Here is a 57671-nt window from a genome sequence, read left to right as displayed (position 1 = left end):
GGTATGGTTTTATCCTTTTCAATTTTCATTGTATACTATTACTTTAAGAAGAAAAATAAAATTTAATGTAAATAAATTATTATACATACTTTTTTCCTATACTTACACATGATATCAGCATAGAGTTAGAATAAAATTGAGATATTAGAGCAACTATAATGTTTAAATTGAAATTAGCCTAAAAGTTAAGATTTAGTTTTTGTCGTTTATTTAATCAGTGTATTCGCAGTATCCTACATAGTCTATCTCAGGAGGATTAGGATCTTTACCAAGCTCATCACCAAAATACTCATAATAGACAAAGACGATTTCAGTTGCGGGATAGTCGAAGTACCTATAATCTACATATCCGCCTCCTTCACCAGCAGCCCAATCTTCATAATAAATACAGTCACTGCCAATACTGCCAATCATAACCTTCACTCTGAGCACAGTATATGGGCCACTCCATGAAAAGTCCATTATTAAAAAGGAGGTAACAAGACTTGAAAATTCATGTGAGTATGTGGCTCCTTCATATGGTAACCAGCCGCAGAGCCACATCCAACCTAAAGGTTGCATATCTTCTGATGAGGATAATGCTTGAACTGTTAAAAGGGATAACATATAGATTGCTAATACCAACAATCGTTCTTTTTTCAACAATTTTCACCATTCACTTTTATTAATGAGGAAAAACTTAAATTTTACTATAAATAGAAATATATGTGGTATGTGGAGAAATGGTAATTTTTTTCTTTGATTATGTCAATCTATGTATGTGTCATAATACTTTATTCTCTGTTTCCAGGAATTACTTTTGCTCAGCATTCTGAATTTGATGCTATTACAGTTCTTGTTTGGGTTAATGGTGATGTCCAAATTGGAATTCATTGTTATTTTGTTGAATTACCTTTTAATCTTCCATCCTTTCCAGCGACTATGGGGTCCAACTACTTATGGTTACAGTACTATGTTGATGATGAAAAGTTAGATTGTTTTTTAAGGTTGCATTTAGACTCTAAAAGTGAGGCTGAGGCTGATGTTTATGCCGATAAAGTTAATGAAATTCTGGAGAATTGGCTTGGAATTAAATTTGAGTTTTCAGCTAGAATCCCAAGATCATTTTCCACTCCGAGAGGTCTCCTTAGATGGATTGACTATAATTTTACAGCTAGTGGCTTTAATCCAGATGTTATTCTTGATAAGTTTTTAGCTTTAAAACCAGACGAAGGGTGGATGACTCTTATAAATAAGAAAATATCATCCCCTGGAGACAAGGTTTGGTTATGGGCTTATCCTGGAATACGCTATGGCAAACTAACCTTCAGCAAAAAATTTAGAAATGTATTCAATTTTAAGGCTGGCAACATATACACCCTAGACATTTTCAAACTATTCAACTTCACCAGCTCAATTGAAATAAAAAGGAAAAGTGAAGTAGAAATAACTCTCTTATATTATGGGTATGGTTCAAATAAGATATACTCTAGCCTTCAAGCGGAATTAGTCGATGTTGATTTGCCTTTTGAATATGTTGTGGGTAGAGGTGTTTATGGAGATCAACCCTTACCTCCATATATAACAATTAGCACCCTAGGCAAGCTTGCTGGAAATGTAGTTGTGGATCATATGCGTATAACCTTTAAAATTGTTGAATACGGCTTTAAGCTACCCAGCTCAAGTTTATACATAGTTATCGGATGGCTAATAATCATAATAGTCGTAACATGCATAATTTCATTGATACTAGAAAAAAGAAAGAAAAATAACACTGTTTTTTCCGAGTCAATATAACACAGAGCAACTTAAGACATTTTATAAAAATGATAAAAATTAAAGGATTATACAGGTCCTTCGCCGCCATAATATATTTCCCCGCAATAATACACATCAGGAGGAGAGCCTTCACCCGTCCAAGCATAATATGTTATTCTAACTAAATCCATAGTACCTCCAGTTAACTCCACTTGCCATACTAGTGATCCAGGATGAATAAGTCCATAGTCAACTGGTTCATCAGTATTTGGCAATAGAAAGCCTTCCACTAAGATATATAATCCTTCCTTAGGATCAGGGTACAATAGAAGAAAATCTACTACAATATATGATGAAGGCCACAATCCATCTAACATGCCATACTCATCCTTATCACCAATATAATATAGCCAACCCTCAATATCGACATATCCTGTCGGCCTTATCTCACTTTTTGCAAATGATAATGGCACAGCTATTGAAACGCAGAACAAGAGTATTATAGGTAATATTTTCCTTATCATAAAATCACCAATAATATTGAATTAAGAAAGAAATATATATATATGTATCGATAATTACATATTGAAATGAGAAAAATTGGAGTATATTTATTTACAACAGTCTTAATTCTATTAGTTATTTTTACATTTATTATTATTTATTGTAAATTGCCTTTCTATGAACTACTTACTATAAAGGTATATAGTGATGGAACTGTCTCCATTGGAGCTATGAGTAGGACAGAGAAATCAATATTAGATTTAATTGGAGTTAATGATAAGGATAAAAGGTATCTAAGAACTTTTTGGCTTATATTCTGGCGTGGCACTCCACATATACAAGTAGCATACGACACATATGATATTGACGCAAACGAAGCTAAGGTTTTGGCTGAAGAGCTAGTTAAGAGAATTCTTTTAGAGTTAAATGGAGAAAGCTATGCTTTGTTCCGAAGCGAAAAAATTGATACCATAAGCCCAATAACTGGGAAAAGAGTGAGCTTCGTAAACTTTGAGTACAATCTTACTGGAATTAGCTTTGAAAAAATTGTACAATGGTTTTTTGAGTTGAGGCCTGAAGATGGTTTCATATCAATCTTTAATAGAAAAACATTTTATCCTAATGAATCAGCCATAATAATAAGGTGTATCTTATATGAAAATCAAAATTGGGTTAGTGTACGTATTTTTCTTCCAAATTATTTTGATTTTAGGGTTGGAGAGTCTTATACTCTTGATTTGATGAAGTTGCTTGGAAGGAATGTTGAGTTGAGGGCGAGCAAGAAGTCTTGGTATTCTATAATTGAAGTAGTAATTGAGCGTCCAACATATACTGACATAATTTTTGAAGATATCTACTTCCCATTACAGTATAGAATTGGAAGAGGATTCCAGCAGGGCATCTTGAAGGAGTATACTATTACAAATGATATTCTTGGTGGAGATACTAACATTCCAGGAAAACTCATTGATAATATCAAAATTAAATTTAAACTTGTTGAAGCTGGATTTAAACAACCTATAAATCTAATAAATATAACTGGCATAGTGATGGCTTCTTTAGCTTTTGCTATTGCTGGAATTATAATATATAAGCTCAAATTGAAGAGATCAAAATAACCTTGTATAATTTAATTTAAGTTGTTTAATTTCTTTGTCTAGGAATAGCTTCTCCCTGTATTTATTATTAATTTTTCTTCATAGAAAAAATTATTAAAATATAGGTGGAGCTTTGAGTGAAAGTTAAGCTTATCTTTCTCACTTTTAGAAGTTTGTTTTCTTCTATGAAGTTGGCGGCGATATAATATTAGACCGATAATCATTATTGATGTAGCTATGAATATTATTCCAATGATTTGAATGGCGGTGAAAGATGTTTGGAAGCCTTTTTCTACAACTTTAAACTTTATTAGGAGTTCTTTAATGTTTTCGCCTGGTTTAAAATTCATGATATATCCATTTGTTATTTCTATTGTTGGATGTTCGGCCATTAGAGAGCTTTTGCTTATATGTATTTGTGTGGGTAGCTTGGATTCAGTTATTATGAAGTCTAAAATAGGGAGGAGCCAAATTATAATGTCAATTATTGAAAGAAAAGATTGACTGTTAATTATTAGTGGTCCAGTAAAGTTGAATAAATTAAAGATGTCAAGTGTATATGTTTCACCAGCTTTATAATTAAAGTAGGGGAAACATCTATAGTATCTGCTCGATAAAATAAATTGCCAGCATCATCTCTTGATATTTCAAACCTCAGTTCAGAAAATGTTCTTATATTACCCTTATTTATGAGCATTAGGAAACCATTTTTAGGCTTAGATTCTAAAAACAAACTCATTGCTCTCTCTACATCGATATCGCTTATCTCATATTCATAATTCATGAAAGTATACCTCTTTCCAGTTGGAGAGTAAAAAGACTGCTGATTTTTAGATTTTAAGGTATATTGGCCATTCAACGTTGAAGCCCACTTTTCACAGAAAATATTTGCGTAAAAATCCGCCTTTTCAGAGCTTATTTTCTCTAAATTATAGCTTAACATAAAAATTGCATTAGACTTTTTAATTCTTATAAGAGATGCTTCAAGTCCCTTGCTGAAGTCAGATATATCGAAAAATGGATTTTGAACTTGAGAATCCACCCATACACTTATGCTTCCATTAACCCAGACTTGAACTTGCAACATTTCATAATAGAAAACACGTTTATTTACAAAAAATTCATTATTTAAGGAAGCATCGACAATGCTAATGGTAAAATTAATACTAAAATTAAAAGAGTAAAGAAGGCTATATCTCATTTTTTCATAAATATTCCACCTATACATATGATTTCTATACTTACATTTAAAGAAAGATATATATCTTTTTATTATTAATTTGGTGAAAATAATGAAAATAAATATAATTATGTTTTCTGTTAATGACAGCTGAAGCCATCACACTAGGTAAAGAGCAAATAGAACCATTAGCTACAACAATTGATCTTAACGGTCTTCTATTTCATGGAGAAAGCTCCTATAAAAACTATGGTCAACATAGTTTACAGCCTTATGATCCTAGCTACTTTATTATAGAACTACAATATGCTCCTGACCAAGTAAACCTTTGGATAAGATATGTTAGCTTCTATGACGGAACACTAAAGCCAATTGATCTTTATACGAATGGATGGGGGAGCGGTGAGTATTATATATTTCCTGATGCAGCAACATATGTAGACATTACATACTATGAAAGTCAACCAGACTACGGCGATGTACAATATTGGGGTGAGTGCTGGATCCCATAGGATTAGCTCAATACATCTTTTTCTTAAATTTACTGTATAATTTGAAGTGATAAAATATAATAGTTAAAAATATTAAAATGGAGAATAAAATTAAGTATCCAATCAACTGCATGGAAAAGGGCAGCTTAAAACCTGATTCAACAACCTTAAACTCAACAATCATTCTATCAACAGTTAAACCATATTTTAATGGAAAACCAATATCTGTTCGTATTATATATGTTTTATGGTCATTCCATCTACCACTAGAAATAACGTAATTTATGGGTAAATCAATCTTTATAAAAATGAAATCAAGATCATATGGTTTTATGAATTCAATGAAAAATAATGTATCAATCTTACTATGTGTTCGAAGAGATCCACTATGATTAAGTAATTCAAAAATATTTAGAACATAGTTTTTGCCAGCTTTAAATTCAAAAACGCTAGACATAACAAACACAGTATGAATGCTAGTTTTAACTTCATCAGTCATATCACTATAAAAAGTCGTCAATTCAATAGGTGCGGTTATTAATAAATCTTCATGAACTAGTTGTAAAAAACCCTCCTTTGGCTTTATTTTCATGATTTCATTTACAAGTCTATCATAATTCATTGATTCAATTACAAAATAAAAAATTGATCTTTTTCTGGTCTCTCCTGTTATTGGAACCGTAAACTCATATTTTTCTTCTCTAACAAAATTAAGTTTCATATTTAGTCTTTCACCAACTCTAGTAGCTATTTCATATGCATTAACTCTTGCTTCTTCGATTGATATTTTATTTAAGTCATATCCAACGAAAAGAATCCCGCTAGTTGGCTTACATTTTAAATTAAAACCTATTAACCCCTTCTTTACATCATGAATAGTTATAAAACTTCCGTCTATGTAGGAAGTTAATCCAATCTGAACGCTACCATTAGGAAATACGCGAATAATAAGTTGATCGAGAAGATCGACTTCAAGTTCTTTAACATTAAAATTTTTGGAAACTATAAAATTAAATGCAATTGTTTTTGAAAAAAGAATTAGAAGGATAAACACATCGAATATCAGGAATGATTGAAATTGATGCCTCTTCATTTTTCAACGAAATATTTATATTGTTTTTATATATACATATCGGTGGTTCTATGAAAAAGGAAGTGATATTTCTTTTAGTTTTTGTGTCAATGATGGGGTTACTACCTTTGTGTCAGGGTAAGAGTAATGTTGAACCCTTGGGTGAGTGGGGCTTTGAAGGGCTTCTTGAATGGAATGAATATTCTCCATACCACAAGTCTGGTCCAGCTTTAGAATTGGAAGTTTGGATTCAATACTGGCCAACAAGTGCATCCATATACATGTACTTCTATAATTATGATAAAACTCAGATTTTAAAAACACTTTATTATACTGATGGACATGGTTATGGATACTATGACTTCTATCCAAATGTCGTGTATTGGTTGCAGATATGGTATCATAAGTATCAGCCTGATTATGGCACGCTGGATTACACAGGATATACAAGGTCTATAGGTCCACCATAGACTGAACACTAACCCCTAATTTATTTTTATCATCTAACTACAAACCTAATAATCATAAAATTAATACAAAAATGAAAATGCAAGTTAATCACTTTACAAAAGTCTTCTACATAGCTAAACATTTTTATTTTACTAAATAATCCAAAGTGATAAAACATAAAGATTAGGAGGGTAAGGATGAATATTAAAATTATGTATCCAAGTAATTGCGTAGAAAGGAGAGATAGTTTGAAACCTGATTCAACAACCTTGAACCTAACTGTCATGTAGTTAATAGGGGTTTTGCGTGGAGAATAGTTTGGTTCGTTAGTGATCATATACTCTTTATCACCTTCGATATGATGTATCCGATAATTTATTGGTATTTTGATTTCTGTGAATCTATAATCCATTCCATATGTATATTCAAAGTGAAGCCAGAACACTGTGTCTAGTGAGCTGTGTGGTATTATTCCACTTGTGCAGTTAAATAGTTTGAATACGTCGAGAATGTATGTTTCGCCAGGCTTGAATTTAAAATATGATTTGAATTTTTTCGAGAATGATAGGTTAACTTTAACTTCGCCTGTTTGATATTCATAAAATGTGTTGATTTTTATAAGCGTACCCTTCGTGATAACTTCTTTGCTAATTAGCATAGAAAAACCTGTTTTAGGCTTAACATTTAAAAATAATTCAATAACTTTATCATAATTTAGTTCTTGTGATGTATCATAATAAAAGATAATGAAATCTACTCTCCTTCCAGACGTAGTAATATAGTTGACTCTATTTTCTTTAACTAATTTAAAGTCTGCTTCAAGGATGCTTTGTAATCTATTGACTATTTCAACGGACTTTAGCTTTGCCTCTTCAATGCTGATATCACTTAAGTCAAATCTTATGTTTAATGAAAGCCTCTCATCAATAGTGCATAAGATTGTTATTCCAAAAATTGCATTAATATTAGAAAAATCCATGAAGAGATTATTAGAAAATGTGTCAATTATTGCAGTTACACTACCATTTGGATGAACAAATAAAACTAATTGATCTATATACCACAATCCAATTCCATGTATATCTGAAGAAGATACTATTGAAAAATTATTACTTAGGGAGAAAGCTGAAAATATAGCTAGAAGTAGAAGAAATATTAAGAATCCTTCTTTTTTTCTAGAGTTTTTATTATTTTTATTCATTTAAGTAAAATTTATATTCTTTGAATATATATATTGTGGGTGAATCGTTTATGAAAAGAAAAGCATTAACTTCTATAATTGTAGTGTTAATGTTGTTAAGCTTAATAAAAATGGCAACTGCAACTAACAATAGCATTGTCCAACCATTATGGGGGCATACTGAATTGTATGGATGGCTAGAATATGGAGGATGGAGTCAATATTGGCTTTCAGGACCGACTACATATTTAACATTGTCATTAGAATGGTTTCCCTCACAGGCATCGCTTTATGTATACTTCTATGATAATAATAAGGTTGCACGTAGTAGAGACTTGCTTACTGGGGGCTTCGTAGAGAGAATGTATGACTTCTATGACCTATGCCTTCGATATAATATTCTAATTAACTACCTCAAATTCTGGTACCATGAATATCAAAACAACTATGGCGATGTAGACTATTGGGGTTATGTTGAATGGCTTTAGGAAAACGACCGTAACCGAAGAAAACTTCAAGATAATACAATTAATTTTTAAAATTTTACATTAATTGTTAAAATGAAAATCGAGTTCAGATAATGATGATCACTAAAAATGTTGTTTGGATAATAATTTAAGGCGATATACTATGAAGCCTACAATTCCTATAATTGTAACTATCAATATTATGTAGCCTAATGTTTGCAAGGATATTGGTGAAATGTAACCTGACTCAACAATTTTGAATTCAATAAAAAATCGTTTAACTATTAGTCCATATCCCTGCATGGGAGTGGACCATGGATCAACGAATATTGAATATGTTCTTTGTTTTTCACTTTTACTAGTATAATAGTCCATTGGCAAGTCTATTTTAAGAAAAATGAGGTCCATATTTTGTGGTGTTGTTAATTCAATATTTATGCCAGTCATCATTTTACTGTGTGTTTTTATTGGCTCACTTCGGTTAAAAATGTCAAAGATATCTAGAGTATAGGTGTTGTCTGGCTTGAACTTGTAGTAATTAGAGAAATAGAAAACTAAGATTAACTCTGTTTTTATTTCACCAGTGTGCGTGTCACGGCTTATGTATAATTCGATTTTGTCGACGTTTTGCAAGTCATCTTCATTTATTAGCGACATAAAGCCTTCATTTGGCTTAAGATTTTTAATTTTGCTTATTAAGTATCTTCGATTTATCTTTGTTATCTCGTAATGGAATAATGCTCGTTCGATAGATTGAGTCCCAGAAGGACTAACATATCTTTGTATTTCATCTCTTTGAAACTTATAATTGAATCCTAATGCTTCACTTAATCTGGAAACCATATTTTCAGAAGCTAATCTAGCCTGTTCCTTAGAGACGATTTTCAAGTTAAATCTTACTGTGAGAGAGCCTTTGATTGTAAATTTAATGGAAACTCCTTCCAATCCTTCAGGTACGTATTGAAAGTTTATGGGCGAAGTATCTATAAATGTTGAAAAAGCAATTTGGATATCCCCCGTATCATTGACAATAATACTAATTTGGTCAATTTTCTCTCGTCCAATAGATATGTTAACCCCTTCCTCAAATTCAAAACTCGCTTTTATAAGAAAAGAAAAATGACTACCTAAAAAAATGAAAATTGAAAGACAAAATACTATTATCTTATCTTTAGGCATGTTTTCTCGAGAAATAATTTTCCGATATATATATAAAAGTTTTTATTTCATGATTTTGGGATTAAAAATGAAAAATAAATGTATATTAACTGTCTTAATAAGTATGGCCATTATTAGTACAAGTATTATTGCCGTTGCTCAAGAATCACCTTCATGGACTTTCTCAGGTTGGTTAAATTGGAGTGAATGGTCTGAATATCATGATTGTGGACCTGCATCATATTTATATGTTGAAGTGTGGTGGTGGTCTAGCAGAGTTACAATTTACATCTATTTCTATGATTACTACAAGGGTTATGTAAATAGGTTATTGTTTACTGGTGGAGCCGACTCAGCGTTCATCGACTTTGGCGATAGAGTAGTACAATATTTAAGAGTATGGTATCATCCATATCAGTCTGATTATGGAGAAATATACTATGAAGGGTACGCTGAATTTAAGACAGAATGGTGGTTTAATAAACGTTAAAGCTTTATTAGTTCTTTAAGACTAAATTTAACATCATACTCACTGAGTAGCTTCTCTAATTTGCTAAATTCGAGTAGAAAAGTAAGATGTATTATAAACATTATAGAAAGATGAAACTAATGAATAAATCAATTTGTTTATTTGTTCACTATTTAGCAGTTATACGAGATATTTTAAATCGGTATAATATAAAGCCTATTACTGCAATTATTACGGCTAATAATATGTAGCCCATTAATCGTGATAACAACACTGTTAGCTTGAAACCTGATTCAACAACCTTAAACTCAACAATCATGTGAGTTATAGTTGTCTCATGTTGGGGAAGGTCGAGGAAATTGTCAATGATATATCCTTCATTGGATTGCTTACTTATAGTATATGGAATTGGTATTTCAATTCTTGTAATCTTATAAGATAATCCATGTGGATATCGTAGATTAATAAGAAAGACTGAATTTAGGGTTTTATGCGTACTTATGCTCCCAGTATAATTCAATAGCTTAAATATATTGAGGACATATGTTTTTCCAGGTTTAAATTTAAAAAATGATGGAAAAAGTTTAGAGAAGATTAATTGAACTTTTATCTCAGCTGTTTGGGTAAGATGGATTACTATGAACTTTAGCTTGTAGTTTCCTTTCATTACTTCTCTTCTTAGGAGAGATGCGAATCCTTCATCTGGCTTTAATTTTATGAATATGTCTGCTATTCTCCAAGTATCAATTTTTATAGTTATATATCGAAAAATAACACGATTTATCCGTTGATGAGTTTGTGGATAAGTGTAGTCGATTATTTCTTTGCTAGTAAAGTTTAAAGCTATGTTAAATATTTTGTTTAATCTGTTTGCTATTTTCCCAGCTTTTATTTTTGCTTCCTCTAAGCTTATTTTTGACAAATCAAAGCTAATCTCTACAGTTGATTTTTGGGGATTCTTGAAAATAATGAGAAGCGAGTGGAAACCTTCTCTAATGTCATGGATATCTATGAAAGTTTTTTCTGTATAAGTTGATATGCTTAACCTTAAGCTACCGTTAGGGTAAACGATGATAAACAGCTGATCCTCCGGCCTATATTGAAATGTGTTCAAAAGTCTACTTCTGGATGTAGAGATGATTGGAGAATAACCTTCAACTGTGAATAAGATATTAAGAGTAGATAATAGAAATATTAAAAATAGTATTAGAGCACTTATGTTCAACTTTTTTCTATTCATATCAGTAAAGTTTATAAAATTAGGATATATATATAACGGAGGAAGATTTTATGAAGAAGAAACCACTAACATTATTCTTAATATTGATTCCCGCAATATCAATTCAAGTTTTAGTTATGGCTCAAAAAGAGAAAGATGTTCAGCCATTAGGTGAAACAATTATATGTGGAGAACTTAATTGGGGAGATTGGAGCCAGCTATGGGATATAGGGCCATCTACACTGTTTGCAGTTGAAATAGATTGGCATCCATCTCAAGTTCAATTATACTTATATATTTATGATGATGAGGGAGTTGTGGTTAAAGACTTACTTACTAATGGATATATAGAGAGAATGTATGACACATATCCTAGGGTGTGTAGTTATCTCGTACTTCGTTATCATAAGTTTCAACCTGATTATGGCACGGTTTATTATTATGGTTTAGTTTCGTGGTGTGGTGAATAGTTTAAAATCCTCATAAAAGTAAAATAAATTTAAAAACTTAATATACTTATCTTATTATTTATTTTCTTAATTTTAATTGACATAAAAATAAAAATAAATTAACATCATCAGCACTATATATTTGATATACGCAAAAAAATGCTTCTAATTATTCTATCAAACAACTCGAGATGATGAAATATGAATGTCAAAGCTATTAAAAGCAATATCAGAATCACATACCCAAGCAGGTGCATTGAAAATGGAGACAATTTGAAACCATACTCAACAACTTTAAATTTGACAATTATATGATCAATGCTCGTCTTTAAAGGTACATATTGGGGGATATCTTCGTTTGTTATTTGAATTCTACCAATTATTTCAGATGGATAGTTTATCTTTACATTTAAGACTCGATATTCCAGGGGGATATCTATTTTAGTGATTATATAATCGAAAGTCTTTCCTTTATTTAAATAAATTGAAAATATTGTTGGTATGTCATCTCTAGTAATTATTGAATGGTTATAATTTAGAAGTTGAAAAAGATTTAAAATATAAGTCTTTCCAGATGAAAAATTGAAAGTATTGTTTAAAAGCATCTTTACGAAAATCTTAGTTTTCGTTATACCCACACTTTCATCATGGTATATTATAAAGCCAAGTTCTTTACTTTGTATTAACAAATTTCTTGTAACTAGCTGCATAAATCCTTTTTTTGGTTTTAAATGTGTGATTATTTTGAAGATCTTTTCATAATCTGGGTTGAGGAGTTCATATATGAAATCAATATAGTTTAAGTTATAAAATGAGTTTATTCTTTCATTGATCAACTTTAATTTAGAATAAGCATTCAATTTCTCTACAATTTTATAAGAGTAAAATCTTGCCTCTTCATAAGAAATTACTTTCAAATTATAACCGAAACGAAGTATTTTCCTCTTGAAATCAATATTTAATCCCATAAATCCTCTTTTTATATCAGAAAAGTTCATAATACTATCTGAGATAAATGTTGAGATATAAATGCTTAGACTACCATTAGGATATATTTGAACTATAAGTACATCTTTTGATTCAGGGAAGAATCTATTTACATAATATTTTGAGGTTTTTCATATTTAATATATGTATTGGGAATTGTAAAGATTAAAACAAGTATAACTTGTAGATAAAATTTTTTGGTCATTCGAAATCCCCAGAGGTGAATTTAAATTATTCTTTTTATATATGTTTATCGGTGAAAAGATGAAAAAAGTAACTATGTTGTTTATAATCATTGCATTAAGCATGTTTAGTTTAATTGCTTTAGCTAAAGAAAATGTCAAGCCTGCATTTGAGGAATACTTTGAAGGTACATTATATTATGGTGAAAGTGAAATGGAGATCTTAACGCCAGTCCCTCATGTACTAGTGGAAGCTATGTTTTGGTTTGAGATTACGCCTAATGATGGGGTGCTAGGTTTAAAGTTCTTAAACGCAAATGAGGAGGCATTAAAAACAATTTATTATACTGACGGTTATGGATATGGATTATACTACTTTTATCCTGATTATGCAGTTTATCTAGTGATATTTTATCCAACGTTTCAGGACGATTGGGGAATGATGGACTATATTGTTTACTGTTAATTTTGAAATATATTTCACTTAAGTTTTTTATGGTGTTTCATCTTTTAAGTTTCATGAAAGTTATGATGAATTATAAATTTAAGACTACAAATGCTATATTTTTAGCTCTATTATTTGTTATAGCTTATTGTAATGTTGGAATTGCAGATAATTTTAATGGGGAATTAAAGGAGAGATTGTCCATATCAGTTAAGGAAGATGGAACGGTAATAATAATCCTTGATGTTTCACTTAAGGAACCATTTATCGATTTGTTGAAGATTAAGAAGATAGAGAAAATTCCAAGCATGGTTGAGATTTCATATCGAGGTGGCTACATAAATATTATGGTTAGATATGAAGATGTTAGAGTTGATGATGTAAAGTTATTTGCTGATGAGATTGCTCATGAAATTTCATATAAACTTGATGTAAAGGAACTTCTTTTTTGGAAGACTGATTTTAGTGATTGGATTGATAAAATTACTGGGAAGTGGAAAAGCTTTGTTATATTTTACTATAATCTAACTTATAGTAGAATGCTATATGAGAAATTAGTTAATAGGATTATGGATGTAAAGTTTGATGATGGATTTTCACTTGTTATAAATGAGAGGTTTATGAGAAAAGTTTCAGCATTTAACATACAATTATATCCGGGTCAGAAATTATTTGTACAGAAAGTTATTCCGCAATATTTTAAATTTAAGGTTGGAGAGATATATGTGCTTAATGTACTTAAACTATTAAATGTGACTGAAGGTTTAAAGACGCATAGTAAAGCTCAGCAGAGTATTATTGATATTAAGTTTTATAGTCCAAAGGAATGGAAATACGTATTTATTGACATTTACATACCCATACCATACACTGTTCAACGTCATTATATTTTAAATCTAGATATTGAAGGAATAGAATTTACTAATAATCCATGGGGCAGAGATGAAAACTTAAGTCATATACCTGGAGAAAGCATAGATGACATCAAATTTAAATTTAAAATTGTTCAAAAGGAATACGAAGTAAAATTTCAACTTAACTCTCTCAAGATTCTTGGAGTTTTAATAATATTTTTAACATCTATTTCATTCGGATTCATAATATATAAAATGAAGTTGAGGAGAAAAAGGATGATAATTAAAGGTTAAGCACCACAGGTTGTAAATTTTGACAAATAAAATTATCTTATTAATATATTTGTCTAGATATATTATTCTTGGGGAAACATTTGCCAAGTTTAAGGAATAATGAGTGGAGGGAGTGGTTAAAATATGCTGAAGAGAATAGAGAGGAAGCTCACGATAGATTTAATCATGGAAAATGGAGAGAAGCATGTTATCATGCTCAACAAGCTGTTGAAAAACTTTTAAAGGCTTTAACTTTAAAAGCTGGTGCTTTTATTCCAACTCACGATATTGTTAGTTTATTGGAATATATTGAAAATAAGTATGGAGTTAAAGTTTTAAATGTAGTTGTTGTAGAGGAGGAAATGCGTGAACTTACAATTCATTATTATGCTTCCCGATATCCGAATGCTAGTCGTCGGTTTAGAATAAGGTATAACAGGGAACAGCAGAGAAATGTATAGAAATTATGGAGAAGATTTGGAAGAGAGTTGAAGAATTATGTTAGAGCTTGGGTTGATTTGGAATGGAAGGAGGGCTGAAGATGTTTTAAGAGAATTTTTAGATGACTTGAAGAGTAGAGGTGTTAATTTAAGAACAGTTATTGTCATAGGTTCCAGGGCTAGAGGATCATGGAAAACTTCTAGTGACATAGACTTAGTAGTAATAGTTGGAAGTGAAGGGGACTTAAAAAATGTTATTTTAGGGAGAAATGTGGGAATTATTGATCCAAAATCATATACAATTAAAGAAGCTGTAGAAGCCTTGAAGAATTTCGATACAACCATTATAGAGGCATTGGAATATGGATTAGTAGTTTATGATAGTGGGTTTTGGAATTGTTTAACTAAAGAGTATGAGGAAAAATGGAGAGATAAAGTGAAAATTATATGTAACAAAAAGGGTGATATCGTTCAGATATATTTGGCTCAGTAGATCTAATGTAACGTATTAGCCCTGTATAATTGATGATCTTATTTTATATATGCATTGATTGTAATGAGTAATTAAAATTTGTTTAAATTATAAGTATAACAAAAAATTTAAATGTTATTGTATTACAATGATGTTTTAGTGGTATGGATGTCAATCATATCAGTTAGGATTAGAGAGGACGTTAAAAGGAAAATGCGTCAATTTAAACATGTTAATTGGGCTGAGTATATTCGAAAGGCCATTGAAGAAAAGATTAGAGAGGAAGAAATGAAAATGGCTTGTCAAATTATGGATAAATTAGCGGAGAAAACTTCTGGTATGTGGAGAGGAGTTGATGAAATTAGAAAGTGGAGAGAAAAACGTGGTAGAAGAAAATAAAATGAATATTGTTGTTGATGCATCAGTGATTGTAAAGTGGTTCGTTAATGAGGAGTATAGAGATAGAGCTTTAATGCTTAGAAAGATGCATGTTTATGGGAAATGTCTTCTTTTGGCTCCTAAATTAATTATTTATGAAGTTTGTAATGCTTTAAGATATAGTCCTGAATTTGAAGAGGAGGATGTTATAAAGGCTTCAGAAGCTTTATTTCAAATACATCTTGAACTAGTAGATCTAGCAATAGAGGATGCCTTTAAAATAATAATAAATTCCTTCAATTATAATATTACATTTTACGATGCATCATATTTGACATTAGCTGAGAAAGAAAAATGCCCATTTGTAACAGCAGATGAAAAACTGTATAGGAAAGTTAAATCAAACCCACTTGTTTATTTGCTATCTTCTGAGAAATTTTATGAAATTATTTCTTAAATTACTGTTGAATATATGTTTCTTGGAGATCTTTTAGATCGAAAAGTAGGTATCCTTCATTCTTTAAGCTTTGTTTGTCTTGGATGTTTTTGGCGATTATGCCATAATATATTTTGCCCTTAATGTTTAGTTTTTCAACTCTAATTTTTAATTTGCTCAGTATTCTTTTAGTATTATTCGATGTTAGATTTTTCCATTTAACTTCGATGGCTATATAAGTTTCTTTATTTTTATCATATCCTAGAATATTAATTTCTAATGCTTCTCCTCGTTTGGTTTTCCACCATTGTCGCCCTAATTTCACAAATTTGGAAGGAATTTGATTGGTTTTATAAATGAATTTTTTAGCCACTCTCTCGAATATATATCCCATATAATTGTTTAAGTCTCTTTTTATCTGAGTTAATATTACTTCTGGTTTTTCTTCTTCAATTAGATCTCTATTTGGATATATGTATCTAAACCAGAAATTGAAGTAATTGTCTTTTATGTAATAGAAACGCTTTTTGGTTTTAGGTTTTTCAAGTATCGGTGTCTCATAGCCGACTATATCTAATAGTTGTAGTGTTTCTAGGTATCTTGATACTGCTGCTTTGTCTAGACCGGTTAAATTTGAAATTTCAACCACCCGATTATATCCCTCCGCAAGTGCGTTTAGTATTAGCTTGTAATTTCTTGGTTCTCTCAACTCTTGTCTTAATAGATTTTCAGCTTCCTCATATAATTCACCACCTTTTCTAAGGAATAGATTTGAAATATTCTCATAGAAGCTCAATTTATTGTTTAATTTTGCTAGATAAGCTGGGGTGCCTCCAATAGCGCCATACACATATAATACATCTTCAAAGCTATAATTTGGTATAAACTTCCAAATACTTCTTATATCTAATTCAGTTACCTTCCATTGACCTGTTCTCCTACCATAAAGAGGACTTTTATAACCTAGAATTTCTGTCTCCATAATTCCAACACTTGATCCGCATAGTATTAGCATTATATCATCTCTCTTTGATAGATATTCATCCCATATCTTCTGGAAAATTGAAGTAATTCCCTTGTCAAGTTCAATTAAATAAGGGAATTCATCAAATACTATAACCACTTTCTCCCTTGAAGTTTTCCAATCTAGAAACTCTCTAAAAAGATCCTCCCAATCAATAAAAGCTATCCGTGAAAAACTCTCTCTACCCAGATATTCAGCCATTTTCCTAGCCATCTTCAATAAATTCAGCTTAACACTTGTCTTTTCACATAGGAAATATATGTATGGCTTATTCTTAGTGAAATTCAATAGCAATGAAGTCTTTCCAATTCTCCGCTTACCATAAATTATTATGAGTTGTGCCCCACTACTTGCATACTTATCTTCAAGAAAACTTAATTCAGCTTCTCTATCAACAAATTGTTGATTCATAATTATATTAATTAAGAAACAACATATAAATGTTCTCAGGTGAAACAAAATATCCTCTCCATAGTAATACACATTCGGAAAACTCATTTAATTAAGCATAATACCTCGCTTTATAAGTTCACAATTTCCTGTATGTCAATGAATGTTATAAAGAAACTTCATATATTTTATGGGTAACATAACTTTATATATGAACTTAATTAACATGAATAAGCTTAACATAGAATTGTGGAAGAAAATTGTAGACTTGTACTTAGGAGACCCATTAACTCACGTTTATCTGGCTTACGACTTAATATATGAATTAGAGAATACAAGGGTATATTTCAATCTTAGGAATGACAGTATTATTGGCTATATTTTGATTTGGAAGGGCTGGAGAGGCTATGGTATTCATGTTTGGGGTGATGCCTTCAACTTAATTGATAAAATCCCACTAAATGAAAATTCAGTCATACAAATTTATAATGACGATTTGTTAGAACCAATTATCAATTACTTGAATAAAAATGGAGAAGTTAAAGTTAATGATTATTTGAATATGGTGGTAGACGAAGACACTTTTAAACCCATGGAAAACAATTTTTCAGTAAGACTTGGAGTGGATGACGCTGAGAAGCTTCTTGAACTCCTAAATTGTGAAAATGGAGACTGGAAACTCAGTAATTTAAAGAGATTTCTAGTTAAGTGGAGATGGTATGGAGTATATGTTGATGGTAAGCTTGCTTCTGTTTCTAGTGCTTATGTTAGAATGCCAGAAGTATGGATGATTGGTGCAGTTTATACGCATCCAGATTTTAGGGGTAGAGGTTATGGTAAAATCGTCACATCAGCTATAACTAAAGATGCCATTAATAGTGGTGCTAAAGCTAGACTTCATGTTAGAAAGGATAACCAAGTAGCAATTAAAGTCTATGAGTATCTAGGCTATAGAATCACTAATGAACAAAAATGGGTCTTCTTTAAAACTCATCAATAAGTTTATCGGTTAAGCCATTTAAATAACTCATGTTGATCAGTCTTTATCGCCTTGATACTTTTATGGGCCTTTTCCAATCTTACTATTGCCCTTTCCACTCTCCCAACATTAAACTGTTTTGATAGCAGAAAAGATTTAATTTCATTTAAATTTGGTTCTTTAAACTCAATTTTGTAATTATCAATTGCTGGAGGATTTAAGTATAAATTTCTTATCGAATCAATGTCAAAATCAACTTCTATTTTTAATGCTTTAACTACCTTTTCAAGTGAGCCATACATTTTTATTAGTTTTAAAGCCTTTTTTGGACCTATACCCTTCACTCCTTCATTATAATCGGTTCCAATTAATATGGCAATGTCAATTAATTGTTTTCTAGTTATCTTTAAGTTACGTAAAGTCTCATTCAGTGAAATTAATTCAGGACGAAGTTTTTTGAAAACTCCTTGTTTAGGATAGAATTGTCTACTTTCAATAGCTAAATTTCTAATTAGAAATGGTGTTCCAAAGAGTATGGAATCATAATCCTGTGAAGCTGAGGCATAGACATCTCCTTTCTTTGCCATATATGCTGCTTGAGCCTCACCTTCTGATGGAGCTTGAATCCACGGAAACCCCATTAAGTCGAGTAGATATTTAGCCTCATTAATTATTGAAGTTGTAACTTTTGCAGTCATAACAGATTTTTTAAAAGCCTTTTCAATTTCACCTCTACTCAATGCTTCAAACCATTCTTTAGTAAACTTTTCTTTAATCTTTCTCCGCTTCTCTAATTCCTTCAACTTAAATTTTGGCGGTAAACCATCAAAAACATATACAGGTAAAATGCCGTTTTCAAGGAGACTGATACTCCTATAAAGAAGACCAACAAGATGAGAAGTTATATTTCCATTTGAGTCCATTAACGGTAATCCAGTAGGTAACCGAATTATTGATAAAAACTGGTACAATGTATTTAAAGCATCAACCGCAATGGTATGACCTGATAAATACTTTAAGCTTATATACTTCCTAGTCAATAGTCGACCAATATTCGAACTCATTTCCTAAATCATCTTTAAAAACTTACACTTAAATTTCCATTGGAAAGTAGAAAATCAAATATGATAATATAAAAGTTTTACATGCATAAGGCTATTAATAGTGAAAACATATAATAATTTTAACTACTAACGGTGAAAGAGAATGTCCACAAGGTTCGACAGCCTTAAAATAAGGTTGATGACTGTAGAAAAGTTGAGACTTATCAAGAAATCTTATCCTTATAGTGAACTAGCTAAGTATACTGGACTTCCTGAAGCTGTTTTATGTAGATACGTTAGGGGTTCAGTTCTGCCAAGTGAAGAAACCGCTCTGAAGCTATGGAAGGCACTAGAAAAACTTGAAAGTTTAAATTCTCTAATTATGAAGAGATTAAGATTTACACCTGACGGATATATTGACATTAGTGGTGTAATTTATGACCCCTATATTTTAACCCATACAGCACAACATGTATGTATGAAGTTTGCAGGCCATAGAATAAATAAAGTTATGACAGCAGCAGTAGATGGTGTGCCATTAGCAACAATGGTTTCAAGTATACTAGAGGTACCTCTAGTTGTAGCTAAGAGAGCAAAGGATGTGGGTATTAGAGAGTTTATTGAAGAATCCTATCCATCGGAGAGTCCAGCAAAGTTAACTACACTATATATTCCTAAGGGGTCAATTAGATCTGTAGACAGCGTATTAATTGTAGATGATATTGTGAGAACAGGTAAAACATTAAAGGCATTAACAAATCTAGTTAGAAAGTCTAGAGGGAAATTAGAAGGAATCTTTACTTTAATGGCTATTGGAAGAGAATGGAGAAAAAGAATTAATGTAAATTGTCCCATTGAAGTTGCCGTAGTAATAGAGAAGCCAATTAAACGGAAAAGAAGAAAGTATTAGTAGTAATAATTCTCTCAAATATAAAGCAATGAGAATGAAAGGATATCCTAAAAATTCTGATATAAGAAAAGCAATCCATAAAGCATTCAGAGAAGGAATGGTTTGGAAACCCGAGGAATTATATGAAGTAATTTTAAAGGAATTGGAAAGAATGGGGATGAAAACAAGATATGTTACTGAAAAAAGAGTATGGAAAAACTATGAAATAATGGTTCAAAAAAAGTGGATTCCAGACTGGCTTAATGTAATTAAACTTAAGAAGTAATAGTAGAAATAAACCCAGAAATACAATCTTTAGCAGATCTTAAAATAAATGACTTAGGTTTCCTCTTTAAATCAATTTTTTCAAGCCTTAAAATTCTAAAATAAACAGGAGGATGAGGATCCCAACCAATCCATCTTTGAAGCCTATAACTTTTATACCTCTCATAGAAAAGACGATGAAAACCTATTTTCATTAAAGCATTAATTAAAGTTTCATGGGATTTAAGCTTATATGCAGCTTCTAGGTCAGCTCTAGCCTCTAAAAATTTAGCAACAAAATATAAAGCAGTTATTGAAAGGAAGAAGTATATTAAATCGAAGGGCCACTTCAAACCCCATAAAACATAAACTCTAACAAGGTATTCAACACTAGTAAATAAAAACAATAGCAATGGATCTCTATTCACCGCATGACTCAATTCATGTCCAATAACCGCCTTTATCTCATCATCATTAAGAGTTAAAGTCAAACCAGTAGTTACAAGTAAATTCGTAAATCTCAATAAAGGACCAGTAGTAGCAGCATTTGGTATAAAGGTGTTAGCAATAACTATTTTAGGTACCGGGACGCCATATACCTTTACAACTTCCTCAACTAAGTCATATAAATGAATAGTTCTAATATACACCTTGCTTGGTGGACAATTAATATTCCATCTTTCTAAGACTTTACTAACAATATTAGGGGAGAGAGACAATCCTTTACCTAATGTCTCTTCATAAATTCCACGTTTAATATCCTTAATTTCACTCCATCTCTTTGTAATAAGCTCTCTAAAAACATGAATTGGAATTTTACATATAGCTACATGAATATCCCTATTTTCAGAGGTTAGGATCCAGTCTCCAACATATGCCAATAATTTTGGAGCAGACAAGAATAATATAAATTGAGAAGCAACAATTACTATAGGAGCATACTCCCTAAAAACCACGAATACCAAGTATCCAAAGAAAAGTAAAACCAAGTATAGTATTAAAAGATTACCACTAAAAATTTTAGCTAAAATTTGTTTACCAACAGAGAGCTGCCTTAAAGGAACTATGGGAAGACCGGGAATAAAAACTAACCCCAATGTACCCTCATTGGAAAGTCTAGTAAACTGATAAGTGAAAAATTGAAAATCAATTGCAAAATTAAGGAAGACATGAATTGAGACAGGTTTAGACGAAGTTATTATAAGCTTGGGTTTTCTCTCAGCAATCAGGTTTATATTATAGCTTAAATTTCCATCCCTATCTATAAGAGTCAACTCTAAAGTTTTAGTTACATCTGAAATTTTAATCGAAGAAATATTCCTACCATACTTCTCTACACATCTACGCTCAACAAAATTCAAATATGGAATAAAATGCTCAGGAAAAATTTCAAAGCCCAATTCATACTTCTTCTCAAATTCTGAGATCAACATTCATATTCAATTGATAGATAATCCCTTATATTTGTAGAGTATAAGCTAATTTGGGTGGAATAATGGCATATCTTATCGATCTAAACTGCGATTTAGGGGAAAGTTATGGACGATATAAGCTAGGATTAGATGAAGAAGTCATGAGATATATTACGTCAGCAAACATTGCATGTGGTTTTCATGCAGGAGACCCTTCAACCATAAGGAAAACAGTAGAGTTAGCTAAAAAATACAATGTAAAGATAGGAGCACATCCAGGCTTACCAGATCTACTGGGCTTTGGGAGAAGATGGATCGAAGTTAAGCCAAGTGAAGTAGAAGAATATATATTATACCAAATAGGAGCACTAGAAGCATTCGCACGGATATCCAATATGAAATTACAACATGTAAAACCCCACGGAGCATTATATAACAAAGCAGCAGTAAAAATGGAAATAGCAGAAGCAATAGCGAAAGCCATCGCCCAATATGACGATAATTTAATTCTTGTTGGACTAGCCAACTCAAAACTCATCCATGCAGGAGAGAAATATGGATTAAAAGTGGCGAGAGAAGCCTTTGCAGATAGAGCATATAACCCAGATGGAACATTAACACCAAGAAAAATTAAAGGAGCAGTAATAGAGGACCCAGAAGAAGTTTTAGAAAGAGCAGTGAACATGATTGTTAAAGGGATTACCTACTCAATAAATGGAGAAATCATTGAAATAGGTAAAATAGATACACTATGTGTTCATGGAGATACACCTGGAGCGGTAGAAATAGCCAAAAAACTATATGAAGAACTGCCTAAAAGAGGGATTCAGTTAAAACCAATGTCAACAATAATACTTAAATGAAAATGAAAATATACAAATTCAATAAAGTAAAATCAACACAAGAAATAGCCAGAAGAATAGCATGTAAAACAGGTGAAAATAACTTCATAGTAATTGCCAAAGAACAAACAGGAGGCTATGGAAGATATAAGAGGAAATGGCATTCACCCATTGGAGGCTTATACACATCAATTGTCTTAAAAATAGACACAGAAAACCTAAACATAATACCATTAGCAGTAGCATTAGCAGTGAGAAAGGCAGTAAGCAAAATATGTAAAATAGATGTAAGAGTAAAGTGGCCAAATGATATTACAATAAACAAAAAGAAGCTGGGTGGAATAATAACTGAAGCAATATTTATCGGCGAAAAACTAAAACACATAATAATAGGTATAGGATTGAACATTAACATCAAATATGAGCAACTCCCTATGGAATTAAGAGGAAAAGCAACATCAATACTGATAGAAACAGGCAAAAAATTTAGTATAAAATTAATATTAAATGAAATCATAAAAAATCTAATTGAATATAAAAAATTAATTGAAAGTAATATGGAGAAAAAAATTCTAAGCGAATGGAGAAAATATGACGTTATACTTGGAAAAGAAGTTAGAATCTTCAATGAAGAAGAATTAGTTGGCTATGCAATTGACATAAAAAGTGATGGAGCTCTCATATTGAAAAAGAAGAACGGTGAAATAGTGGAACTCTATGCTGAAGACGTAAGCATCAAAACATAGAAAATTAAACCCTTATAATATAATTCACTCCATAACGTCATTTCAGTATAAATAATTTCAACCTAAAATTATAGAATAGCTAAGCTTAGACTATAATTGGAGGAAAACAATGGCTATTATTGGATTAGGATTTAAAAAGTTAACTACAGTTAAAAATGCAATAAATAAAATTAAAGATCACATAAAGTATAAAATAAAAGAAGTTGAAGAAGTAAACTTACTCTCAAGTTTAGGACGCATATCCGCAGAAGAAATTAAAGCCTCTATAGATATTCCACCCTTCGATAGAGCAGCAATGGATGGATATGCAGTAATAAGCGAAGATATAAGAGGAGCTTCACCAACAAATCCAGTCCTATTGAAGATTGTAGGGAAAGTTGAAGCTGGTGAAGTAACTCAAATAACTCTAAAGCAAGGAGAAGTTGTCGAAATATCAACAGGAGCAAAAATTCCAGAAGAGGCAGATGTAATAGTACCATATGAAGAAGCAAGAAGAGTAAAAAATTACATTGAAGTTTATAGGTCACTCCCAAAATGGAAAAACATTGCAAGAAAAGGAGAGGATTTGAAAAAGGGAGAGATAGTTCTACCTAAAAATCAAGTGATAAGAGCATGGGATATAGGAGTACTTGCATCACTAAACATAGCTAAAATAAAAGTGTATAGAAAACCGAGAATAGGCATTTTATCTACTGGAAGTGAATTAATAGAACTTGGCAGTAAAATTCAGCCTGGAAAAATAATTAATAGCACAAAATACATGCTAGCTGCATTAACAATTGAAAATGGCGGAGAATATATTGATTTAGGGATTGTTCAAGACAATATAGAAGAAATTTGTACAAAAATTAAAAATTCAATAAAAAAATTAGATATGATAATAACAACTGGAGGCACATCAGTAGGTAGAAAGGATTACACAGTAAAGGCGATCAAGAAACTTGGAGCAAAAATACTATTTCACGGTATATCAATAAAGCCAGGTAAACCAACGGGAATTGCAATCTATAAAGGTAAACCTATAGCAATGTTATCGGGATTTCCAGTAGCAGCACTAGTAGGATTTGAAGTTTTCGTTAAACCAATAATTGAAATAATAAGTGGAATAAAATTTTTACCACAACCCAAAATAAAAGCTAAAATAACTAGAAGAATAGCATCAACTCCAGGTGTAAGAGATTTCCTAAGAGTAAGAATAACTAGGAGAGATAATGAATATTATGCAGAACCACTAAAATTGACAGGCTCGGGTATACTGTCAACCGTAACTAAAGCTAATGGCATAATAATAATTCCAGAAGAAGTAGAAGGACTTGAAGAGGAGGAAGAAGTAGAAGTAATTTTGCTCAGAGCATTGGAGGAATAATATGACACGCAGAATATTTCATAAATTAGTGAGCATAGAAGAAGCCCTCAACATCATATCAAGAAAAATCCCATTAAAACCACTTGGACAAGAGACAATTGAAATATCAAATGCACTTGGAAGAATATTAGCTGAAGACGTTATTGCACATATAAACTTACCACCATTCGATAGATCTATAATGGATGGATATGCAGTAATAGCTGAAGACACTTTTGAGGCAGATGATCACTCACCAGTCAAACTTAAAGTGATAGGTAGAATCGAACCAGGAGAAGAACCAAAAATAAGAGTAGAACATGGAAGTGCATTAGAAATATCGACAGGTGCTGCAATTCCACCAGGAGCAAATGCAGTAGTAATGGTTGAACATACAAGGAGAGTTAATGATATAGTCGAAATATTTAAGCCAGTTGCACCTGGAGAAAACATTGCCTATGCAGGTTTAGATTTAATGATAGGAGAAAAAATTCTTAGAAAAGGAACAATACTAACTCCAAGAGAAATCGGAGTTCTAGCTGCACTAGGTAAAAATAAAGTTAAAGTATATCGAAAACCTAAAATCCCAATAATATCAACTGGAAAAGAATTAATTAAACCAGGAAGTAAACTAAAAAACTACAAAGTCTATGATGTAAACACATATGCTATTTCAGCTGCAATAGAAGAAGCAGGCGGAAAACCCATAATGCTAGGAATAGTAGGTGACAATTACAATGAAATAAAAGAGAAAATTGAATTAGCAGTTGAAAAAGGAGATCTAATATTAATCTCAGGAGGAACATCGGCAGGACTAGGAGACATCGTATACCGAGTCATGGACGATATCTCAGAAATAATAGTTCACGGATTAAAGGTAAAGCCTGGAAAACCTACAGTAATCAGCATAACCAAGAAGAAATTAATAATTGGATTACCTGGATGGCCAGTTTCTGCACTAACAATCTTCAACCTAATAGTAAAACCAATAATACAAATACTCTCTGGAAGAAAAAGAAAAGAAGAAGAACAATACAAAGAAGTTAAAATAGCATCAAGAATAATCCCGGCAAAAGGAAGAATGAACTTAATTCCTGTAAGCATAATTGTAAATGAGAAAGGCGAAGAAATAGCATATCCATTATTGAAACATAGTGGAGCAATTGCAACATTAACTAGAGCTGATGGATATATAATAGTACCTGAAAACATAAGTTTGATCGAAGCAGGAGAAAAAGTTAAAGTAAAACTATTCAGTGAAAAAATAAAACCACCGCAAATCTCAATAATTGGAAGCCACTGTCCAGCACTAGAATCATTAATCGAAATTATGGAAGAAAAAATTGGACAGATAGATGTAAGAATAATTAATATAGGATCACTAGCAGGATTAATGTCAATAAAAAGAGGAGAAGCGGACATAGCTGGAATACATTTACTAGACGAAGAAACCATGACATACAATATACCATACATAATAAAGTATGGTCTAAAAAATGCAGTACTAATCAGGGGATATATTAGAGAACAAGGATTAATAGTAAAGAAAAACAACCCAAAGAAAATAAAGAACATTAAAGATCTACTAAGAGAAGATTTAATCTTCATTAATAGAAATAAAGGTTCAGGAACAAGAATCCTACTAGACTATGAACTAAAGAAACTAGCAGAAGAAGAAAAAATACCATTCAAGAAAATAGTGAGAAGAATAAAAGGATATGAAATAGAGGCAAAAACACACTCCTCAATAGCAACTTCAATAGTACTCGGAAAAGCAGATGTAGGTATAAGCATTAAAACAATAGCAGAAATATACAACCTAGACTTCATACCAATAAGAGAAGAAAACTATGATTTCCTAATAAGAAAGGAGAGTCAAAAGAAAAAAATTGTAACAAAATTCATAGATACACTGAAATCAAAGGAATTTAAGAAAAAGTTAATAGAAATGGGCATGAAAGTACCTCAAAATATTGGAGAAATTATCTGGAAACATAATACACAATAATTTATGTTAAATATGATTTCACCCATATAATTGATGTGATGAGTAAAGTTGCAGTTACAAAGAGTAAAGGACACTATCATGGTGTAAAAAATGTATTAGAATTACTAAAGAAAGAAATAGAGGAGGAAATAAGCAGGAAAAGACGAATAGTAATAAAACCCAACTTCGTATCCACTAAAGTCGAACTCTCAGCAACACATGTAAAAGCAGTAAAAGCGCTATTAGACTTCTTAACAAACTATACTTCTTCTAAAATTATTATTGCTGAAGGGGCAGCCTCAGCAAAAATAGAAGAAGGCCTAAGAAACTACAACTATTATAATGAGCTTAAAGACTACAATGTAGAATATGTCGACTTAAATGAAGACAACTATATCACAATAAAAGTATGGAATGAAAATCTAGAAAAGAAACTAAAAGTTAGAGTTGCCAAAACTGTTGTTGACAGTGACTTTAGAATTTCAATATGCAGACCAAAAACCCATGACACTGTAATTGTAACACTAACAATAAAGAACATTGCAGTTGGAAGCTTAGTAAACCATGATAAATCAAAAATTCATAGAGGATATAAAGCAATTAATTTAACTATCGCAGAGCTAACTAAACTCGTAAAACCACACTTATCAATCATAGATGGATATGTTGGAATGCAAGGAAATGGTCCAGTTTCAGGAGAAGCAATAATGTCAAAATTCGCAGTAGCTGGATTAGATCCAGTTGCAGTTGATGCACTTACAGCTAAACTAATGGGTTTCAATCCTCTAGAAATAGGATACCTATACTATCTAAATAAATGGGGAATAGGCAAAGCAAAAATAGATGAAATAGAGATTATAGGAGGAGAAATTGAAGAATTGTCCATTAAATTTAAACCCCATCGAACTTATCTCTCACAGAAGAACTGGAAGATAGAGGATAGGTGAAAATATGGAAGTAAAGTTATTGGCAATCACAGATATCCATGGAAATCTACAAACAACATCACAAATATCATACATAGCATCAAAAAATGATTTCGATGCAATATTAATTAGTGGAGATTTATCTCCCTTCATGTCAATTGAAACAGCCATAGGAATCCTCAAAAAATTGTCCGAAGCAAATAAACCAATATTCTATGTTCCAGGAAACATGGATGATCCCAAGCTAAAGGAAGGAGTCAACGTTGAAGGAACAGAATGTATACACAGAAAAATCATACAATTTAAAAATCTAGAAATTATAGGTGTGGGAGGAGGACTTGTCGGACCCTTCAAAACACCCTTCGAATATACTGAGGATGATTTCAGAAATATATTTGATGAAATTTCACGAAAAACATTTTCAGAAAATATTGTTTTAGTGACACATAATCCACCATATAATACATCTACCGATAAGCTAACTTGGGGAGAACATGTTGGAAGCATAAGTATAAGAAGATTCATAGAGGAAAGACAGCCACTATTAAACGTTTGTGGACATATACATGAAGCTAGAAGTATTGATAAAATTGGACGAACAATAATAGTCAACGCAGGACCATTAAGGTATGGATATTATGCTCAAATAACTATACATGACGTAGACAAAATAGATGTAAAATTAATGAAATTAGATTAAATCAGCCATTGGAGTCACTCATCACAGGTCAGAGCTGCAATGGATCATCATCAAATAATCATTAGTCAACTTGAAAAATAAATCTTAACTAAATTAGAAAGCCCTTTCCCTAAATAATTTAATCATCAACAGATACTTCTCAAGAACAAGTTTCTTCTTATACAATAATTCCTTAATGCTGGGAAGCTCTTTACCCCCCAATATCCTTTCCACTAAAATTAATGGCCTAATAGTTAGGGCAACTTGACAAGGAGCACCCTCAATAGTCGATTTTCTTTCCTCCTCTTCAATCTCTGGAAAACCCTCTAAAACTTTAGGTCTACCTCTATGTGTTAGAATTGAAATGGTCCTGTCAATTTCACATTCAAGAAAATCAATCAATGAATCCTCATTTTTAAAGCATCTTAACGCCATCTCAAAGACACGTTCTAAATTCCTAAAAATTGAAGCATAAATTTTAGCTTTAGGTTTTCTTACATTCCATATTAATGGCTTAACAGCATCATATCCATAATAACAGTCATAGAGATAATTTAAGTATTCATGATAAACAATAGCTTTCAATTCATTATAATTATAAGTCAATATTTTCGCTGCATTTAATTGAATTGTTGGGACTAACACGTTAATTTTGGGATCATACTTATATGTGAAACCTGAAGAAAATGTTAAAATTAATTTTCCATTAATTCGTTTAATCCAGTTTGCTTTGTGAACTTCAATATCAGCTATAAATGGAATTTGAGTATCACGTTCAAATTCTTTAATAATTTTAGGAAGCCACTCATCAACAATAAACTGAACTTTCTCCTTCAAATCTTCTTCAATTTCACCATAGCTAACTACTCTTATTCTCAAATACTCCACCAGTTAAAAATTTGTAAATCTATATAAATTATGTTTCTCATCTATAGTTTAAGTCGCACATGAAGATATCGGCATAAGTCTCTCTCCGCCGTATCAATCGAACAGTATCATTATAGATCATAACTATGGGAGCTCTAGGTCTACAATTATACTGACTAGACATTGAAATTCCATATGCACCAGTATCTAAAATAGCCAAAATATCACCTACATCAACTCTTGGAAGATAATAATTCATTGCAAATACATCTGCACTTTCACAAATAGGTCCTGCAACACTATACTTTATAGTTGCTGGAATATCGAATTTATTTACAACTAAAATCCTGTGAAAAGCATTATAAAGTGCAGGTCTAATTAGATCATTCATACCTGCATCAACTAGAATCCATTTAATTTCACCTACTTGCTTAACATAATTAACTCTAGTTATTAACACTCCAGCATCTCCAACTAAGTAACGTCCAGGCTCCAAAATAATAGTTGAATCTTCATCAAAAATATATCCAATTTTTTCAGTTATAACTGGAAGAACATTTCTACAATAATCCTTAGGTAATATAACTTTATCATCTAAACTATACGGTATACCCAATCCACCACCAAGATCAATAGTGTCAAGCTTCAATCTTAAAGTATTATATAATTTTTCAGCAAAAGAAACAATGTTACTTGAAGCCTTCACAAAAGGATTCACATTCAATATTTGTGAACCAATATGCACGTGAATACCTCTAACACGAATATACTTTGACTTCAAAGCTAACTTGTAAGCTTCAAAGGCTTCATTAACATCCAAACCAAACTTATGAAACCTCATACCTGTACTGATATATCTATGAGTTTTAGCTGGCACATCAAAGTTAACTCTAACTCCTAAATTAACTTGAATATTCATTTTAGATGCAAGATCATTAACTATTTTAAGTTCAGACAAGCTTTCAATATTTAACAATCTTACATGAACAGTTATAGCATCACTAATTTCATTCAACGATTTACTGACACCATTGAAAACAATCTTATTAGAACTAACTCCAATTAACCTTGCAGCATATAACTCTCCACCCGAAACCACCTCTGCACCAGCACCAAGCTCTTTAAATAACTTTAAAATTGCAAGAGTTTGATTAGCCTTATATGCATAACAAATTAAAATATTTTTCCAATATTCCCTCAATGCATCACTAAGATCACTATACTTCCGTCTAATCCTACTACTTGAAAACACATATAAAGGAGTACCGTATTCTTCAACTAAATCTATAACCCTTACACCCTCAACATACAATTCACCATTCTTAACGTTAAAGATAGGATGGAGAGACATAGATAACCCTCTCAAATAGTTGCTGAAGCCAAATAAATCATAGCCCTCAAAACTTTAAAAGCAGTTATGAAGTCACTTTCAACAAAGCAAACTTTTCTTCCATCCACTCTCTTTACATTTGGAATCAATTCTGCAATTTCAGCCATTCCAGAATTAACAAATGTTACTTCAACATTAAATGGAGAATTAAATCTAAATGGTTTAAAGTCACTTAATCTCCCTAGAGCCCTCCTAGCAGCCTCCCTAATCCTCTCATAGACAACATCTGGATGAAGACAAACAGCGGCATAACGCCCTACAGCCTCTTTAACAACAACATACTCAACATTACCTAAAAGATCTCTAGCTTCATTAACCACTGATCTATCACCAGTAACCAATACTACAGGGACATTAAAGTAACCTGCAATAGCAGCGTTAATACCAACCTCTCCAACTGAAACTCCATTTATAGAGACATCAGAAATAACTTTACCAGAAATAGTATGATCTAAAACACCAATCTTAGTTCCACTCTTAGCATGATATCCAATAAAGAAGACTGCATCAAAAGTAGAATCAATCCCATGCATCATAGACAAAATCTTAGGAGAACCAGTCAAAAGTTTAGCTTTAGGATTCAATTGATCAATCAATATATTCCTCATAGTTCCATGTGAATCATTTACAATTATTTCATCGACATCAGCATACAAAACACCTTCAATAGCTGCATTAACTTCACGAGTCATAAGCTTTCTAGCATAATCATGTTCTCTACCTGTTCTACTTGTATGCTCAGAATGCACAATACCAGAAATACCCTCCATGTCAACGGAAATGAAAACCTTAAAACCCATAGTTTACCCCCATAAATATTATTTATCTACATTATGAATATACATTTAAGTCACTCCAATTAAGATGAGCATGAGACGGTGATAAATACGCTTAGATTAGGGGTTTCAGGAGTAAATTTAGGCAAGACAAGGAAAGATGAAAAAATAGACTTCAAAGCGATTATAAATGAATTTACAAAATTAAAGAACATCAGTGGAGAAGTTGACGAATTAATATTCACAGATTGTGTACTTGGCGAGGAACTTTCAGAAAATCTAATTCAAAGAGGATTAAAACTTTATCCCAGTTTAGAAGAAATGAAGAAAATTGGAGAATTAGCTAAGAAAAAAGGAATTCAACTTGGAGGACATGCATCATTTCTAGTCAATCTGGGATCACCGAGTAAAAAAATTAGGAAAGCATCAAAAGGACATATTACAGCACTCTGCAAAAGAGTGAAAGTTGCAGGAGGAATTTATGCAGTTACTCATTTAGGATTTCTTGGAGAAAAAACAGAGTTGGAGCTAAAGGAGGAAATAGCTACAGAGCTGGAAAAAATAATTAATCGAATCGAAACTCAACTTCTAATCGAAAATACTGGAAAAAGAAAAGGAATTGGATCGCTACCATTTATAATTGATTTAGCTGAAAAAATAGGAGTAAAAATTTGTTTAGACTGGGCACATCTACATGCTTATGGTAGAGGAATCATACGAAGCAGTGAAGATGTAATAAAAGTTATAGATAAAATCGAAGAAAGACTAGGAAAATTTGAAGACTGGATTCCAGTAATGCACATTTCGGGAATTAAGTATGGTTATGGAGGAGAACTGGAACATTTAGGTCTTAACGAATCTGACTTACCATGGTATGATATTATTAGGGTTCTAAATGAGTGTGGCATAAATAGTATAATCATCTGTGAGAGCCCTAGGAGATGGGATGAAGACTTAAGACTTCTTAAAAAAGCAATCTTAGGAGAAAGAATAGAGATCAAAAAAATTGGTCAAAGATCTATCCTAGACTGGATTGAAAAGCGCTAACTCTACCATTCAAATAACTCTACATTCGCCCTAGGCACAATTACTCTCCTACCATCTTCAAGTTCAATTTCCACTACTCTTACAGGAGACTCAGTTTCAACTTCCTGCAACTCTATTGGCAAACTTACCACTGTTGCCAACGCACCGAAATAGGGAGCTCTTATCACTCTAATCTTCGTTCCAGGTTGCATGCCACCTACATAAATTTCCTCTTCTTCTGGAAGCTCTAGAGGATTAATGTCCAATTGAGGAACAATTATTTCCGGACGTATAACTCCAGCTCTAATTTGTGTTGCACCATTTATAGCCGCCAATTTACCCTCATTCTTTTTAAGTAACTCGAAGGTTTTCTTAGCCATTCTTACCCTTCCGAAACCTTCAGTTATAATTAATGTTAATGGGATGTCTTCATGCCCCGTTATTGCAACACCAATCTCATATCCAAGGAAATCTGAAATATCCTTAAAGTCTGCTCCCCCAATCACAACTCCCTTTGCACCAACCTCCATAGCCTTCTTTAAGGCAGCACTTGAAGCATAAGAGCCACCAACAATTATTTTTCCTTCACAAGCAGAAGTTATCTTGTCTAAAGTTAATTCATCACGCGGAGAGTCTACAGCTACGTAAATTTCACCGTGTCTTTCTCCACCAATTCCAAAAATACCCTCAATGAAAGTAGCTGCACATTCAATGACAACACCCTCTTTAGGTAAAATCTCCGTCACAATTCCCGGTATGTAGGCGTCAATTTCGATTGGAATGGGAGGCTCTCTAATAATTACTTGACCAGTAACACTCGATATATGTTCAATATAACCATCTACAGGGGATTTAATTTCCGATTTAATAAGTCCAAAGAAAGCCCTGTACATTGCAATTATCTCACCCGCCTTGACTTCATCTCCAACCTTCTTCTTCATATAAAGTGGAAGTTCCTCGGGCTCAACACCTAGAATAGCCGCTGCACTTATCAGTTTTATGTCACCTGGAAGCTTAGTTCTAGCTACAATATCATTATAATTTACTCTTTCACCTTCCTTGACTAAAACCTCGCCGGGAAGGGGAAGCCTACGCAACTTTTTAACTCTAAATAGTGGTGAAACCCTCAAACCAGGAGTATACGCATGTGCAGAATGACTAGATTTAGTTGAACTCATCTCTAAATCTCCTCCTTCTCTAATATTTCATCAGGATATGCATTAAGAGCCTTAAACCAGGAAATTAACATTTTCCTCCTTGTTTCAAAGTCCTCTGGTAAAGTTAATGGTCTACCTCTAGCATCAATTATTATTCCAGCTGCACCACCCCAGACTTCAGCTTCCCTCTTTTTACCCTTACCAGCACCTACATCAAAATCTGATGAAGGCTCTATGAGAACCTTTGCAGTTTGATCTGCTGGTAGTGGTATTCTATCAATGTATCCATAATTAACTACCTTTTCCACTGTAGAGCCATCAGGCATATAGGCTGTTACTTTAACCGCTGGTCCAGGCTTCTTTGCATGTCCATCAAGTGCAATACAAGTACCCAACTTAACTATACAGTCCCTCTCAAAGATCTCCATTGCAGCTTCAGGATAAACTGTTGATAATACGCCTAGGTGTGGCATCATGAATATACTGTCACACATCAATCTAGTTACACCTTTAACTTGGAAAGCATCAATCAAGATTAATGCTGCTTGCTGTCTTCTAGGTGTATGGGATAGTAGTCCTCCAGTTCCCCCAACAAATTGGACATTCATCATATCAATGTAGGTTTCCTCCTCTAAGGATTGCTCGAATATGTCAGCAATAGTTCTTCTTCTCTGAACACCCCTTAAACCTCTAGCTAGCAATTTATGATGCTCAAATCCAAGTCTAATGGCCTCCCTCGCAACTGCATGTTCAACTATCAAGTCGTCTAATGTTTGTGGAAGTGTTGTGGGTCTAATCATCTTGTTTGCTAGCCGATTTCTAAGCTCCCTTTCATCCATTCTAAATGGAAGCCATCGCATAATGTTTTTAGCACCAGCCTCCTTCAATACATTGCATATACTATAACTCATACCGAGATTGGCACTTACAGTTCTAACGAATTTACCTTCATAAACTGAGTAAACATTAGTTGTCGCACCGCCCAAGCCCACACCTAATACATTAATCTTCCACATTCTAGCAATTGTTCTAAACATCATTCCTTCACCAGCAGGTGTAGGCATTACTGGAGCCATGACCCATTCTGTAAGCTTGTGATATCCAGGAGCATGAGCCATTACGTGTTCCATGAATAATCTATGAATAGCGTCTCTCGCAGGTTCAACTACTTCTACTTCAAGTACAGGTCTAATGTTATCAACAATAGTTAACTCAAATTTGTCGCCTAAAACTTCCTTGACATGTGAACGAGCATCCTTATTTCCAGCATAGACTATTGGGAGCTTATAACCAAGACCGAAACGTGGCTTTGGTTCAGCTGCTTTAATCAACTCAGCAATTTCAACTACGTGTCTTATTGTCCCGCCGTCAGTTCCCCCTGCCAGTAAAATCATGTCTGGCCGTAGGAAACGCATTCGCTCAATTTTCTTGTGTGGAGGTCTGCCATCATCAATTGCCATTACATCCATAACTATAGCTCCAGCTCCTAGAGCAGCTCTCTCAGCACTCTCAGCAGTCATAGTCTTAACTACACCGGCAACCATCATTTGTAAACCGCCGCCAGCACTACTGGTTGAAACGTAAAGATCTACTCCAACATTTCCACCCTGATATGGAATAATTATTCCAGTTCCATCATCTCTCAATATTTTATGACCAGTTAACTCTTCGACCTCTCTAATCGCATTTCTAAGTCCCATAGTAACATCTTCAAATGGTTTTTCAACAGTTGTAGGTGCTTCACCAGCACATATAAATCTCCAGTGACCATCAATTTTCTTAAAGAATCTAGCTTTGGTAGTAGTACTGCCAACATCAGTTGCTAGTATAACCTGCATTTTTGATACATCTAATTTTGAGAGATCATACCGCATTTCCATGTTCACCATCTACCCTGCCACTTATAAATCTAAAGCTCAATTACATTTTTAAGATTTAAGTCTTGCCATAAAAACTTTAACGGTTATGAAAAAGGAAAATTTAAATATAAAAAATATATCTAAATAATCAAAAAATCATAATTAAGAAGTACTTTTAGCTGTCAGTAAGAGATAAGCGTTATGTGCTGATTCATTGATTGCACCCCTCAAAATTAGAATCTTTAAAACCCAAAGCAAAACGATAATCGCACTAACAATAGTATAAGTAAAATCAAGTATTGGAAACAAAACAGCTAATATTAAAACTATAAATGAAACCCCTAACCTATATCCAAAGCGTAATACATTTCCATCAGATATAACATAAATTTTAGCTTCACCAAACATATCACTATAAATTAAATCAAAACCACTCTCTCTAGAAACCTTCAATTTAAATCCACGCCTAGCCATCTCATCACTAAATTGTTTGAGAAAGTCATCCTTCCTATCATGTAGACCAGGGAAAACTCTCTCACTAAGAGTTATGTGAAACGACATTATTACACCATTAAAAGGCAGATAAATAATAGTATTAAAGATTACGGTTAAAATACAATTAAACAAAAAATCGAATATTCCTACCAGTCTCTAAAGCCCTCGAAAGTATACTTCCAACTTCACTATTCAATTTAAATTTAAGCCTCCCCCTACGATCTAAGAGTGCATTAGTAATAAATTCATTATCAACATAAACTGAAATAGATCTCTTAGCAAACTCCTTACCAAAATCAAAAATAATTGAAGACTTCGTCTCCCTAATAGTATAATTCAATAACTCTCCTCTATGCTCAGCAACTTCCTCCTTAGGCATAAGTTTTATTCGAATACCTAAACGTTTCTCAATTTTACTAATAACCTTACCATTACGACCAATAATCTGAGGCATCAAGCTTCTTCTAACTCTAACCACAGCCAACTTATTTGAAAGCATCTCAACTTCAGCATCCCTATCAAACTGCCTGAACAAAGACAGCACCCTATCACTTATACGCTTAAGAGATTCACGCCTAAAAGAAACTATTGGAACAACAATTGTCTCTTCACCAAAAGTGTAAATTTCATATTCAACATTACCAGTCTCGAAATCCCTAACTTCAATTACAGGCCTAGCCAAATCTTCATCAGCCATACCATAGGGAACCTTAACAGTTAATGAAAGCTCATAAACCTTTCTAATTTCACCATCCTTAATGAAAATAACAGTGTCAATAACTTGAGGTATCACACCTAAATCCACTCTTCCCAGAAATCTTTGAATCGCATCAATAGGACTAGATGCATGAACAACACCGACCATCCCTACACCTGCCAATCTCATATCAACAAAAACTTCAAAATCCCTAGACTTTCTAAGCTCATCAAATATAGTGTAATCAGGTCTAACTAAAAGAAGAATATCAGCAGTCTTTGTAAAATCACCCTCCAAGGGAGCATACTGAGTAATTTCAGGTCCAACCTGCAAGTCTCTAGGTGCTTCCATAGTCTTCACAATAGCATTTTTCTCCTTATAATAAAACTCAGCTAAAGCAGAAGCAAAAGTTGATTTACCAGCTCCAGGAGGCCCACAGATCAATATACCCTCAGCCTTCTCGAGAAATCTATTTTTCAACCTATCAGACAACTTGTAATCGTCTAATGTAACCTTGACAATAGGTCTAACAGCAGTAATCTCGATACCATCTGAGAATGGTGGACGAGCAATGGCAATACGATATTCACCCAACTGAATAACCATTGCACCCTGCCTACTTATCTCAACAAAGGCATCACTAGTAAACCTTGCACGCTTCAGAATATCTCGAATAATATACTCCAACTCAGCCCGAGTACAAGGAGAATCTCTTATCTTAACTAATCGCCAATTACCCGGTCTCCCTCTCTTAGCATGTGGTGGAACACCCTCCTTCAAATGAACACTCATAGTATTAGGCGAAAAGAAGTCTTCAAGCTTAACCTTAACTTTAGGTGCCTCAGGTTCTAGATACATAACCCTTAAACCCTCAGCTTCAGCCACGAGAGCTTGAACATAATCACTAGTCAATAAGATAGCATCATACTCACGAGCAACATCCCTAATCAATGCATCAATTCTACCCTTACGAGCCAATTGAATATCTTCAAGCGAAGGACGTCTACCAACACATGTAACCTTTATATCATCCCTCCCCTCAGCAATCTTTCTAACTTTAATTACCTCTTCTAATCCAAGAAAACCAATTTCACGACCAATAGAAGCTTGAGCTTGAAGCTCATCTAAAACAGCTTCAGGAATAATTATCTCAACATTAGATAGAGATCTACTCTCCACTAATCTGGAGAGTTTTCCATCAATTAATATACTAGTATCTGGAACTACTTTTTCCACATAATTCACCTTAAAAGCAGATAATAATTCAAATATTTAAATTTAGACCTAAACACTTTACACTCGAAGTATAGATATTGCCCTAATAACGTCAGCTGTATCTTCAGCTCTATCAGAAATCATCTCCATACTTTCAACAGCCTCTTTAACTATCAACCAGTGACTAACCCTACTAGAAGTATCAGCCCACTTTAAAATCTCCGTAATCAAAATATTCCTATGCTCATCAATAGCTTCCTCTAATCGCTCAACTTTGTCTGCGGCAGCAATAGCCTTCTTAGGCTCATCAATTAAAGTATCGAGGGCAGTTTTAAGCTCAACACCAATCTTATAAACTAAATCAGCCATCTTTTTCAATGCATCCTTAACCTTCTCAGGTATATTAGTCGGTTTAGCTAAACACAACTTTCTAGCAGAGGACTTTGCATATGCAGCCAAATCATCTGCAGTTAAAACCAGCCTCATAATATCTTCTCTATCAAATGGATGAAATGGACCTTTAGCAAGCTCTGATAGAATCTTCTCCTTAACATCATCTGCTTCACGTTCTCTATCAAAAACCATTTTATACACTTTCTCAGCCTTATCAAAATCCTCATCACATATAGCATATACAACATCTCTCATCGCAGCGATAGTAGAAACAATAGTTTCTAAATGGACTCGAAGAATCTTTAAAATTTCAATTTCCCTTTTCTTACCAAACCATAATGCCGAGTATGTAGGTTTGAACACTAAATCGCCTCCACGAGAAAATCAAAGTAGCCTAGCATAATATAAGTATTTCGTCTACATTAGTTTTTCATTAAAAAACCAGCAATTAAACCTAGTATATAGGCAGCAGCTGTACTACTTCTCATAGAAAAATTGGAAGGTGGACCAAGCCTAATTAAATACTTGACCCTATGTCTAGCCTCAATACTTAACCCTTCATACTCATTACCTATTAAGAAACCAAACCTCTCACCAGTATTTTCCTTCAATACACTTATTAGGTCACATTCATTAAGAACACCACTAAAACTAAAACCAATTGGATAAACATCACTTAAAGCTTCATCAAGATTAGAGAAGAGTTTAAGCCTAACAAACTTAGCTACACCTCCAATATTACTGAGAGCCCTCTCAATCTTATCACCCCTCCCCCTAACAATTCTAAGCTCAACATTCAGAGAAGCACATAAACGCAACATATCCATAATTTCATAAGTAGTCCTAGGATTCTCAAAAATAATTACAAAATCATTGAAGAAATCTAATGGAATAGTCTTTCTCAATTTTTTATAAAACCTATTTAGTGTCGCTCCAATCAATATACCACGCCTTCCAAACTGTATATACAATATAAAATCAGGATTCCTAACATCAACAGATAGACCTAGTTTTTCCTCAATATAAGAACCAACATCCCTACAAAGCTCCAAGCTACTCACATCAACTCTCTCAGAAAACTTTTTAACCTCAACTTTAAATGTTCCATAACCATATCTATTCCTCAAAAAATCAATAGCCTCTACAGATCTTAATTTTACTAAATCCATATCATAAGGCAGTTGCTCAAATAAAATTGGAACAATCCTAGAAACTTCAGGGATAGATCTCAAAATACTAAGAATTCTATCAATGTCATCCTCACACCTTAAAATTAACCGTCTAACAGGCTTTTCATAATCAACACTTACCTCAACATTAATTTTAGATAACGATAAAATTTCCTTTATCATTCTAGCTATCTTCAACTCCTTATTAATAGTATAATCTTCAAGAGTCACAAGAAACTTCACATAAACTATGTTCTTAAAAATGCTTTTAAGTTTAATGGGAGCAGTAAGAATGAGAAAACTGGAGGAAAAAAGCAAGATGATCGACTCAACACTCATTATATTAGGGATAGGGCTAGCAATATCATTTTTAATGGCAATAAGTCTAGGGGCAAATGATGCTGCAACACCAACAGACTGTGCAGTAGGAGCGGGAATAATATCAATTAGACAAGCAGTGTTACTATTCGCCCTCTTCACTGGAATTGGAGCTGTGCTCCAAGGCTTTATGGTAATGAAAACCATAGGCAAAGGAATAGTTCCAGAGGTAGACGTAATTGGGGCACTAACAATATCTATAACTGCAGCAGTATGGGTCCTAATATGCTCATATCATGGACTAGACGTCTCAGTCACATATGCCTCCATAGGAAGCGTAATAGGCTATGGAATAATTGCCCATGGAATAGAAAAAGTAAATCTAGGGATACTTCAAAAAGTAGTTTTAAGCTGGATTACATCACCATTTTGTGCAATGGCAATAGCATACTCAATATACATGACACTCCGAAAAATACTGGAGAAAAGACCATGGACACAAAGAGTACAAAAAATAATATCAATAATGCTAATTGGATCACTATGCTTCTCCGCATACTCCTTTGGAGCAAATGACGTAGGAAATGCAACAGGTGTATATGTAACAGTAGCAGAAAGACTTGGAAAAATTCCAGACTACAATGCAATGTTATTCCTATCAATTCTAGGAGCAATAGGAATAGCAGTTGGCGGATTAACATGGGGGAGAAGAGTAATAGAAACCGTCGCATTCAGAATAACTAGATTAGATATTGTAATGGGATTCGCAGCTGAAATAAGCAATGCAATAGTAGTATACTTGTTCACAACAATACCATACATGATATTCGGCTATGGACTTCCAATATCAACTTCACTTGCAAGTAACGGCTCTATAATAGGTGTTGGTTTAGCTAAAAGCTACAAGTCAATTAATACTAGAACGATAATGAGATTAGTTATAACATGGATAATTACAGTTCCAGCAACAGCAGTAATCTGCATGGTATTGTACAGAGCTCTTAAAATAATAATCCTATCAATCTAACAATTAGTTGGTAAATCCTTTCATTTTTAATTAGAAACACTACATTAACACTAGTATCACTCAAAATTTCTAGAAAATGCTGAACATAAGTATGAATTGTAAATAGTTCTTTCAACATCCACTTACATCAAGAAATGTCTTTAATAAGAAGTATAACATGACCTCAAACTATAAATAAGATAGCATATCATCCTATAAAATTTCAATTTTATTCTTTAACTTCTCGAATCTAATTTCTATTTCTTATTTAAACGGCTCAAAGATACCCATCAAACATCGATAACAATTATTCGTTACAAAATAATTCGTAACCTATAAATTTAGAGCCTACTGAAAGAGCATTGGTGGTAAATTGAAAATTATAATACTTGGACCGCCAGGAGCAGGTAAAGGAACCCAAGCAAAAATACTCTCAGAAAAATATAGAATCCCACATATATCAACTGGTCAAATTTTTAGAGAAAATATTGAAGCAAAAACCAAGTTAGGATTAAAAGCAAAAAAATACGTAATAAAAGGAGAACTAGTTCCAGATGAAATAGTTATTGAAATAACTTTAAGGAAACTTGAAAGCCTAGATGCAAGCAAAGGATACATTCTAGACGGATATCCAAGAACTATTAATCAAGCAAAAGCACTTGACAACAGTGAATTTACACCAGACCTGATAATAGAAGTCTATGTAGACGAAGAAGAATGTGTAAAAAGACTTTCAAGTAGAAGGTATTGTCCAAAATGTGGTGCAACATATAACTTAATATTCAACCCACCAAAAAACAATGAAGTATGCGATATATGTGGAAGTAAAATAAAACAAAGAGAAGACGATAGAGAATATGCAGTAAGAGAAAGATTTAGAGAATATTACGTCAAAACTAAGTCAGTTCTAGATTACTATAAAGCACAAGGAAAATTACATAGAGTAGATGGAAAGGGGAGCATAACTGAAGTCTCAGAGAGAATTATTAAACTTATAGAGAAACTCAAGAAAGAAGTTTAAGAGCAGATTCTACATCTACTTTAATCCTTGTAGACTCACCAACCACCTTCAATGTCATCTTAGTATCCTTTAATCCAATTCCTGAAATTACACAAACAATTATTTCATCAGAATCAATTGCATCTTCCTCTTTAAGTTTCTTTACTAATGCTATAGGAGCTGCTCCTGCAGGCTCAGCATAAATCCCCTCCATTCTAGCAAGTAATTTATAGGCATCAATAATTTCACCATCACTAACAGCCTCTATTGTACCCCCACTTTCAATCACCGCCCTTCTCAAAAGAGGCCAACCTGCAGGATTTCCAACAGCAATAGCACTTGCAATAGTAGATGGATTAGTTACTGGCGTAATTTCCATTAACCCAGCTTTAAAAGCCCTTGCCATAGGTGCACAACCCTCAGCTTGAACGCAACCTATTTTAACGTCCCTGTTTATCCAACCTAGATTCAATAGTTCCCTAAATCCTTTATGAGCCCCAATAGCAGCAGTTCCAACACCAACCGACTGAACATACCAGTCAGGAGCAATCCAATTTAACTGCTCACAAATTTCATATGCAAGTGTCTTCTTTCCTTCATGTCTAATCGGATTAATCACACCACCATTATACATCCAACCCATTCTATAGGCAACCTCTCTAGCTATTCTACTTGCATCATCAAAAGTACCATCAACAACGATAACTTTTGAACCATAGATCATCATAGAAGCAATCTTTTCAGTACTAGCAGTACGAGGAACAAAGACTATGCTATCTAAACCAGCAGCTGCAGCATATGCTGCTTGAGCAACACCAGCATTACCAGTTGAAAAACCAACCATAGTTGAAACTTTCAGTTCAACCGCCCTACTTGCAGCTGCAGATGCCCCACGATCCTTAAAGGAGCCAGTGGGATTTAGAAAATCAAGCTTAAAATATAAATTTTTAAGCCCAAGCAATCTTCCAAGCCTCCGACTTTTAATTAAAGGTGTACCACCCTCACTTAAAGTTACAATGTTTGAAAAATCACTTACAGGAATAAATTCACGATATCTCCACATATTGAAGTCTCTCAGTTGAAGTTTACCCTTAGTCACCTTAGAAGCTATAAAGTCATAATCCAATTGAAATTCAATTACTGAACCACATTTACTACAAAAATTTACAAGTTTATCAGGAGGAAACTCAGCTCCACACTTAATACATTTCTGCGAAATAATTCTCCCCATAACCACCACCTGAAAACCTATTCTCCAATTAACTTTAACCCATCTTTAATAATCTTTGCATGATCAAAAGCCATTCTTTCAGGAATCTCCCTGAAGAATCCAATTTCCTTAACTTCTGGAGAAGGCTTTAAATTCAGTTCTAAAGGCTCAGCTAGAAAAGCTATTGAAACCACATGACCTCTAGGGTCACGATTGGGATCAGAGTAAACTCCAATCAACCTTAACAGCTTTATTCTAACACCAGTCTCTTCTTCAACCTCCCTCATAGCAGCTTTCTCAACAGTTTCCCCATACTCAACAAAACCACCGGGTAAAGCCCAAAAATCCTTAAAGGGAGACTTAGATCGCTTCACCAACATAAAGGATTTGTCAGCAAAAACTATCAACACATCAACAGCAAGTAAGGGACTCCTCCTCATTAACTCACCAAGATAATATATTGTATATAAATGAAATTTAAATTATAACTAATCAAACACGTTAAACAAACTTCTTAACATAGAGAACCGCGAAAATAAAGCGAATGGAAAGGCTAAAAAGAAAAAGAAAATTACTTTACATGGGTGGCTATAATGTATGAACCCGGAGAAAAATCTAAACAACTATATGAACGCGCTAAAAAAGTTTTTCCAGCAGGAGTAAGCTATAGCATTAGATACTTTGAACCACATCCATTTTATGTTAAAAAAGCTGAGGGCTGCAAAGTATATGACGTTGATGGAAACGTTTATATAGACTATTGGGTAGGACACGGTGCATTAATATTAGGCCATAATCACCCGTTAATAATTGAAGCAATTAGGGAAGCAGCTGAAATTGGAACACATATAGGATTAGTTAATGAATATGAAGTAATATATGCTGAACAAGTCTTAAAGATGATCCCAAGTGCAGAAATGATTAGATTCACCAATAGTGGAACAGAAGCAAACATGTATGCAATTAGACTAGCTAGAACATACACTAAAAGAAGTAAAATTGGAAAATTTGAAGGAGGATGGCATGGAGGATACGATGCCCTCCATGTCGGAGTAACATACCCTTTTAATAAGCCAGAATCAGGAGGATTAACCGAAGGAGCAATAAAAGATACCATACTACTACCATTCAATGATCTAGAAGGAGTCGAAAAAATCTTCAGAGAACACAAATTTGCATGTATAATTATAGAACCAGTACTAGGTGCAGGAGGCTGCATACCAGCAGATAAAGAATTTCTAAAAGGATTAAGAGAACTTTGCAACAAAACTGGAACATTGCTAATATTTGATGAAGTCATAACAGGATTCAGACTAGCCCCGGGAGGAGGACAAGAATTCTATGGAGTATATCCAGATATAACAGTACTTGGAAAAACACTTGGAGGAGGAGGACTACCAGTAGGAGCATTCTGTGCTAGAAGAGAATTAATGGAACTTCTAGACCATACTAAGTATCCTGATCCAAGCACTAGATCATTTCACGGAGGAACATACTCAGCAAATCCACTAGTATGCTATGTAGGAACAAAAGTTTTAAAGGAACTGGAAAAAGGCTACGTATATAATCATATAAATAAACTAGGAGAAAAAACCATAAAGGAACTAGATGAAATATTCCAAAAATACAACTTCGAAGCATTTTCAAGCGGAGTTGGATCAATGATTGGAATACACTTTACCAAAGAAAAACCGACAGATGCAAGAAAAGCTAATGCAACGAAAAATATTGAATTAGTGAAGAAATACCATTCATATCTACTAAAAAACGGAATTACAGTAATTAAGCCAACACTACCACACCTATTCATAAGTAATGCACATACAGAAAAAGAAATAAATGAATTCCTTAGAGTAACAGAGGAATTCGTAAAGAAACATAAACAATAAATTACACTACAATTATTTTAATCAACGAGAAATTAAGCTCAGATAGAGGCTTCCTACAGATTGGACAGATACTTTTAACTTTTTTATTACAAATATCACAAATAAGAATTCTACAAGACTCACAGACATAAGCTTCACTATCTTTATAGAGTTTCTTTCCGCATCGAAGACATCTACCCACCACGAACGCCATCAATAACATACCTCCATGCCGGCATATAATCGCGTTAAGCTAAAGATTTAAAGTTTTTGAAAGACTCAAAGAAATATATGGAGATAGAAGTATATGAAAATAATTAAAAGCCATTCAGGAATAAGAGGAATCTATGGAGAAAGTTTAACACCAGAATTAACATACATGCTAGCAAAGGCATATGCTCAAACACTAAAACCAAGAATCGTTGTAGTGGGAAGAGATACGAGGCCATCAGGAAAAATAATCAAACAAACAATCATAGCAGGACTAACATCATTAGGTGTAAATGTAATAGACTTAGACATTACACCTACACCTGCAATACTCTTCGCAATAAAATACTATGGAGCAGACGGAGGAATAATAATATCAGCATCCCATAATCCACCTGAATGGAATGCAATAAAACTAGCAGGGAAAAAAGGAATATTATTAACCTCAAATGAAGTAGGCAAAATAATTGAAAATATAGGAAGAAAAACAGCTACAACACAAAAAGTAGGAAAAATCATTAGAAGAAACATTATAAACACCTATATCAAAGAACTAGCAAAACAAGTTAACATTAAAACCATTAGAAAATCAAACTTCAAAGTCATAGTAGATGCAGGAGGAGGAGCTGGAGCATTAACAACACCTAAACTCTTAACACAAATAGGATGCAGAGTAATAACAATAAACTCAATACCAGGACTCTTCACTAGAAAGATAGAACCAACAGGAGAAGCACTAGAAAACTTGAAAAAAACAGTTCAAGCAGCAAAAGCAGATATAGGATTTGCTCACGACTGTGATGCAGATCGACTAGCATGTGTGGATGAAAAAGGAAACATAATAAGAGAAGACTATGGAATTGGAGTAGCAGTAAAACAAGCGCTAACCAAAAAGAAAACGAAAGGAATAGTAGTGAACATAGCATCATCCCTCATATTCGACCACATTGCAAAGGAAACAAAAACAGTAATATTCAAGTCAAAGGTGGGAGAAGCCAATGTCATAGAAAAAATGCTTGAAACAAACAGTAATATAGGAGTAGAAGGAAGTAGTGGAGGATTAATATTAAGAGAATTCCACCTAGCAAGAGATGGTGCACTAGCAGCACTAAAAGTATTGGAAGCAATGGCAGAAAGAGAAAAAAAGTTTTCAGAACTATTAAAAGAACTCCCTCAATACCATATCGAAAAAACAAATCTCAAAATCAAACCTAAGAAAATAGGAAAAATAAGAGAAAAAATACTAAGACGATGGAAAGACTATAGAATTGAAACAATCGACGGAATAAGAATAAATGGAGAAAACTGGTGGATTCTAATCAGACCATCAAAAACCGAACCAGTACTAAGAATAATGGTTGAAGCAAAAGAAAAGTCAAAAACAAAGAAATTAATGAGAGAAATAATCAGGATAATTCAGGAAAGTTAATCAACTAGAAAATAAACTCTATTAACGAATAACTTGAAAGGTTAAAAAATGACAGATAAAGAAGAAGTTAAAATATTAGAGATATTTGAAGGAGACCATGGAATAGAAGTAACAGACAGCAAACTAAAAATAAAAACAGGACCATTATTTGATCCTTTTTTAAGAATGATGCCAATATCAAGATATGCAGGGCCAAGAAGAATATTAAGAACAACTACAATTGAAGAAATACCAATAAGAAATATAAATACAATAACAATAAATGGAAATAACATAAAAATAACTTGGATCAAAAAAAGTAAACAATCATTCTACAAAATGAAAGAAACAAAGATAAGAATGAAACCATTCAAATCAAAACTCATAAAAGAAGCAATATCAAGGTTAATGAAAGGTGAAGACCCAGAAAAACTAGCCATCGAATACTCAAAAATCATATCAAGATATTTCAAAGCATTCCAAGCAAATAGAAATGTGATTCTAATTAAAGGCGACCATATCGAAATTTATAGCAAAGAAATATATGAAATAATATCAGGAAAAATACCGTTAATATCACGAAGCCCATTATTCCTTCAAGCCCTAGCATCATACTCAGAAAAAATTCCAATAAACAGAATATCAAACATGAAAATGGAAAAAATATCAGAAACAAAAATCAATGTAGAAATAGAATTAAAAGAAAAAAGAAGCAAAAAAATAACATTCAAAAATGAAGAAGAAGCAAAAAATTTCATTGAAACAATCAAAAAAATAATGGAAATTTATGGAAGAGAAGAAGAGAAGAAAACTACCATAACATCAAGGGGACATCTTATCCTACGAGGAAAAATTGAGGAAGAAGATTGGAATAGAAAAATACTAGAGAATTTCACTAAATTCTTAATGCTATTTACGGTAATCTACATCATGTTCAGCGAGATATATGGAAAGTCAATAACACTTGCCCTAATCACAATGCTTATTTCATTAATAGCAATAATACTCTGGAATAAACTTAGAGAGTAAATTGGAGGAGAGAGATTGCTTAGACTACTTGTATGGCTATGCACCTATAGATGTAATCTCAACTGCAACCACTGCTATATAAAGGGTAGAAACTCAAGTGAAATGAGCACAGAAGACGCATTAAAAATGATAAATGAAATAGTTGAACTAAATCCAAGACATTTCTCCATTACAGGAGGAGAACCACTAATAAGAAAAGATATTTTCGAGATACTGAAAGAAGCAAAAAATCAAGATTTAAACACAAGTATCGTAACTAATGGATACCTATTAAATGAACAAATAATAGATAAACTAGCAAAAATGAATGTTTATATATACTTAAGCCTAGATGCAGCCACCGAGGAGACATTTCTAAAAATAAGAAGATGGAATCAAAGCAAACTTCTAGAGAAAGTAGAAATGCTAAGAAGCAAAGGTTTAGGATTTTCAACCATAATGACTATTATGCCAGAAAACTATCATGAAGCTGGATCATTCATAGAATTATCAATAAACATTGGTGCAAAACATTCAGCTCTAATACCAATAATATCGTCTGGAGCAGCAAGAAATAAACAATTAACTAAAAAACAACTAATTAAGGCAATAAAACTAATTGACGAAAAATCAGAAGAATATGGCTATCCTACAAGTCTATGGTGCACACCCTTCGCAAAATGGTTAAAGAAATCAAAATACGTATATGTTGGAAGTTGTCCAGATGACTCAATGGATATTGATCCAGAAGGAAACACTCTACTATGTGATGTATTAGAATTCAAAATAAGCAATGTACTTAAATATGGAGTAAAAGAAGCATGGCTAGAATATTCCAGAAACCCAATATCAAGAGACTTTAGAAATCCAAATCTATTAGAAGGTAAATGCATTAAATGTAAATACAAGTATAAATGTATAGGAGGATGTAAAGCAAGAGCATACATAACATACAATAAATTTACATATCCAGATCCACTTTGTCCATTATAGCATTATTAGTTAAATCAATATGATTAAAAATTTAAAAGTAGATGCGAATATATGCAATGAAATAAAAAACATTTATTCGGAACAATAATTTTATAATAGAACAGAAGTTATTATATAGTAATAAAAATCATGGAGAAGTCGATGTCAACCAGTTATGGTGCACAAAGTGAATATGGAAAATTGATAAAAACTATAATGCACATACCAGGAGAAGAAATAAATCTCATAAATGGAGACAACCTAAAAGACTATTTATTTAGAGAAGTCCCAGACCTTGAAAAACTTAGAGAAGAACATATTAAATTAATGGAAGTACTGAAAAGCGAAGGAGTTAAGGTAATACTTATAGAAGAAGTTCTAAAAAATACAGAATACATTGAAATCATTAAAATGTGTCCAAATTCATTCTTCACGAGAGATACAGGTACTATAACAAATTTAGGAGCAATAATAGGTAGAATGGCGAAGCCGTGCAGAAAACCAGAGTCATTAATAATGATGGAAGCATTAAAGCAAATTGGAGTTCCAATAGCATTAAAAATAGATGCACCAGCAACCTTTGAAGGAGGAGATGCAGTTTGGCTAAATGAAGAAACATTAATGATAGGATATGAAACCAGAACAAGTGAAGATGCAATAAACAAAATAATAGGAAAAATGCTGGGAAAAACAGCGAAAAGAATAATAGCAGTCCCCCTAACAAAAAACAGAGTGCATCTTGATGGAACACTAATGATACTATCAGAGGATACTGCAGTTTCGAGAATTGAAGGAATATCAATGTATCCAAGCAAAATACATGAAGAAAATTCATTAAAATTAGTTAACCTACCAAAATGGCTTGAAAGTCAAGGATATGAAATAATAAGAGTAAAGAAAAGAGAAGATAGACTATTTGGAGCAAACCTACTATGCATAGGAGACAACAAAGTTTTATCATACACATGGAATAGAAGGATAATGAAAGAATTAGAAAAAAGAGGATTCGACGTTATTGGAATTGATGGATATGAATTAATAAAAGCAGGTGGCGGTTTACACTGCATGGTTCTCCCACTACTAAGGAAATAATAGGAAAATTTAAATTGGACATCTAATCACCAACTAAACACTATGATAAACAATGTCATTGAGACAATAACAGTTATAGCAGTAACCCTAATGACTGGAATAATCTCAGTAATGCTAGGAATAGGTGGAGGAATAATATTAGTACCATTATTCAATATATTAATAGGATTACCAATAAAAATAGCCATAGGAACCACTAAATTCCTAATACTATTCAACTCATCATCATCAGCAATTGCACAATATAGATATAATAGAGTAGATTGGAAAATAGGAATTCTACTCCAGATGACAATTATACCAGGAGCAATATTAGGCGCAAACCTAGTTCAAATACTAGACCCAAAAACACTTAAAACAATACTTGCAATAGCACTAATAATCACCAGTCTAAACATGATGAGAAAAAGAAAAGAAAAAGAAAAGGAAACAGTAAAGAATGGCATATGGCCCAGAAAGTTAATAACAAGAAATGGAATGGAATTCGAATATTCCTTCACATCGAACAGACTGATTATAGGTGTTATACTAGGCTTTTCATCGGGATTAATTGCAGGTATAACAGGGCTTGGAGGAGGAATAGTCAATGTCCCCCTTATGAATCTAATCCTAAAAATGCCAATTCATATTTCAACTGCAACATCTTCATTCATAATAATGATATGTGCAATACCTACAGTAATAGTTCATACAATATTAGGACATATAGATCATATAAAGGGATTAATAGCAATTCCAGGCCTAATAATAGGAGGACAATTAGGAGGAAAAATCGTTGGAAAAATAAAAGCTGAATGGCTGAGAAAAATGTTCGCCATAGCAGTTCTCATAGTATCCATTAAGATGATCTACGATACATTAACGTAAAATTTAACCTGCACGCAGAATATTAAATAAGCTCAAAGTCAAAATAGTGAAGACCACCGCAGTTATAACGACGTATTTCAAATCTTTAATGAAAATGAAGTAAATAACAGACATTATAACACGCACATATTGAGTCAACATTAAAAGTAAAATTCCAAAAGACATAAAAGTAAAAGCCAAATTGCCTAACGAGAAAAACCCTTTAAAGATATCGCCCATCACATTAAACAAATTATTCCCCCTTAAAAACCATTCATCACTTAAAGTTACATTAAAGTTACCAGTCTGAGAAAAATAGAGGACAATTCCGATAAGTATAAACAAAATAGAGGAAAATACTCCTGAAGTTAGTAATCTACTTATTAAAACCTCTAAATCACGGATGGCTTTTACCAAGAAGTAGTAACCCCCTTAAACAACATTTGAACTATAAGGTAAAGTACAACAACTAAAAACAAATAACGAATCGTAACATTCCTAAATTTATTCAAAATTTTTGAGCCAATAACCGCCCCAAAAGTAGTTCCAATTGCCATTGGAGCAGCCAAGTTAACATTAATAAGACCCATAGTCAAATAAACAGAAGCACCAGCAAGAGCAGTCATTCCAATTATAAAGTTACTTGTAGTACTCGAAACTTTAGAAGGCATTTTAAGCAATAGTTCTTGAACTGAAACCTTAAATGCACCAGCACCAATTCCAAGCATTCCTGCAGCTAAACCTGCAATCAACATACCCAATCCACCAGGAAAGGCATGAGTAATTTTATAATACACAACTCTACCTAATGCTTCATCATAGTAGCTTCCCTCAAGTCTAAGCCAAGATGACAATTTATCTTGCCTCTCAACCATAGGCAACTCCTTATTAATATGACCCCTCAAACCAATAAATGAAGTCATGAGAAAACCTGCAAAGAAGAAGTATAGAAGTTTTGGAGCTATAAAATTAGTTATTATAGCTCCAATAATAGCACCGACAACAGTATACAATTCAAGGTACATTGCAACCCTAACATTCGTAAGCTCTCTCTCAACGTAAGTAGCAGCTGAACCACTAGAAGTAGCGATAACAGTTATTAAACCAGCTGCAACAGCATGCTTAATCGGAACACCTAAAAGCGTTAATAATGGAATCATAATACTTCCCCCACCTAAACCAGTTAGAGCACCAACCAATCCAGTAATAAAAGATAATACAATTATAGTAACCATATTCAACATAGTATCAACCTCTACATTTTCCTCCACTTACACCTTCAACCCATTCATAAGTGGGAAACTAATAACTTTTACCAATTAATAATAACAAGATAGTGAAGTTGAAAGAAAATGTAGATTAAAAAGCTTAATTTAAATAACATGAAAAACAATTTAAAATCAATGAAAAATAAAATTAAAGTGTTAATTCAGCCCATAGGAGAAATAGATATAAAACTCATAAAGAAAATAGCAAAAATGCTAACAGAAAAAATAGAAATATTTAAGACATTCACATCAGATAAACATATCCCAATACCCGAAAAAGCCTTCAATCCATACAGAAAACAATACTACTCACAAATAATTATGAAAGAATTATACCTAAGAACAAGGAAGACTGAATATGACAAAATACTGGGAATAACAAATAAAGACTTATACATTAAAGGATTAAACTTTATATTCGGAGAAGCACAATTAGGAGGAAAATATGCAATAATATCAATATATCGATTAAAACCACAATTCTACGGCCAACCACCCAACACCCAGCTATTTCACCAAAGAATATTAAAAGAAGCAGTGCATGAGCTGGGACATACAGTAGGACTAAAACACTGTAGAAACAAGTATTGTGTAATATATTTCAGCAATAGTATCTGGGACACCGATATAAAAGGGTATAAATTCTGCAGAAAATGCCAAAACAAAATATACAAACTACTCTAATAAGCTCCTCAACAAATATGAAAAGTAAATTCTAGCAACAATAAAGGATATAATGATTGAAACGACAAATAGAATCCAACCCTCAACTTTAATCAAAGAACTCAAAAAAATATATGAAAAGAAAAGAACAAACAAGCTCAGCATAACAGCTTTATTACGTGCTTCAACATAAGTAATCATTGCCTTATACTGAGAAGTAGGTATACCCTTAAATCTACTAATCGCCCTCCTAATAAATCTATAAAAAACTGAACATTAAGCATATCATCAAATCTCAAAATTACAGGTTCATCTCTAATTAAATTAATTTTTACAACACCATTCTCATCAACCTTGACACTTTCAATTTTATCATACGGGATATCTCTAACTAAACCTTCACTTGAAGGAAGAGAAAACCTAGAGAAAATAGGAAAACCGGTGCCAATAGTACCATGCACACCTATTAACTTATCGTCAGGGGACAAATATCCATAAAAATAGACATTCGAATCAAATATCGAGACAGTACCACCCCTAAAAACTATAGTAAAACTTCTATCAACAATATGAATAGGAAGACAACTAAGAAGAAGATCATCCAACTTAGAAATAAATTTCTCCAAATCCCCTCTACCTAAAACTACATCTAGAAAGCTAACCAAAACTCTACGATTAAAGGGAGATAAGTTCAGAGTAATCTCCCCAACACGAAAACACTTTATCTTAACTACATCATCCTCAACCTTAAAACTAACAACATCCCTCAAATCAACATCAAACTTAGCCTTCAATTCTCTTAGCGGGGCAGGAGAAAGAAATTTATGTACAACCTTAACTACGCGATAAGGATCTTCATATACCTTTAATTTAGAAGTAGTAATTCTAACAGCAATAGATTTATCCCACAAATCAACAATTAATCTCTCCAACAAATCACCATGAAACTATACAATTAACCACAAAATAATATTTACTCAAAGCTCAACTATTTAAATTAAAACTATTAAAAATAATCACCATACATCATACCACAAAAAGTTTAAGAAAAGATCACACATAAAATAACAATATATGGAGATGTAAAATTGAAAGGTATTCAATCTGTAAAAAAGTTTATAGAGGAAAACAATATTAAAGCTGAAATACTCTACTTCAAAAGTACTGTTGAAAGTGTAAAAGCAGCCTCAGAAGCATCACAAGTACCTCCTGAAAAAATAATTAAAACATTACTCGTAAAAATTGACAACGAAATAATAGCAGTTTTAATACCAGGTTACAACCGGCTAGATTACAAAAAATTAAAGGAAACTACAAATTCCAAACGTGTTAGACTTCTATATCCTGAAGAAGTAAAGAATATTAGTGGATTTGAGATAGGAGAAGTATCACCATTAACACCATTATTCAAAAGATTGAAAATAATTGCAGATGAGAAAATCCAAAAATTAGATGTTGTCCTAGTTGGAGGAGGAACACTGAAAAATCTAGTAAAAATTGAAGTCGAAGAGCTTATACGCATACTAAATCCACTAATAACAGATATCACTAAGTAGAGGGAGTGATAAAATGGAATTAATGGAAGTAATTAATAATAGAGCTTCTGTAAGATGGTTTATAGATGAACCAGTAAAAGAAGAAGACTTAAAGACCATACTCGAAGCCGCAATAAGAGCGCCAACAGCATTTGGAGCTGAACAATGGCTATTCATAATAGTAAAGGAAGAGAAAATTAGGAGAAAAATCCATGAACTAACATTAAAAATACACCAAGAATACTATGAAAAGGCAAGAATAAAAAAAGTAGAAAAAAATAGGCTGAGAAAATTAATAGACAGATTTAAAGATGGATTACATCTCGCTCCAATATATATCTTAGTCTACATTGACTTAAGAAGAAAAATACTCGAAGAAAAATATTCTTGGTTGGAAGAAGAATTAGCAAAACAAAGTGCTTGTGCAGCAATCGAAAACCTAATCCTAGCAGCACACAACCTTGGATATGGAACATGCTGGATAGGCTTAGCATTACTAGCAGAGAAAGAATTAAAGGAAATACTAAATCCACCAGAGAATACAAAGCTAGTTACAATGATATCATTAGGAAAACCAAAAATAAAACCCAAACCAAAAACAAGAAAACCATTGAAAGAAGTTATAAAAGTAATTTAGCCATAATCTCCACCTAAATTATAACTACAATAATTTTTTACTGGGCAATCAAAACATGATGGCCTTTTAGGTCTACAAAATCTCCTTCCAAGCGCAATCAAAAGTAAATGGGCCTCTAGATATTCATCAGGCTTAAAGAAATTCATCAAAGTAGATCGAATCCCCTCATAATCAGCATTCTTGGAAACAAATCCAATACGCTTAGAAACACGCTCCACATGCCTATCAACAGGGAAGGTAGGCATTCTACCAACTAAAAGTAAGAAAATATCAGCAGTTTTCCTACCAATACCAGGTAATGATAAAAGAATAGATCTTGCATCATCTAATGGAAGTTTAAATATGAAACTTAAATCACCATTAAATTTATTGAGAATAATCTCTGATATCTGCTTAATAGCTCTACTCTTCCTATGATACATTCCAGAACATCTAATTGCATCAATAATCTCGTCCAAAGATGCAAAAATAAAAACACTAGGTTTAATTCTAAATCTTCTAGACAAATTATTGAAAGCTTTGATTGCAATCTTATCGGAAGTATTCTGGGTTAAAATTGTCATGACCAAAACTGGAAAAGCGTCACCATAATCCCTAAAAGCCCTTAAAACAGCAAAATCCTCAACATTGATATCCAACCTACTCTTCAACAATGAAAGAAAAGCCTCAGAGCTAACTGGAAACATAACACCCAACTTTAAAATAACATAAAAACAAATATTTATAAACTTAAGCATACAACATAAAACAAAAGTTAAAAACACAATGAACCCCCAGAAATTTAAAACATAAAAATGATAAGACAAATGAAAAATACATAAAAAATAAAGAACCCAATAAGATAGCAATTTTCAAAATTAGACATATTTTAAAAGAGAATAATGTAATATTTAAGTAAGTTTATATCACATACTATAATTAAGTTTAGTAATATAAAATATAAATAAAACTTAATCGAATAATAAATGTAAAGGTGATCCAATGCCTATCTACTTAGACCTACCATTAGTTATAGACGCACATGGAAGAGACGTATATTTATTCCTCATAGAGCTAAAAGATGTACCTGGAGCATTAGAGAAACTAACAAATGTAATAGCTGAAAATAACATAGACATCAGATCCACAATCTTAATACCATCAATTGAAAAAATAGGAACAGGACATGCACTAATATATATGGACTTCACTAGAAGCAATATAAATCCACAGGCATTATCCCAAAAAATAGAAAAACTTAATGTTGTTTTAAATGTAAACTTTGAAGCTCCAAAGTATGGAAACTACATAATTAATACATTTAGTTTTCCATTGGGAGTAATGAGAGAAAGAGCAATAATATTTAGAGTAGACTGGCTAAGAAGCTTATTCAAAAGATTTGAAAAAAGATTTGGTAGTGGTGGGAAAACCTTCCTCTTTTACATGGGGTTAGAAGGAGGAAGAAGTGCAGCTATAGAAATTAAAGAAAAAACAAAGCTAACAGGCATGAAACTAGTAGAAACCATACTTAAGATGCTACAAGCCCTAGGTCACGGAATCTTCAAAATAGAAAAATGCAACCTCGAAAAACTTGAAATTATAATTACAGCAAAGGAACTCTATGAATGCTTACCATCCAACGAAGAAGCGGGCGAAGGAAGTCAATTCTTTAGAGGATATCTAAGCGGCGTATTAACTGAAGCCTTCAACCAAGACCTAGTAGCAATAGAAGTAAAATGTATGTCAAGAGGAAACCAATACTGTGAATTCCACACCCAAAAAACAGAATACACTAAATGGATATCACAATAATCCATAAAAAACAGTTATATCCCGGACATCATAATGAGTATTTATCGTGAAAACATGAAGAAACTCTTGGAACTAAATTTTAAAAATACACTCAATACTGGAAAATTAATTATAACAAAGCTCTTAAATGTAAAACCCCATGAAAAAGTCTTAATAATCGCAGATCCAGAAACAGATAAAAGAATGATTGAATCCTTAATATCAACGATAGAATACATTGAAGCAGAATACATATTATCAATAATACCAAGGAAACTTGAAGATCATACAACTCTTCCATCAATTGTCCAGAGAAGTCTCAAAGAAGCAAACGTAGTTATAGGAATAACAAAAGCATCAGCAGCACCATCATATGATCCAGAAATTGCAAGACTACTAAGAGAAAAAAGAATTAGATATATGTCCATGGTACTAAGAGACTTAAACAACTGGATTGAAGGAGCAGCACTAGCAGACTACGACAAAGTATATGAAAAGGCTAAAAAACTGGCAGAAGTATTACAAAATAGAGAAGTAGTAGAATTGGAAAGCAAATTAGGTACAAAGTTAAGAGCATTAATGAAGAATAGAAGAATAATTATTGAAGCCGGATTTGCAACAAAACCAGGCGAATCAGCAGCCTTCTCAGACGGAGAAGTATCCTTCACACCAATTGAAGGAACAGCTGAAGGAACAGTTATAATAGACGGCCCAATCACCTACCTTGGAAAAATAAGCAAACCACTAAAACTAACCATAAAGAAAGGGAAAGTAATAGATGTTAAAGGGGGAAAAGAAGCTGAAAAAATAAGGAAATGGCTCAAGGAAGTAGAAAACTTCAACAACTTCGCTGAAATAGGCATTGGAGTCAACTATGCAGCAAGAAAAAATGGAGACTGGCAAGAAGAAAAGAAAAAGGAAGGAAACATTCACATAGCCCTAGGAGACAACATATATTACAGTGGAAATATAAGATGTAAACTACACGTCGACATGATAATATACAATGCCACATTAAAAGTAGACGGAGAAACGATAGTGAGAAATGGAAAACTGCTAATAAACCAAAAATGAAAATTAAAGTTAAAAGCCAAGTGATAATAGCAATGAGATTAGGAAAACCAGACCCAGAAGAGTTTATTTTAAAATTAATTTTACTTCATAAATCATAATTAGAGTTTATTTAAGAAATCTATTAGCTTATTCATATTTACAATGTTGTCAGTTGGATAGCTGTTATCTTTTAGAAAGACTATTAAGTTTTTATCTAGTGTTAGTAATGGAATGTTAATGGTTCTTGAACAAGCATGTGCGATATTATCTAGAATGTCTTTATGTCCTTTAAGCCAT

64 protein-coding genes (1 of these 64 running past the window's edge) are annotated in these 57671 nt (G+C 32.8%); 37 read left to right on the top strand and 27 right to left on the bottom strand.

Features of this window, described 5'->3' with window-relative positions:
- Window positions 1–66, top strand: partial view of a hypothetical protein gene (locus ACW8TM_RS04435; protein WP_491532072.1) — the 3' end only. The gene continues 984 nt to the left of window position 1, outside the view; only the last 66 of its 1050 coding nucleotides appear in the window; its start codon lies off the left edge, out of view; the stop codon is at window positions 64–66.
- 144 nt (window positions 67–210) lie between these two features.
- Here the strand turns inward: ACW8TM_RS04435 and ACW8TM_RS04430 are convergent, their stop codons facing one another.
- Window positions 211–642, bottom strand: a complete 432-nt coding sequence (locus ACW8TM_RS04430; RefSeq protein ID WP_491532071.1) for a hypothetical protein — start codon at window positions 640–642, stop codon at window positions 211–213.
- A 96-nt stretch (window positions 643–738) separates the two neighbouring features.
- Between ACW8TM_RS04430 and ACW8TM_RS04425 the strand changes: the two genes are divergently transcribed.
- The gene (locus tag ACW8TM_RS04425) at window positions 739–1776 is read left to right on the top strand and encodes a hypothetical protein (RefSeq protein WP_491532070.1); all 1038 of its coding nucleotides are present in this window, start codon (window positions 739–741) and stop codon (window positions 1774–1776) included.
- Window positions 1777–1823: 47 nt separating this feature from the next.
- Here ACW8TM_RS04425 and ACW8TM_RS04420 read toward each other — a convergent pair whose 3' ends face one another.
- Window positions 1824–2261 carry a hypothetical protein gene (locus ACW8TM_RS04420; RefSeq protein WP_491532069.1) on the bottom strand — a complete coding sequence of 146 codons (438 nt, stop codon included), beginning with the start codon at window positions 2259–2261 and terminating at the stop codon, window positions 1824–1826.
- Between the two features lie 210 nt (window positions 2262–2471).
- Here ACW8TM_RS04420 and ACW8TM_RS04415 point away from each other — a divergent pair, with 210 nt between their 5' ends.
- Complete coding sequence (locus tag ACW8TM_RS04415; RefSeq protein WP_491532068.1) at window positions 2472–3359, top strand: hypothetical protein; 888 nt, start codon at window positions 2472–2474, stop codon at window positions 3357–3359.
- Between the two features lie 38 nt (window positions 3360–3397).
- On the opposite strand, the gene ACW8TM_RS04410 is transcribed toward ACW8TM_RS04415, so the two are convergent.
- Window positions 3398–3688 (bottom strand): hypothetical protein, encoded by a 291-nt coding sequence (locus ACW8TM_RS04410; protein WP_491532067.1) that lies wholly within the window; start codon window positions 3686–3688, stop codon window positions 3398–3400.
- 164 nt (window positions 3689–3852) lie between these two features.
- Window positions 3853–4380: a hypothetical protein gene (locus ACW8TM_RS04405; protein WP_491532066.1), complete on the bottom strand. Its 528-nt coding sequence runs from the start codon at window positions 4378–4380 to the stop codon at window positions 3853–3855.
- A 281-nt stretch (window positions 4381–4661) separates the two neighbouring features.
- On the opposite strand from ACW8TM_RS04405, the gene ACW8TM_RS04400 reads away from it, so the two are divergent.
- Window positions 4662–5030 (top strand): hypothetical protein, encoded by a 369-nt coding sequence (locus ACW8TM_RS04400; protein WP_491532065.1) that lies wholly within the window; start codon window positions 4662–4664, stop codon window positions 5028–5030.
- Window positions 5031–5037: 7 nt separating this feature from the next.
- Here the strand turns inward: ACW8TM_RS04400 and ACW8TM_RS04395 are convergent, their stop codons facing one another.
- Window positions 5038–6102 (bottom strand): hypothetical protein, encoded by a 1065-nt coding sequence (locus ACW8TM_RS04395; RefSeq protein ID WP_491532064.1) that lies wholly within the window; start codon window positions 6100–6102, stop codon window positions 5038–5040.
- 50 nt (window positions 6103–6152) lie between these two features.
- Here ACW8TM_RS04395 and ACW8TM_RS04390 point away from each other — a divergent pair, with 50 nt between their 5' ends.
- Window positions 6153–6551: a hypothetical protein gene (locus tag ACW8TM_RS04390; RefSeq protein ID WP_491532063.1), complete on the top strand. Its 399-nt coding sequence runs from the start codon at window positions 6153–6155 to the stop codon at window positions 6549–6551.
- Window positions 6552–6580: 29 nt separating this feature from the next.
- On the opposite strand, the gene ACW8TM_RS04385 is transcribed toward ACW8TM_RS04390, so the two are convergent.
- Window positions 6581–7597 carry a hypothetical protein gene (locus ACW8TM_RS04385; RefSeq protein WP_491532062.1) on the bottom strand — a complete coding sequence of 339 codons (1017 nt, stop codon included), beginning with the start codon at window positions 7595–7597 and terminating at the stop codon, window positions 6581–6583.
- 185 nt (window positions 7598–7782) lie between these two features.
- Between ACW8TM_RS04385 and ACW8TM_RS04380 the strand changes: the two genes are divergently transcribed.
- Entirely contained in the window at window positions 7783–8199 is a 417-nt protein-coding gene (locus tag ACW8TM_RS04380) for a hypothetical protein (protein WP_491532061.1), read from the top strand.
- A gap of 102 nt (window positions 8200–8301) precedes the next feature.
- Here the strand turns inward: ACW8TM_RS04380 and ACW8TM_RS04375 are convergent, their stop codons facing one another.
- Window positions 8302–9357 (bottom strand): hypothetical protein, encoded by a 1056-nt coding sequence (locus tag ACW8TM_RS04375; RefSeq protein ID WP_491532060.1) that lies wholly within the window; start codon window positions 9355–9357, stop codon window positions 8302–8304.
- 67 nt (window positions 9358–9424) lie between these two features.
- Between ACW8TM_RS04375 and ACW8TM_RS04370 the strand changes: the two genes are divergently transcribed.
- The gene (locus ACW8TM_RS04370) at window positions 9425–9826 is read left to right on the top strand and encodes a hypothetical protein (protein ID WP_491532059.1); all 402 of its coding nucleotides are present in this window, start codon (window positions 9425–9427) and stop codon (window positions 9824–9826) included.
- 148 nt (window positions 9827–9974) lie between these two features.
- Here ACW8TM_RS04370 and ACW8TM_RS04365 read toward each other — a convergent pair whose 3' ends face one another.
- Window positions 9975–10919, bottom strand: coding sequence for a hypothetical protein (locus ACW8TM_RS04365; protein WP_491532058.1), 945 nt, complete (start codon window positions 10917–10919; stop codon window positions 9975–9977).
- Between the two features lie 176 nt (window positions 10920–11095).
- On the opposite strand from ACW8TM_RS04365, the gene ACW8TM_RS04360 reads away from it, so the two are divergent.
- Window positions 11096–11494, top strand: a complete 399-nt coding sequence (locus tag ACW8TM_RS04360; protein WP_491532057.1) for a hypothetical protein — start codon at window positions 11096–11098, stop codon at window positions 11492–11494.
- A gap of 113 nt (window positions 11495–11607) precedes the next feature.
- Here the strand turns inward: ACW8TM_RS04360 and ACW8TM_RS04355 are convergent, their stop codons facing one another.
- Complete coding sequence (locus ACW8TM_RS04355) at window positions 11608–12471, bottom strand: hypothetical protein (RefSeq protein ID WP_491532056.1); 864 nt, start codon at window positions 12469–12471, stop codon at window positions 11608–11610.
- A 253-nt stretch (window positions 12472–12724) separates the two neighbouring features.
- Here ACW8TM_RS04355 and ACW8TM_RS04350 point away from each other — a divergent pair, with 253 nt between their 5' ends.
- The 6 genes from ACW8TM_RS04350 to ACW8TM_RS04325 all read left to right on the top strand — a co-directional run bounded on the left by ACW8TM_RS04350 (window position 12725) and on the right by ACW8TM_RS04325 (window position 15961).
- Entirely contained in the window at window positions 12725–13108 is a 384-nt protein-coding gene (locus ACW8TM_RS04350) for a hypothetical protein (RefSeq protein ID WP_491532055.1), read from the top strand.
- A gap of 62 nt (window positions 13109–13170) precedes the next feature.
- On the top strand, window positions 13171–14235 hold the full coding sequence (locus ACW8TM_RS04345; protein ID WP_491532054.1) for a hypothetical protein: 1065 nt from the start codon (window positions 13171–13173) through the stop codon (window positions 14233–14235).
- An 80-nt stretch (window positions 14236–14315) separates the two neighbouring features.
- Window positions 14316–14675: a HEPN domain-containing protein gene (locus ACW8TM_RS04340; protein ID WP_491532053.1), complete on the top strand. Its 360-nt coding sequence runs from the start codon at window positions 14316–14318 to the stop codon at window positions 14673–14675.
- 37 nt (window positions 14676–14712) lie between these two features.
- Window positions 14713–15147, top strand: a complete 435-nt coding sequence (locus ACW8TM_RS04335) for a nucleotidyltransferase domain-containing protein (RefSeq protein ID WP_491532052.1) — start codon at window positions 14713–14715, stop codon at window positions 15145–15147.
- 147 nt (window positions 15148–15294) lie between these two features.
- Entirely contained in the window at window positions 15295–15525 is a 231-nt protein-coding gene (locus ACW8TM_RS04330) for a hypothetical protein (protein ID WP_491532051.1), read from the top strand.
- Window positions 15482–15961: a type II toxin-antitoxin system VapC family toxin gene (locus tag ACW8TM_RS04325; RefSeq protein WP_491532050.1), complete on the top strand. Its 480-nt coding sequence runs from the start codon at window positions 15482–15484 to the stop codon at window positions 15959–15961. The genes ACW8TM_RS04330 and ACW8TM_RS04325 overlap by 44 nt, the downstream gene beginning before the upstream one ends.
- Before the next feature lies 1 nt (window position 15962).
- On the opposite strand, the gene ACW8TM_RS04320 is transcribed toward ACW8TM_RS04325, so the two are convergent.
- Window positions 15963–17375 carry an ATP-binding protein gene (locus ACW8TM_RS04320; protein ID WP_491532049.1) on the bottom strand — a complete coding sequence of 471 codons (1413 nt, stop codon included), beginning with the start codon at window positions 17373–17375 and terminating at the stop codon, window positions 15963–15965.
- Window positions 17376–17580: 205 nt separating this feature from the next.
- Here ACW8TM_RS04320 and ACW8TM_RS04315 point away from each other — a divergent pair, with 205 nt between their 5' ends.
- Window positions 17581–18354 carry a GNAT family N-acetyltransferase gene (locus ACW8TM_RS04315; protein ID WP_491532048.1) on the top strand — a complete coding sequence of 258 codons (774 nt, stop codon included), beginning with the start codon at window positions 17581–17583 and terminating at the stop codon, window positions 18352–18354.
- A gap of 2 nt (window positions 18355–18356) precedes the next feature.
- Here ACW8TM_RS04315 and fen read toward each other — a convergent pair whose 3' ends face one another.
- Window positions 18357–19397, bottom strand: coding sequence for a flap endonuclease-1 (gene fen / locus ACW8TM_RS04310; RefSeq protein ID WP_491532047.1), 1041 nt, complete (start codon window positions 19395–19397; stop codon window positions 18357–18359).
- A 142-nt stretch (window positions 19398–19539) separates the two neighbouring features.
- Here fen and ACW8TM_RS04305 point away from each other — a divergent pair, with 142 nt between their 5' ends.
- Entirely contained in the window at window positions 19540–20286 is a 747-nt protein-coding gene (locus tag ACW8TM_RS04305) for a phosphoribosyltransferase family protein (RefSeq protein ID WP_491532046.1), read from the top strand.
- Window positions 20287–20320: 34 nt separating this feature from the next.
- Entirely contained in the window at window positions 20321–20551 is a 231-nt protein-coding gene (locus ACW8TM_RS04300) for a hypothetical protein (RefSeq protein ID WP_491532045.1), read from the top strand.
- Here the strand turns inward: ACW8TM_RS04300 and ACW8TM_RS04295 are convergent.
- Window positions 20541–21929, bottom strand: a complete 1389-nt coding sequence (locus ACW8TM_RS04295; RefSeq protein ID WP_491532044.1) for a M48 family metallopeptidase — start codon at window positions 21927–21929, stop codon at window positions 20541–20543. The genes ACW8TM_RS04300 and ACW8TM_RS04295 overlap by 11 nt on opposite strands.
- A gap of 95 nt (window positions 21930–22024) precedes the next feature.
- On the opposite strand from ACW8TM_RS04295, the gene ACW8TM_RS04290 reads away from it, so the two are divergent.
- From ACW8TM_RS04290 to ACW8TM_RS04265, 6 genes are all read left to right on the top strand, one after another.
- Window positions 22025–22804 carry a LamB/YcsF family protein gene (locus ACW8TM_RS04290; RefSeq protein ID WP_491532043.1) on the top strand — a complete coding sequence of 260 codons (780 nt, stop codon included), beginning with the start codon at window positions 22025–22027 and terminating at the stop codon, window positions 22802–22804.
- 2 nt (window positions 22805–22806) lie between these two features.
- Window positions 22807–23529, top strand: coding sequence for a biotin--[acetyl-CoA-carboxylase] ligase (locus ACW8TM_RS04285; protein ID WP_491532042.1), 723 nt, complete (start codon window positions 22807–22809; stop codon window positions 23527–23529).
- A 109-nt stretch (window positions 23530–23638) separates the two neighbouring features.
- Complete coding sequence (locus ACW8TM_RS04280; protein WP_491532041.1) at window positions 23639–24895, top strand: molybdopterin molybdotransferase MoeA; 1257 nt, start codon at window positions 23639–23641, stop codon at window positions 24893–24895.
- Between the two features lies 1 nt (window position 24896).
- Window positions 24897–26882, top strand: coding sequence for a molybdopterin biosynthesis protein (locus tag ACW8TM_RS04275; RefSeq protein ID WP_491532040.1), 1986 nt, complete (start codon window positions 24897–24899; stop codon window positions 26880–26882).
- 38 nt (window positions 26883–26920) lie between these two features.
- Entirely contained in the window at window positions 26921–27808 is an 888-nt protein-coding gene (locus ACW8TM_RS04270) for a DUF362 domain-containing protein (RefSeq protein WP_491532039.1), read from the top strand.
- Window positions 27809–27812: 4 nt separating this feature from the next.
- Window positions 27813–28487: a metallophosphoesterase family protein gene (locus ACW8TM_RS04265; protein WP_491532038.1), complete on the top strand. Its 675-nt coding sequence runs from the start codon at window positions 27813–27815 to the stop codon at window positions 28485–28487.
- A 93-nt stretch (window positions 28488–28580) separates the two neighbouring features.
- Here ACW8TM_RS04265 and ACW8TM_RS04260 read toward each other — a convergent pair whose 3' ends face one another.
- The 3 genes from ACW8TM_RS04260 to ACW8TM_RS04250 are packed head-to-tail and all read right to left on the bottom strand — an operon-like array spanning window position 28581 to window position 31523.
- Complete coding sequence (locus ACW8TM_RS04260; RefSeq protein WP_491532037.1) at window positions 28581–29345, bottom strand: hypothetical protein; 765 nt, start codon at window positions 29343–29345, stop codon at window positions 28581–28583.
- 46 nt (window positions 29346–29391) lie between these two features.
- On the bottom strand, window positions 29392–30684 hold the full coding sequence (lysA, locus tag ACW8TM_RS04255; RefSeq protein WP_491532036.1) for a diaminopimelate decarboxylase: 1293 nt from the start codon (window positions 30682–30684) through the stop codon (window positions 29392–29394).
- An 11-nt stretch (window positions 30685–30695) separates the two neighbouring features.
- Window positions 30696–31523 (bottom strand): M55 family metallopeptidase, encoded by an 828-nt coding sequence (locus ACW8TM_RS04250; protein ID WP_491532035.1) that lies wholly within the window; start codon window positions 31521–31523, stop codon window positions 30696–30698.
- Window positions 31524–31601: 78 nt separating this feature from the next.
- Between ACW8TM_RS04250 and ACW8TM_RS04245 the strand changes: the two genes are divergently transcribed.
- Complete coding sequence (locus tag ACW8TM_RS04245) at window positions 31602–32546, top strand: TIM barrel protein (protein WP_491532034.1); 945 nt, start codon at window positions 31602–31604, stop codon at window positions 32544–32546.
- Window positions 32547–32548: 2 nt separating this feature from the next.
- Here ACW8TM_RS04245 and ACW8TM_RS04240 read toward each other — a convergent pair whose 3' ends face one another.
- The 6 genes from ACW8TM_RS04240 to ACW8TM_RS04215 all read right to left on the bottom strand — a co-directional run bounded on the left by ACW8TM_RS04240 (window position 32549) and on the right by ACW8TM_RS04215 (window position 39741).
- Window positions 32549–33703 (bottom strand): hypothetical protein, encoded by a 1155-nt coding sequence (locus tag ACW8TM_RS04240; protein ID WP_491532033.1) that lies wholly within the window; start codon window positions 33701–33703, stop codon window positions 32549–32551.
- Between the two features lie 2 nt (window positions 33704–33705).
- On the bottom strand, window positions 33706–35562 hold the full coding sequence (locus tag ACW8TM_RS04235) for a glutamate mutase L (protein ID WP_491532032.1): 1857 nt from the start codon (window positions 35560–35562) through the stop codon (window positions 33706–33708).
- A 141-nt stretch (window positions 35563–35703) separates the two neighbouring features.
- Window positions 35704–36102 carry a hypothetical protein gene (locus ACW8TM_RS04230; protein WP_491532031.1) on the bottom strand — a complete coding sequence of 133 codons (399 nt, stop codon included), beginning with the start codon at window positions 36100–36102 and terminating at the stop codon, window positions 35704–35706.
- 58 nt (window positions 36103–36160) lie between these two features.
- A complete protein-coding gene (locus ACW8TM_RS04225; protein ID WP_491532030.1) occupies window positions 36161–37969 on the bottom strand; it encodes a PINc/VapC family ATPase in 1809 nt (602 codons plus the stop codon).
- 57 nt (window positions 37970–38026) lie between these two features.
- Complete coding sequence (locus tag ACW8TM_RS04220) at window positions 38027–38704, bottom strand: DUF47 domain-containing protein (RefSeq protein WP_491532029.1); 678 nt, start codon at window positions 38702–38704, stop codon at window positions 38027–38029.
- Between the two features lie 59 nt (window positions 38705–38763).
- Window positions 38764–39741 (bottom strand): THUMP domain-containing protein, encoded by a 978-nt coding sequence (locus ACW8TM_RS04215; protein ID WP_491532028.1) that lies wholly within the window; start codon window positions 39739–39741, stop codon window positions 38764–38766.
- Between the two features lie 61 nt (window positions 39742–39802).
- Here ACW8TM_RS04215 and ACW8TM_RS04210 point away from each other — a divergent pair, with 61 nt between their 5' ends.
- Both ACW8TM_RS04210 and ACW8TM_RS04205 read left to right on the top strand, forming a co-directional pair.
- Window positions 39803–40855, top strand: coding sequence for an inorganic phosphate transporter (locus ACW8TM_RS04210; RefSeq protein WP_491532027.1), 1053 nt, complete (start codon window positions 39803–39805; stop codon window positions 40853–40855).
- A gap of 352 nt (window positions 40856–41207) precedes the next feature.
- Window positions 41208–41855 (top strand): adenylate kinase, encoded by a 648-nt coding sequence (locus ACW8TM_RS04205; protein WP_491532026.1) that lies wholly within the window; start codon window positions 41208–41210, stop codon window positions 41853–41855.
- Here ACW8TM_RS04205 and ACW8TM_RS04200 read toward each other — a convergent pair.
- Complete coding sequence (locus ACW8TM_RS04200) at window positions 41839–43065, bottom strand: threonine synthase (protein WP_491532025.1); 1227 nt, start codon at window positions 43063–43065, stop codon at window positions 41839–41841. The two genes, ACW8TM_RS04205 and ACW8TM_RS04200, sit on opposite strands and share 17 nt — an antisense overlap.
- 17 nt (window positions 43066–43082) lie before the next feature.
- Complete coding sequence (locus ACW8TM_RS04195; RefSeq protein ID WP_491532024.1) at window positions 43083–43484, bottom strand: NUDIX domain-containing protein; 402 nt, start codon at window positions 43482–43484, stop codon at window positions 43083–43085.
- Window positions 43485–43637: 153 nt separating this feature from the next.
- On the opposite strand from ACW8TM_RS04195, the gene ACW8TM_RS04190 reads away from it, so the two are divergent.
- The 6 genes from ACW8TM_RS04190 (at window position 43638) to ACW8TM_RS04165 (ending at window position 50469) form a co-directional block, all read left to right on the top strand.
- Window positions 43638–44933: an aspartate aminotransferase family protein gene (locus tag ACW8TM_RS04190; protein ID WP_491532023.1), complete on the top strand. Its 1296-nt coding sequence runs from the start codon at window positions 43638–43640 to the stop codon at window positions 44931–44933.
- A gap of 286 nt (window positions 44934–45219) precedes the next feature.
- Window positions 45220–46551, top strand: coding sequence for a phosphoglucosamine mutase (glmM, locus tag ACW8TM_RS04185; RefSeq protein ID WP_491532022.1), 1332 nt, complete (start codon window positions 45220–45222; stop codon window positions 46549–46551).
- Window positions 46552–46599: 48 nt separating this feature from the next.
- A complete protein-coding gene (locus tag ACW8TM_RS04180) occupies window positions 46600–47559 on the top strand; it encodes a hypothetical protein (protein WP_491532021.1) in 960 nt (319 codons plus the stop codon).
- 15 nt (window positions 47560–47574) lie between these two features.
- Window positions 47575–48531, top strand: coding sequence for a radical SAM/SPASM domain-containing protein (locus ACW8TM_RS04175; RefSeq protein ID WP_491532020.1), 957 nt, complete (start codon window positions 47575–47577; stop codon window positions 48529–48531).
- Window positions 48532–48672: 141 nt separating this feature from the next.
- Entirely contained in the window at window positions 48673–49602 is a 930-nt protein-coding gene (locus ACW8TM_RS04170) for a dimethylarginine dimethylaminohydrolase family protein (RefSeq protein ID WP_491532019.1), read from the top strand.
- 42 nt (window positions 49603–49644) lie between these two features.
- Window positions 49645–50469, top strand: coding sequence for a sulfite exporter TauE/SafE family protein (locus tag ACW8TM_RS04165; RefSeq protein ID WP_491532018.1), 825 nt, complete (start codon window positions 49645–49647; stop codon window positions 50467–50469).
- Window positions 50470–50472: 3 nt separating this feature from the next.
- Here the strand turns inward: ACW8TM_RS04165 and ACW8TM_RS04160 are convergent, their stop codons facing one another.
- Both ACW8TM_RS04160 and ACW8TM_RS04155 read right to left on the bottom strand, forming a co-directional pair.
- Window positions 50473–50865: a DUF1634 domain-containing protein gene (locus ACW8TM_RS04160; protein ID WP_491532017.1), complete on the bottom strand. Its 393-nt coding sequence runs from the start codon at window positions 50863–50865 to the stop codon at window positions 50473–50475.
- Window positions 50859–51719, bottom strand: coding sequence for a sulfite exporter TauE/SafE family protein (locus ACW8TM_RS04155; RefSeq protein ID WP_491532016.1), 861 nt, complete (start codon window positions 51717–51719; stop codon window positions 50859–50861). The genes ACW8TM_RS04160 and ACW8TM_RS04155 overlap by 7 nt, the downstream gene beginning before the upstream one ends.
- A gap of 132 nt (window positions 51720–51851) precedes the next feature.
- Between ACW8TM_RS04155 and ACW8TM_RS04150 the strand changes: the two genes are divergently transcribed.
- A complete protein-coding gene (locus tag ACW8TM_RS04150) occupies window positions 51852–52400 on the top strand; it encodes an archaemetzincin family Zn-dependent metalloprotease (RefSeq protein ID WP_491532015.1) in 549 nt (182 codons plus the stop codon).
- Between the two features lie 176 nt (window positions 52401–52576).
- Here ACW8TM_RS04150 and ACW8TM_RS04145 read toward each other — a convergent pair whose 3' ends face one another.
- The gene (locus ACW8TM_RS04145; RefSeq protein WP_491532014.1) at window positions 52577–53311 is read right to left on the bottom strand and encodes a hypothetical protein; all 735 of its coding nucleotides are present in this window, start codon (window positions 53309–53311) and stop codon (window positions 52577–52579) included.
- Window positions 53312–53467: 156 nt separating this feature from the next.
- Here ACW8TM_RS04145 and ACW8TM_RS04140 point away from each other — a divergent pair, with 156 nt between their 5' ends.
- Window positions 53468–53935 carry an aminoacyl-tRNA deacylase gene (locus ACW8TM_RS04140; RefSeq protein WP_491532013.1) on the top strand — a complete coding sequence of 156 codons (468 nt, stop codon included), beginning with the start codon at window positions 53468–53470 and terminating at the stop codon, window positions 53933–53935.
- Window positions 53936–53948: 13 nt separating this feature from the next.
- Window positions 53949–54551 carry a nitroreductase family protein gene (locus tag ACW8TM_RS04135; protein ID WP_491532012.1) on the top strand — a complete coding sequence of 201 codons (603 nt, stop codon included), beginning with the start codon at window positions 53949–53951 and terminating at the stop codon, window positions 54549–54551.
- On the opposite strand, the gene ACW8TM_RS04130 is transcribed toward ACW8TM_RS04135, so the two are convergent.
- A complete protein-coding gene (locus tag ACW8TM_RS04130; RefSeq protein ID WP_491532011.1) occupies window positions 54548–55237 on the bottom strand; it encodes an endonuclease III domain-containing protein in 690 nt (229 codons plus the stop codon). The genes ACW8TM_RS04135 and ACW8TM_RS04130 overlap by 4 nt on opposite strands.
- 295 nt (window positions 55238–55532) lie before the next feature.
- Between ACW8TM_RS04130 and ACW8TM_RS04125 the strand changes: the two genes are divergently transcribed.
- A complete protein-coding gene (locus ACW8TM_RS04125; RefSeq protein ID WP_491532010.1) occupies window positions 55533–56342 on the top strand; it encodes a V4R domain-containing protein in 810 nt (269 codons plus the stop codon).
- Between the two features lie 54 nt (window positions 56343–56396).
- Complete coding sequence (locus ACW8TM_RS04120) at window positions 56397–57395, top strand: aminopeptidase (RefSeq protein ID WP_491532009.1); 999 nt, start codon at window positions 56397–56399, stop codon at window positions 57393–57395.
- Window positions 57396–57671: the final 276 nt, after the last annotated feature.

This window comes from Candidatus Culexmicrobium sp. (assembly GCF_058356305.1).
The sequence above is the reverse complement of the archived record's forward strand: the minus strand, read 5'-3'. Positions and strand labels throughout refer to the sequence as shown.

What these genes read in the sequence shown, in the direction of transcription:
- ACW8TM_RS04250 (WP_491532035.1), bottom strand. Translation starts at nt 31,523, where the DNA reads ATGGGTTTTAAGGTTTTCATTTCCGTTGACATGGAGGGTATTTCTGGT.
- ACW8TM_RS04350 (WP_491532055.1), top strand. Translation starts at nt 12,725, where the DNA reads ATGAAAAAAGTAACTATGTTGTTTATAATCATTGCATTAAGCATGTTT.
- ACW8TM_RS04415 (WP_491532068.1), top strand. Translation starts at nt 2,472, where the DNA reads ATGAGTAGGACAGAGAAATCAATATTAGATTTAATTGGAGTTAATGAT.
- ACW8TM_RS04335 (WP_491532052.1), top strand. Translation starts at nt 14,713, where the DNA reads ATGTTAGAGCTTGGGTTGATTTGGAATGGAAGGAGGGCTGAAGATGTT.
- ACW8TM_RS04180 (WP_491532021.1), top strand. Translation starts at nt 46,600, where the DNA reads ATGACAGATAAAGAAGAAGTTAAAATATTAGAGATATTTGAAGGAGAC.
- ACW8TM_RS04330 (WP_491532051.1), top strand. Translation starts at nt 15,295, where the DNA reads ATGTCAATCATATCAGTTAGGATTAGAGAGGACGTTAAAAGGAAAATG.
- ACW8TM_RS04235 (WP_491532032.1), bottom strand. Translation starts at nt 35,562, where the DNA reads ATGGAAATGCGGTATGATCTCTCAAAATTAGATGTATCAAAAATGCAG.
- ACW8TM_RS04125 (WP_491532010.1), top strand. Translation starts at nt 55,533, where the DNA reads ATGCCTATCTACTTAGACCTACCATTAGTTATAGACGCACATGGAAGA.
- ACW8TM_RS04290 (WP_491532043.1), top strand. Translation starts at nt 22,025, where the DNA reads ATGGCATATCTTATCGATCTAAACTGCGATTTAGGGGAAAGTTATGGA.
- ACW8TM_RS04320 (WP_491532049.1), bottom strand. Translation starts at nt 17,375, where the DNA reads ATGAATCAACAATTTGTTGATAGAGAAGCTGAATTAAGTTTTCTTGAA.
- ACW8TM_RS04375 (WP_491532060.1), bottom strand. Translation starts at nt 9,357, where the DNA reads ATGCCTAAAGATAAGATAATAGTATTTTGTCTTTCAATTTTCATTTTT.
- ACW8TM_RS04355 (WP_491532056.1), bottom strand. Translation starts at nt 12,471, where the DNA reads ATGAACTTTTCTGATATAAAAAGAGGATTTATGGGATTAAATATTGAT.
- ACW8TM_RS04240 (WP_491532033.1), bottom strand. Translation starts at nt 33,703, where the DNA reads ATGAGTTCAACTAAATCTAGTCATTCTGCACATGCGTATACTCCTGGT.
- ACW8TM_RS04360 (WP_491532057.1), top strand. Translation starts at nt 11,096, where the DNA reads ATGAAGAAGAAACCACTAACATTATTCTTAATATTGATTCCCGCAATA.
- ACW8TM_RS04165 (WP_491532018.1), top strand. Translation starts at nt 49,645, where the DNA reads ATGATAAACAATGTCATTGAGACAATAACAGTTATAGCAGTAACCCTA.
- ACW8TM_RS04135 (WP_491532012.1), top strand. Translation starts at nt 53,949, where the DNA reads ATGGAATTAATGGAAGTAATTAATAATAGAGCTTCTGTAAGATGGTTT.
- lysA (WP_491532036.1), bottom strand. Translation starts at nt 30,684, where the DNA reads ATGTCTCTCCATCCTATCTTTAACGTTAAGAATGGTGAATTGTATGTT.
- ACW8TM_RS04380 (WP_491532061.1), top strand. Translation starts at nt 7,783, where the DNA reads ATGAAAAGAAAAGCATTAACTTCTATAATTGTAGTGTTAATGTTGTTA.
- ACW8TM_RS04275 (WP_491532040.1), top strand. Translation starts at nt 24,897, where the DNA reads ATGACACGCAGAATATTTCATAAATTAGTGAGCATAGAAGAAGCCCTC.
- ACW8TM_RS04170 (WP_491532019.1), top strand. Translation starts at nt 48,673, where the DNA reads ATGTCAACCAGTTATGGTGCACAAAGTGAATATGGAAAATTGATAAAA.
- ACW8TM_RS04315 (WP_491532048.1), top strand. Translation starts at nt 17,581, where the DNA reads ATGAATAAGCTTAACATAGAATTGTGGAAGAAAATTGTAGACTTGTAC.
- glmM (WP_491532022.1), top strand. Translation starts at nt 45,220, where the DNA reads ATGAAAATAATTAAAAGCCATTCAGGAATAAGAGGAATCTATGGAGAA.
- ACW8TM_RS04210 (WP_491532027.1), top strand. Translation starts at nt 39,803, where the DNA reads ATGAGAAAACTGGAGGAAAAAAGCAAGATGATCGACTCAACACTCATT.
- ACW8TM_RS04300 (WP_491532045.1), top strand. Translation starts at nt 20,321, where the DNA reads ATGAAAGGATATCCTAAAAATTCTGATATAAGAAAAGCAATCCATAAA.
- fen (WP_491532047.1), bottom strand. Translation starts at nt 19,397, where the DNA reads ATGAGTTCGAATATTGGTCGACTATTGACTAGGAAGTATATAAGCTTA.
- ACW8TM_RS04395 (WP_491532064.1), bottom strand. Translation starts at nt 6,102, where the DNA reads ATGAAGAGGCATCAATTTCAATCATTCCTGATATTCGATGTGTTTATC.
- ACW8TM_RS04265 (WP_491532038.1), top strand. Translation starts at nt 27,813, where the DNA reads ATGGAAGTAAAGTTATTGGCAATCACAGATATCCATGGAAATCTACAA.
- ACW8TM_RS04345 (WP_491532054.1), top strand. Translation starts at nt 13,171, where the DNA reads ATGATGAATTATAAATTTAAGACTACAAATGCTATATTTTTAGCTCTA.
- ACW8TM_RS04120 (WP_491532009.1), top strand. Translation starts at nt 56,397, where the DNA reads ATGAAGAAACTCTTGGAACTAAATTTTAAAAATACACTCAATACTGGA.
- ACW8TM_RS04195 (WP_491532024.1), bottom strand. Translation starts at nt 43,484, where the DNA reads ATGAGGAGGAGTCCCTTACTTGCTGTTGATGTGTTGATAGTTTTTGCT.
- ACW8TM_RS04270 (WP_491532039.1), top strand. Translation starts at nt 26,921, where the DNA reads ATGAGTAAAGTTGCAGTTACAAAGAGTAAAGGACACTATCATGGTGTA.
- ACW8TM_RS04280 (WP_491532041.1), top strand. Translation starts at nt 23,639, where the DNA reads ATGGCTATTATTGGATTAGGATTTAAAAAGTTAACTACAGTTAAAAAT.
- ACW8TM_RS04325 (WP_491532050.1), top strand. Translation starts at nt 15,482, where the DNA reads ATGAAATTAGAAAGTGGAGAGAAAAACGTGGTAGAAGAAAATAAAATG.
- ACW8TM_RS04285 (WP_491532042.1), top strand. Translation starts at nt 22,807, where the DNA reads ATGAAAATATACAAATTCAATAAAGTAAAATCAACACAAGAAATAGCC.
- ACW8TM_RS04390 (WP_491532063.1), top strand. Translation starts at nt 6,153, where the DNA reads ATGAAAAAGGAAGTGATATTTCTTTTAGTTTTTGTGTCAATGATGGGG.
- ACW8TM_RS04410 (WP_491532067.1), bottom strand. Translation starts at nt 3,688, where the DNA reads ATGAATTTTAAACCAGGCGAAAACATTAAAGAACTCCTAATAAAGTTT.
- ACW8TM_RS04420 (WP_491532069.1), bottom strand. Translation starts at nt 2,261, where the DNA reads ATGATAAGGAAAATATTACCTATAATACTCTTGTTCTGCGTTTCAATA.
- ACW8TM_RS04230 (WP_491532031.1), bottom strand. Translation starts at nt 36,102, where the DNA reads ATGTCGTTTCACATAACTCTTAGTGAGAGAGTTTTCCCTGGTCTACAT.
- ACW8TM_RS04130 (WP_491532011.1), bottom strand. Translation starts at nt 55,237, where the DNA reads ATGTTTCCAGTTAGCTCTGAGGCTTTTCTTTCATTGTTGAAGAGTAGG.
- ACW8TM_RS04305 (WP_491532046.1), top strand. Translation starts at nt 19,540, where the DNA reads ATGTCCACAAGGTTCGACAGCCTTAAAATAAGGTTGATGACTGTAGAA.
- ACW8TM_RS04400 (WP_491532065.1), top strand. Translation starts at nt 4,662, where the DNA reads ATGACAGCTGAAGCCATCACACTAGGTAAAGAGCAAATAGAACCATTA.
- ACW8TM_RS04200 (WP_491532025.1), bottom strand. Translation starts at nt 43,065, where the DNA reads ATGGGGAGAATTATTTCGCAGAAATGTATTAAGTGTGGAGCTGAGTTT.
- ACW8TM_RS04370 (WP_491532059.1), top strand. Translation starts at nt 9,425, where the DNA reads ATGAAAAATAAATGTATATTAACTGTCTTAATAAGTATGGCCATTATT.
- ACW8TM_RS04190 (WP_491532023.1), top strand. Translation starts at nt 43,638, where the DNA reads ATGTATGAACCCGGAGAAAAATCTAAACAACTATATGAACGCGCTAAA.
- ACW8TM_RS04150 (WP_491532015.1), top strand. Translation starts at nt 51,852, where the DNA reads ATGAAAAATAAAATTAAAGTGTTAATTCAGCCCATAGGAGAAATAGAT.